Origin of the sequence: Bacillus sp. HMA207, from assembly GCF_003402455.1 — a bacterium.
Classification (GTDB): Bacteria; Bacillota; Bacilli; order Bacillales; family Bacillaceae_G; genus Bacillus_A; species Bacillus_A cereus.
Window position 1 is genome coordinate 57,672 of sequence record NZ_BEZT01000002.1, and the last position, 57,671, is coordinate 115,342.

Here is a 57,671-nt window from a genome sequence, read left to right on the forward strand (position 1 = left end):
ATTTAAAATGTTTTGGTTTAATTGTCCAAGATGGTTATCGACAGCAATTTATATTACGATGGGTTGGTTAATTGTGTTATTCTTTGCACCGTTAGCTGAGAATTTAAGTACAGGAGGCATTATTTTCTTAGTACTTGGGGGCATTTTTTATACAATTGGTGGATTTATTTATGGAACAAAGCCAAAATGGTTAGAGTTTAAATATATGGGGCATCATGAAATTTTTCATGTTTTTGTATTATTAGGTAGTCTTGCGCATTTTCTAAGTGTATATTGTTATGTAATTTAATAAAAAAACGCTACATAATAAAAATTATGTGGCGTTTTTTTATTAACTGATTAGAATCGTATATGTTATAAAATTATTATGGGATAAAATGTAAGTTTCTGTGTTCGCATGTTAAACATAGGATAAGAAATATGTGATATACTTTGAGAAGTTTATAATGAATGAAATATGGAGGACTATAATTATGGCAATACTTGTAACAGGTGGAGCAGGATATATTGGTAGTCATACATGTGTAGAATTACTAAATAGCGGTTACGAAGTTATAGTAGTGGATAACCTTTCGAATAGCTCGGTAGAATCTATAAATCGAGTGAAAGAAATAACAGGAAAACAATTTAAGTTTTATAAAGAAGATGTTTTAAATCGCGAAGCGCTTGACGCAATTTTTGAAGAAAATGCAATTGAAGCAGTTATTCACTTTGCAGGATTTAAAGCTGTAGGGGAGTCAGTAGCGATTCCATTAACATATTATCATAACAACATTACAAGCACGTTAGTGCTATGTGAAGTAATGCAGAAACATAATGTAAAGAAGATAATCTTTAGTTCATCTGCAACTGTATATGGTATCCCGGAAACGTCACCGATTACGGAGGAGTTTCCATTAAGTGCAACAAATCCATATGGTCAAACGAAATTAATGATTGAGCAAATTATGCGTGATGTAGCATTTGCAGATGCAGAATGGAGTATCGCGTTACTTCGCTATTTCAATCCATTTGGTGCACACGAAAGTGGGCGTATCGGAGAAGATCCAAATGGAATCCCAAATAACTTAATGCCATATGTAACGCAAGTAGCGGTAGGTAAGTTAAAAGAATTAAGCGTATTCGGAAATGACTATCCAACGAAAGATGGAACAGGAGTCCGTGATTACATCCATGTTGTGGACTTAGCAAATGGTCACGTAAAGGCGCTTGAGAAAGTACTGAGTACAACGGGAGTAGATGCTTATAACCTGGGCACAGGTATGGGCTATAGTGTACTAGAGATGGTTGAAGCGTTTGAAAAAGTTTCGGGTAAGAAAGTTCCTTATAAAATTACAGAGCGTCGCCCAGGTGATGTGGCAGTATGTTTTGCTGATGCATCGAAAGCAAAGCGTGAATTAGGCTGGGAGGCAACACGCGGATTAGAAGAAATGTGTGCAGATTCTTGGAAATGGCAATCAAATAATAAAAATGGCTATTTAGAAGTTTAATGATGAATATAAAAAAATGACCTTTGCATAAAAGCAAGAGGTCATTTTTTATTAATTTTATTAGCGAACCTAGAAAAGAACGTTCGCTGTTTTAAATGATGTGATTTTACAATATCTTATGCTAGAAGGTAGTAGAATGAGATAGAGGAATGTATTATTTTATTAATTTTTTATAGAAATTGAAAGCGTATTATTGAAAAGTATTCCAACACTTGTATCATTGCTAGAGTCCGTTTATAATCAAGGAATCCTAGTTCATGTTTTAATAGGATTATTTATTATTGAAAGCGTTTTAAGTTCGCTCCTTTTTGAGGTAGGAGGTCTGACTTATTTGGATGAAAAATTATGTATGTAGTTTTAAATGGGAAGAAAAATAATATAAGTATCACTTTATAGTGTGGGGAGGTTAAAAGTGTGAAAGGTAAAGATTTTCACACGAATATATATGGGTTATGTAGGATTATTACTTTCAGGGGCAGCTTTATTTTTAAATAGTCTTGTTATATTAGGGAAAGCAGAGATGAAAAGTGCGGGTGTTTTTAATTTATTTGTGGGTGCACTACAAATTATTATTCCGTTTTATTTGATCATGATTTCTGACCAAAGCAATTGGACAGTGTATTCATATGCGGCTACTTTCTTATTTGGATTAACTTATTTATATGTAGGTGTTACTTTTATAAAAGGAATGGATAGTAGTGGTCTAGGATGGTTTTGTATTTGGGTAGCAATTATAGCCTTATTCTATATGGTTGTTTCATTTGTTCAATTCCATGATGTTGTTAATGCGTTAACGTGGTTTATGTGGGCATTACTTTGGTATTTATTCTTTGTATTAAATACACAAAAGAAGAACATTAATCAATATCTTGGAAGGATTGCCTTCGTACAATCATGGGTAACATTGACTTTACCTTCACTCTTTTATTTTATGGGAGTGTGGGGAGAGGGATTTGTATATGAACTATGGGTTTATGTATCAGTAATTTCTATTTTGTACTTCTGTTATTGTATTTATAAATATCGAGTACGTTAATATATTTTCTGTAGAAAAGCATGGAATCGTTAAACGAATTCCATGCTTTTTATATGTTGGCACTTATAATAGAGAGGTAGTATTTTACAATTTGCTAAAATGGGGATGATGAAGTTGAAAAAAGTATTGGTGCTAGGGGGAACAAGATTTTTTGGTAAACATTTAGTAGAAGCACTTTTGCAAGAGGGGCACGATGTAACGATTGCGACGAGGGGAGTTACTGAAGATTCTTTTGGTAGCGCAGTAAAAAGAATAATTATTGATAGAGAAGATGGAAAGCTACTAGAAAAGCGTCTAGAAGGAAAAAGTTATGATATTGTATACGATAATTTATGCTATAGCTCGAATGCAGCGAAGATAATATGTGAAGTGTTACGAGGGAAAACGAAGAAATATGTTATGACATCTTCAATGGCCGTCTATGAACCTGCCCTAAGCTTATCAGAAGAAGACTTTAATCCGTACGATTATGCAATCGCGTATGGAGATAGGAATGACTTCAATTATGGTGAAGGAAAGAGATTAGCTGAAGCCGTTGTATTTCAACAAGCAACATTCCCAGTTGTTGCAGTTCGTTTTCCAGTTGTTATTGGAGAAAACGATTATACGAAAAGGTTACAATTTTACGTTGAATGTATTGTGAACCAAAAACCTATCGTTGTGGATCATGTAGATGGAACTTTGTCATTTATACATGAAAAAGAGGCAGGAGAGTTTCTAGCTTGGTGCGGAATGGAAAATGTGAAAGGGCCAATTAACGCCTGTAGTAACGGGGTAGTTTCTACGGAAGAAATTATTCATTTCATAGAAGAGAAGACAGGAATAAAAGCACTCATTCAGAAAGCTGGGGAAAATATAGCTCCTTATAATGAGGTAACTAACTGTACATTACATAATGGAAAGGCTCGTGAATTCGGATTTTTGTTCCGAGAGCTGAAACTAGAAATGAAAAATGTTTTAAAACATTATATAAATACAATGAAGTAATCATAAATCCCCCGGTGGCAATCCGGGGGATTCTGGAGGATTTCGACAATACTGATTTTACATTACCAAATTTACCTTATACGTACGACTAATGTTTTTGTGATTGAATTGCTTGTAAATACTTCTCGTTTACTTGGTCCCAGTTTACTGTATGCCACCAGTTGGTAACAAACTCTGGGCGCCTATTTTGATACTTTAAATAATAAGCATGTTCCCATACATCAATTACGAGTAAGGGGATTTTCCCTTCTTGCAAAGGCGTATCTTGATTTGGTGTACTCATAACAGAGAGTTCCTCACCGTCAAGAACAAGCCATCCATAGCCACTTCCAAAACGACTAATAGCTGCTTTGGAAAGTTGATCTTTTAAGTTGTCAAAGGTATTGAAATAATAATCAATTACTTTTGCAACGTCTCCATTAGGCTCACCGCCACCTCGTGGGCTCATCACTTCCCAAAAAAGACTATGACAATAGTGACCACCACCGTTATTTCGTACAGCTGTAACAATTTCCTTCGGTAAAGCATCTAAATTACATAGCAATTCTTCTAAAGATTTATTATGTAATTCAGTATAATTTTCTAAAGTAGCATTTAAATTGTTTACGTATGTTGCATGGTGCTTTCCATGATGAATGGAAAGTGTATTGCTATCAATATGTGGCTCTAGTTCATCATAGTCATATGAAAGCTTTGGCAATTGAAATGAAGACATAACATTACCTCCTTTCCACTTAAAAAGTTGGTCTAGGTAAAAATACTTTACATGAGTCAAAAATACACCCATTTTCCATATAAGTCAATAGTAAGTCCATTAATTTTCTGAAAAATATTACAATAAAAGTAACACTCTCACTTTCATTTGTGACTCCTATCCTTTTTGCTTATACTGTAAAGTAGCAGGGTTTTGTTGAAATAGAAGGAGATTGTTTATGAGTAAAACGAAACAATTAATAGAGGAAGCAAGTAATTTTATTACGATTTGTTATAAGGAGCTTCATAAAGAACAATTGATAGAAGAACGTATAAAAGAAATTCAAATTGAGATAGAAAAGACAGGGACATATGAGCATACATTTGAAGAACTTGTTCATGGTTCACGAATGGCATGGCGTAACAGTAATAGATGTATTGGAAGACTATTTTGGAGTAAGATGCACATATTAGATGCGCGCGAAGTAAATGATGAAGAGGGTGTATATAATGCATTAATTCATCATATTAAATATGCAACGAACGACGGGAAAGTTAAACCAACCATTACGATTTTTAAGCAATATCAAGGTGAGGAAAATAATATAAGAATTTATAATCACCAATTGATTCGATATGCAGGATATAAAACAGAAACGGGAGTGATTGGTGATTCTCATTCCGCTACATTTACGGACTTTTGTCAGGGGCTTGGTTGGCAAGGAGAAGGTACGAATTTCGATGTATTGCCACTTGTGTTCTCTATAAACGGGAAGGCGCCTACATATAAAGAAATTCCGAGAGAAGAAGTAAAAGAAGTGCCAATTGAACACCCAGAATACCCTATTTCATCACTTGGAGTAAAATGGTATGGTGTTCCAATGATTTCAGATATGCGTTTAGAAATTGGTGGTATTTCTTATACAGCCGCTCCGTTCAATGGATGGTATATGGGAACAGAAATTGGGGCGCGTAACTTAGCAGATCATGATCGTTATAATTTACTTCCGGCTGTTGCGGAGATGATGGATTTAGATACATCGAGAAACGGTACCTTATGGAAAGATAAGGCGCTAATTGAGTTGAATATTGCCGTACTACACTCCTTTAAAAAACAAGGAGTTAGTATTGTTGATCACCATACTGCTGCACAACAATTTCAGCAATTTGAGAAGCAAGAAGCTGCTTGTGGTCGTGTTGTAACAGGTAATTGGGTATGGCTTATTCCGCCATTATCTCCAGCTACCACTCACATTTATCATAAACCGTATCCGAATGAAATTTTGAAGCCAAATTTCTTTCATAAATAATATTTAGTGTAGGTTTTTTCTGTGAAATATAATTTTTTTTAATTACTGTTATGTAGCAAATGGAAGCCTTTACTCTCGGTTATTTTTGGAAGAGGCTTTTTGAACCAAGGAGTACCTTATGTTATAATCAAATTTCTGTTTCGAAGACCTTATAGAAATATAAGGTCTTTTGTTTTGCTTTTTTATGTAAGAGGAAGAGGATTTTTCTTTTTAATAAGGGATTTGGCATATTTTTAGGGACAACATAAGTATGTGGGAAGTCGATAAAATGTTATGCATATATAATTATTATGTTTTGGGTTTAAACAATAAAACATAATAAAGTTGTTTTTTTTGATTGCTGAGGAAGGAGGAAGTATAAATGAGGATGAAGAGTCGAAAAACTGATTGGCCTGTATTTATTATTAGTGGTGGTTCACTTTTATTATTTGTAATTGCAGTTTTTTTGAACAAGGATTATGTAGAGAGTGCGATTAATAAAAGTTTCGCTTTTTCAATTAAATATTTCGGTGCCTTCTGGCAAGTTTTATTATTAGGTACATTTATTGTTGCGATGTGTATGGCTTTCTCCAAATATGGGAGAGTTAAGCTTGGGGGATTAGAAAAACCTGAGATTAGTACGGCAAAATGGCTTGCTATTATTATGTCTACATTACTTGCTGGAGGTGGCGTTTTTTGGGCAGCAGCAGAGCCAATGTATCATTTGATGACGGTGCCACCAATACATGATGGTATATCTGCTGGAACGAAAGAAGCAGTCATGCCTGCTTTAGCACAAAGTTATATGCATTGGGGATTTTTAGCATGGACGATTTTAGGTACAATTAGTGCGGTAGTTATGATGTATGGACATTATCATAAAGATATGCCGCTAAAACCTCGAACACTTTTATATCCTATTTTTGGGGAAAAATTAAGAAAGAGCCTGCTTGGAACGATAATTGATGCAGCTGCAATTATTGCAGTAGCTGCAGGTACAATTGGCCCAATTGGATTTTTAGGTTTACAAGCAAGTTATGGATTACAAGAATTATTTGGAGTTTCTGATGTGTTTACTACTCAATTAGCAATTATTGTTTGTGTGGTGGCCGTGTCTACCATATCGGCAGTAACAGGTATTGATAAAGGGATTCAAATTATAAGTAATTTAAATGTTAGATTAGCAATTGTGTTAATGGCATTCATATTACTATTTGGGCCAGGTGGATTTATTATTGATTCGTTTGTTTCTTCGTTTGGATTTTATGTAAATGAGTTTATACCGATGAGCACATACCGTGGTGATACAAGTTGGTTAGGATCTTGGACAATCTTTTTCTGGGGATGGTTTATTGGATACGGACCAATGATGGCAATTTTAGTGAGTCGAATTTCAAGAGGGAGAACGATTCGAGAAATCATCGTTGCAATTGGAATTATCGCACCTATTATTACAACATTTTGGTTTACTATATTAGGTGGATCAGGCGTGTTTTATGAGTTGATGAATCCTGGGTCTATCTCGGACGCATTAAGTGAATCTGGTATGCCGGCAGCTATGATTGCAATTACAGGGCAATTGCCACTTTCTAATATTATTGGACCAGCATTTCTTTTATTAACAATTTTATTTGTAGTGACAACAGGAGATTCAATGGCGTATTCCATTTCAATGGCAGTGACTGGAGACGGAGATCCTAGAATTAGTTTGCGAATTTTTTGGTCGCTTATTATGGGCGCAGTTGCAGCAATTCTTTTATATATGGGTGAAGGAAGTATTAATGCGCTACAATCGTTTATCGTGGTGACGGCAGTTCCGGTATCAATTTTGTTATTCCCAATGCTATGGTTAGCGCCTAAAGTTGCGGGAGAATTAGCATTAAAACAAGGTATTGTAAAAGAAGAAGATAAAACTGCATTCTTATTTCAGAAGGCTAGTAAATCAAAATAAATAAAAACGTAAAAGAGGAAGCATCTTAAATGAGATGCTTCCTCTTTTACGTTTAATCTAATACTTTTCCCTTTGTTTCTGGTACACATAGTAGCATTGTAATTAACCCGATTGGGTAGATGATAAAAATCAAGGACAATGCTCCAAGTAGGTTGCCACCTGTAGCAAGTAAGCCAATAATAACAGGCCCAAATCCAGCTAACCCACGTCCTGTACCGAAAATAAAGTTTTCGGCGGTAGAGCGAGCTTCAGCAGGATAGTTTTCAGCTAAAATTGCTCCAAATCCTCCCATCATTCCATTTGCAAAGAATCCAAGCAATGCACTTCCCCATAATAATAATGTTGAATCTGTGAATAAGAAGAAGTAAATGAGACAGTATACTGTACCGCCAATATAATAGATTGCAAAAGTTTTACGGCGACCAATTTTATCAGCTAGAATACCAAAGATTGCAATTCCAATTAGCATACCGATGGTAGAAATGAACATCCAGCCACTTGCTTTTGCTAATGTATAGTTATATTTATTTGCTAAAATAGTGGGCATCCATGTGAAGATTCCGTAATATCCGAAGTTTTGGATGAACGACATAATAATAAGACCAATTGTTGTAATTGTTACTTTTTTATTGGCAAATAACTTTCGAAGTGGAAATTTTTTTATATGTTTTAGTTGTTCTGCTTCAGTAGTTGTTAATTTACCTGCAGCTTCTTTTTGCAATAGTTCCTTTTTGTAGCGTTGTTTTTGCTCCCATATTTTCGGTTCACTTAAACTTTTACGGACATAGACAGCTAGTAAAGCTGGAATTAATCCAAATAAGAAAACGGCTCTCCATCCAAAGTGTGGGACAATAAATGCTGGAAGGAGTGAAGCAATCAGTACACCAAATTGCCATCCAAGTGCAACAACAGATGTCGCTTTAGCGCGCATTTCTTTAGACCATGTTTCTGTTACGATGGCCATTCCGATTCCGAATTCACCACCAACTCCCATTCCAACTAAAAAGCGCAGAATTAATAATTGCCAGTAGTCTGTTGCGAAATAAATGAGTGCGGTTGCTAGTGAAAATAGTAAGATTGTGAAGGCCATTGTACGAATACGGCCAAATAAATCAGCAATAAATCCAAATAAATAAGAACCAATTAACATTCCTATTGTGGTAGCTAAAGTTAAGTTTCCACCTTCAACAGGACTTAAGTGAAACTCTTTTAAAATATAGACAAGTACGAAAGATAATAGCAACATATCTAAACCTTCTGCTGCATATCCTAGCGCAGAACCAAATAATGTTTTATATCTTTTCGCTTTTGTCTCCTCTGTTGTTTGTTGTACATCAGTAGTGACGTTCATTATTACTCCTCCTTATTTTCTACAGTCGCTATAGAAGAATAACAAAAGGCCTTCTCACCTGATATGATGAGAAGGCCAAAAAAGCATACGTATCCCCAAGAAAAGAACATACGTATATTGTATTCCGACTTCCTTCTCAACCTCACGGGGTTGGGTTAAAGGACTGTATTATATTACTTTATTTTTAGCACTCTTCTATATGTATTGTCAAATAAAGAGGAAGTTATTATGTGTAAAATATTTCAAAAAACATTTCGTTCTTCTTGACGCCGACTTCATTATTTTCCCATAATAAAACTAACTAAATAAAAAGGAATGAATCAAAGATGCTAAATTTAGTACTCATGATGATTGAACGAGTCGGACTTATAGTTATTTTAGGATTTTTACTCTCTCATATTAAAACTTTCAGACGCCTCCTTCATAAACAGGATGGCTATGTAGATAAGCTTAAGCTTATTTGTATTTTTTCGGTATTTACAATTGTAAGCAATTACACTGGGATTGAAATAGCAGGAAATACGATTATGAATGAAAATTGGTTACAAGGTGTTTCATCATCGAGTACCATTGCAAATACACGTATTATGGGTGTTGGAATTAGTGGATTGCTTGGTGGTCCTATCGTCGGAATTGGGGTAGGATCAATTGCTGGTATTCACCGTTATATGCTTGGAGGGACGACAGCTCTAAGTTGTGCAATCTCTTCAATTTTAGCAGGCGTTATAACTGGTTATATCGGATACATTTTTAAAAAATATAACCGTACAATTACCCCTAAGTTTTCAGCGATTTTAAGTGTTTTTATCGTTTCTTTAGAAATGATTATGATCCTATTAATTGTAGAGGATGGAATGAGCATTGTGAAAACAATTGCGATACCAATGATCCTTGTAAATAGTTTTGGAAGTTTTATTTTACTTTCTATGATACAAGCTATTTTGCGTCAGGAAGAGAACGCAAAGGCACTTCAGACTCATAAGGTATTACGTATTGCAGATAAAACGTTACCATATTTTCGCCAAGGCTTAACAGAAGAATCGTGTAAGCATGTGGCACAAATTATTCACCGCTTTACAGGAACAGATGCGGTATCCTTAACAGATACAGAGAAAATATTAGCTCATGTTGGATTAGCATCAGATCACCATATTCCGTCACATAGTTTAATAACTGGTTTGTCGAAAGAAGTGTTACACACAGGGAAAATAATGAAAGCAAAATCACGTGAGGTTATTAATTGTCAACATGAAGGCTGCCCTTTGCAAGCGGCGATTGTTATTCCACTAACTTCACATGGAAATACAATAGGGACATTAAAACTGTATTTCAAAAATCCTAACCAGTTAAGTCGTGTGGAAGAGGAATTAGCAGAAGGATTAGCAAAAATATTCTCTACACAACTTGAATTAGGTGAAGCTGAGTTGCAAAGTAAATTATTGCAAGATGCGGAAATAAAGGCATTACAAGCACAAATTAACCCGCATTTTTTATTTAATGCGATTAATACAGTATCAGCTTTATGCCGAACAGATGTAGAAAAAGCAAGGAAGTTATTATTACAGCTTAGCGTATATTTCCGATGTAATTTGCAAGGGGCACGTCAGTTATTGATTCCACTAGAACAAGAATTAAACCATGTACAGGCATATTTATCCTTAGAACAAGCAAGGTTCCCAAATAAGTATGAGGTAAAGATGTATATTGAGGACGAGCTAAAGACAACTTTAGTACCACCATTTGTTCTTCAACTATTGGTTGAAAATGCATTGCGACACGCTTTTCCGAAGAAGCAACCAGTATGTGAAGTAGAAGTGCATGTTTTTGAAAAAGAGGGTATGGTTCATTTTGAAGTAAAAGATAATGGGCAGGGAATTGAGGAAGAACGTTTAGAACAATTAGGAAAGATGGTAGTTTCGTCAAAGAAAGGGACTGGAACAGCTTTATATAATATTAATGAACGTCTTATTGGATTATTTGGAAAAGAAACGATGCTTCATATCGAAAGTGAATTAAATGAGGGGACAGAGATTACTTTTGTTATTCCAAAAAAAGTAGGGGAGGAAGAGCAGATTGTTAAAAGTATTAGTAGTTGACGATGAAATGTTAGCACGTGATGAACTAAAGTATTTATTAGAGAGAACGAAAGAAGTTGAGATAATTGGTGAGGCTGATTGTGTGGAAGACGCATTAGAAGAACTAATGCAAAGTAGACCAGATATTGTGTTTTTAGATATTCAATTATCCGATGATAACGGATTTGAAATCGCCAATATATTAAAGAAGATGAAAAATCCACCTGCAATTGTATTTGCTACTGCCTATGATCAATATGCACTGCAAGCATTTGAAGTAGATGCGTTAGACTACATTTTAAAACCATTTGATGAAGAGCGTATTGTGCAGACATTAAAGAAGTATAAAAAACAAAAACAATCGCAAATAGAAACGAAGCACGAAATAAAGGGGACAGATGTAACAGTAGAGATGCATAAATTAGCATTACCAATTGAAGAATCAATCGTACTTGTTAATATTGAAGATATTGTATATGTAGGACTTGTGGACGGAAAAGTGACAGTAAAAACAATGAGGGAAACATATGTAACACACGATACACTTGTGATTTTGGAAAAGAAGTTGCCGCAAGTAAGTTTCATGCGTGTTCATCGTAGCTTTATTGCAAATATTAATCATATTACTGAAATTCAGCCATGGTTTAACTCTACTTATAATTTAATCATGAAAGAAGGATCAAAAGTACCTGTTAGTCGTACATATGCAAAAGAACTCAAGAAGCTGCTTCGTATTTAAGGAGCAGCTTTTGTATTTCATCCTTTTATATTTGTAACTGATTCTGTATATTTGACGCTCTGTTATGTAAACGCTTACTCGGGCGGTTATATCCTATACAATAAAGGTACCAAATCGAAAGAGGTGGCCAAAATGAGTACGAAAAAAGTATATAGTTTCTTATCACAAGCATTCATATTCTCAGCTATTATGTTAATTTCTAATATTATTGCAACACATTTACCAATTCCAATGCCTTCATCGGTAATCGGGTTAGTTATTTTATTTAGTCTATTATGTTTAAAAGTTATTAAATTGGAGCAAGTTGAATCACTCGGAACAGCTTTAACAGGTATTATTGGATTCTTATTCGTCCCATCAGGTATTTCAGTTATTAATTCTCTTGGTGTAATGGGACAATACTTTGTACAAATTTTAACTGTAATTGTTGTAGCAACAGTTATTTTACTCGCTGTAACAGGATTATTTGCACAATTTATTTTAGGAAAAGATGAAAAAGAAACAGAAGATACAAAAGAATTGAAAGTAGTAAATAAAGGACGCAAGCACGGAAAGGTTGCGTAACCATTGTATTTATATATTGTTGGGAGGTAATGAACATGGCAAGCACAATGACTCCATATTTCGGAATCGTCGTTTCATTAATCGCATACGGAATCGGAACATTATTATTCAAGCATTCAAAAGGGTTCTTCCTATTTACACCATTATTCGTGGCGATGGTATTAGGGATTGTATTTCTAAAGGTAGGTAACTTTACTTTTGAAGAATATAATACTGGCGGAAAAATGATTAGTTTCTTCTTAGAGCCAGCAACAATTGCATTCGCTATCCCACTATATAAACAAGTTGATAAGTTGAAAAAATATTGGTGGCAAATTTTATCAGCTATCGTGGTTGGATCTATTTGCTCAGTAATTGTCGTGTTCATTGTTGCAAAAGCAATCGGTTTAGATACAGCAGTAATGAATTCAATGCTACCACAAGCAGCAACAACAGCAATTGCGTTACCAATTTCAGAAAGTATTGGTGGTATTCCAGCAATTACATCGTTTGCAGTTATTTTCAACGCAGTTATCGTATACGCATTAGGAGCATTATTCTTAAAAACATTTAGAGTGAAACATCCGATTGCAAAAGGTTTAGCACTTGGAACAGCGGGTCATGCATTAGGAGTTGCAGTAGGAATTGAAATGGGTGAGGTAGAGGCAGCGATGGCAAGTATTGCTGTAACGGTAGTTGGGGTTGTAACAGTAGTTGTCATCCCAATGTTCATGCCATTCATTGGATAGTAAAACTTACTTAAAAAATAAGAAAAGCAAGCTATTTGTAGGACAGATTTCTACTGATAGCTTGCTTTTTATGTTACAGTAGTGGTAAGACCTATTAAAAAATGTAAGTTTCCTTAAATCTTCATTAATACTATGTAGAATACGTTTTGAATTAGGTCATTGTATTGTAAAATAAGAAGTAGGCTACTATATACCTGGTAAGGTAGGCATATAATGAGTTTATAAAAATCTTAATATGAATGAATAATTAAAAGTAGAAAAGAGAGAGAAATCTACTTATTAACTTTTTAGTTTATAGGACAGGAGAGAGTATTCGTCGATTATGCAAATAAAAAACCTGTTTCAAAGCAAAGGATTCCAGAGGTTACTCGTATTAGTAATACTTGCTCTCGTGTTATACGGGCTGCAAAGTATGTTGAATTTAATATTAATTACGTTTATTCTCACGTATTTAATGGATCGATTCCAAAAGTTTATTTCACGCAAATTAGATCATTTCATGCCTATTAATCGAAAAATTATTATAGCGTTTCTATATGTAATGTTAATTGGTGGAATTGCTATTACGCTATTTAAATATTTACCAGTATTGACGATACAAATTTCACAACTGATTTACCAATTCAATGTATTTTTAAGAAACCCACCAGATAGTGAACTAATTAAGTATGCAGTTAATGCTGTCAATCATATGGAGCTTTCTAAATATGTAGGACAAGGCGTAGACATTTTGTATAAATCGATTACGAATGTTGGTAAATTTGGCCTTCAAGTTTTACTTTCTTTAATTTTGAGTTTGTTTTTCTTATTAGAAAAATCTCGTATTGTCGGTTTTACTGCAAAGTTTAAAGAAAGCAGGCTTGCAATTTTCTATACTGAAATTGAGTACTTCGGAAAGAAATTTGCACGTTCATTTGGAAAGGTAATCGAAGCGCAATTTTTAATTGCTGTTGTTAACTGTGTTCTTTCAGTTATCGCATTATGGATATTAGGATTCCCACAATTATTAGGTTTAGCGTTAATGATTTTCTTGCTTGGCTTAATTCCAGTAGCAGGGGTTATCATTTCGTTATTCCCACTTTGTATGATTGCTTACAATATTGGCGGTATCATGTACGTTGTTTATATTTTGGTTATCGTAACAGTGATTCATGCGCTTGAAAGTTACGTATTAAACCCGAAGTTTATGTCGCAAAAAACAAATTTACCGATTTTCTATACATTTATGGTATTAATCTTCTCAGAACACTTCTTAGGTGTATGGGGATTAATTATCGGTATTCCAATCTTCATCTTCTTATTAGATGTTTTAGACGTGACAAGTGATGAAATGGAGAAGGATGTTGGAAAAAATAAAGTGAAGTAAAGAAAAAGCATCGATGTTCGGTGCTTTTTCTTTTATAATATGATGTTTCTTATGCCATACTGTAAGCAGAACATAGAATAGGGGTGAAGTAATGGCTGTAAATGAAAAGGTAGAATTGGCTACATTTGCTGGAGGGTGCTTCTGGTGTATGGTTTCGCCATTTGAAGAGATGGAAGGGATTATAAAGGTTGTTTCTGGCTATACAGGTGGTCATAAAGAGAATCCAACGTATAAAGAAGTATGTTCAGAAACGACGGGACATTATGAGGCAGTACAAATTACATTTGATGCAAATAAAATGCCGTATGAGGAATTGTTAAATATATATTGGAGACAAATTGATCCGACCGATATTGGTGGACAATTCCACGACCGCGGACAGTCTTATGAAACGGTGATTTTTTATCATAATGAAGAACAACATAAAAAAGCAGAGACCTCAAAAGAAGAGCTTGAGCAGAGTGGACGCTTTTCAAAACCAATTGCGACAAAAATACTACCAGCAGCTACATTTTATCCAGCTGAAGAATATCACCAAGGATACCATAAGAAAAACACATTCCGCTATGAGTTATATCGTAAAGGCTCAGGACGAGATGCTTTTATTAAGCAACATTGGCCAAAGGATAATGCTCATTTAAAAGAAAAACTCAATGAGATGCAGTATTATGTAACACAGGAAAATGGTACAGAACCACCATTTCGAAATGAGTATTGGAACCATAAAGAGGAAGGTCTTTATGTAGACATCGTTTCAGGTGAGCCGTTGTTTACTTCTCTAGATAAATTTGATAGTGGATGTGGATGGCCTAGTTTTACAAAACCAGTGGTGTCAGCAAGTGTGAAAGAAAAGATGGATGTGAGTCATAATATGACACGTACAGAAGTGAGAAGTAAAGAAGGAGATTCACATCTTGGGCACGTATTTCCAGATGGTCCAGGACCAAATGGCCTTCGTTACTGTATTAATTCCGCAGCTCTTCGATTTATTCCAAAAGAGGAATTAGAGAAAGAAGGCTATGGCGATTTCCTAATCTTGTTTGGAAATAAAAAATAACCTCGCAGTTAGCGAGGTTATTTTTTTGTTATTTTGTTTTTTTCTTTTTAAATTTGCTTAATACTTCATAAACGATTGGAACAATAAGAAGTGTTAATAACGTTGAACTTGTTAATCCACCAATTACCGTTACGCCAAGTCCTTTAGAAATTAAGCCACTACCTTCAAATCCTAATGCAAGCGGGATAAGAGCACCGATTGTTGCAATTGCAGTCATTAAAATTGGACGAAGGCGTGTTGCACCAGCTTCTAATAAAGCTTCACGTGTTGATAGTCCTTCATTTTCCTTATGAATAACGCGGTCGATAAGCACGATTGCGTTTGTTACAACGATACCGATTAACATAAGCGCACCAATCATTGCAGATACACTTAATGTTTCACCAGAGATTAATAAGGCAACAAGAGCCCCAATAATTGTAAATGGTAGCGAGAATAAAATTGCGAATGGTGCTAGGGCACCACCAAATGTAACGACAAGAACGAAGTATACAATGGCAATCGCAGCTAACATCGCTAGGCCAAGTTGCTTGAATGATTCTTGAATATCTTTAGTAACACCGCCCATAGAAACATCTACACCAGAAGGAAGATCCATTTTATCTACTTCTTTTTGTACTGCAGCAGATGCTTTTGAAACGTCATCAGATGTTAATTTGGCACTAACCTCTGCATAAACACGTCCATCTCGGTGTGTTACTGTATTCGATGTTTCACCTTCTTTTACAGTCATAACATCTTTCACAGCTACTTCATTACCAAGTGGTGTTGTAATTTTGCGATTTGTTAAGTCATCGATTGTTTCATAATTTTGTTTTTCAGCTTCTACATATACATTGATATCTTTACCGTCTTTTTTAATTGTTGTCAGAACAGGACGATCATGTTGATTAGAAAGTCCCATTCCAATTTGAGCAGCCGTTAAGCCCATTTTACTCAGCTTTTCTTGATCTGCGACTAAAGTGTACTCTGCATATGTTTTTGCAATACTAGAATCTATATCTTTTAAGTCTTTATTTTTCTTCATGATATTTTGAATATCTTTTACGACAGGCTTAATGTCTTCTGAGCTATCTCCATAAACGTATAGTTTAATTTCGTTACTACCGCCACTTGCTCCGAAGTCTTGGTTTTTCCATTCGCCTTTGCCAGACATCTTCTGTAAATCTTTAACGACTTGTTCTTTCTCTTTTTCAAAGTTTTTCGTGTCGTTATCATATTGCACGAAGAACATTGCTTGGTTTGATTGACCAGGACTCATTGGATTCTCTCCACCTAATGAGAACTGAATTGTTTTGACGTCTTTATTATCTTGGAAGTGCTTCTCAGCTTTTGTTGCAATTTTTTCAACGTCTTCTAACGTTTGACCTGGTTCAGGATTATATGTTGCAATAATCATTTTTTCTTCTTCAGAAGGTAAGAAACTTACACCGATAACTGGTACAAGTGCAAGACTACCAACTAATAGAAGGACAGCGATACTTGATGTAATAATTTTGTGATTTAAAGCCCATGCAAGTATGCGTTTATACCCATTTGCTAATTTACTTGGTTTTTCTTCATGATGTACTTCTTTTTCCCTCATGCTCTCTTTCTTAAATAAGGAATGAGCTAGCATCGGTACGATTGTAACTGCTACTAGTAATGATGCTAATAAAGCGAAGACGATAGTTAAGGCGAATGGTAAGAACATTTCACCAATCATACCTTTTACTAGTCCAAGCGGTAAAAATACAGCAATTGTTACAATGGTGGAAGACATAATCGGGATAAACATTTCTTTCGTAGCTTCACGAATTAAATCTTTTCCACGTAATTTCTCTTCTGATAACGACATACGTCGGTAAATATTTTCAATAACAACAATTGAGTCATCGACAACGCGGCCTATAGCAACGGTCATTGCTCCAAGTGTCATAATGTTAAGCGTAATATCCATTTGCTTTATGACTAAAACAGCAATTAATAAAGAAAGTGGTATTGAAACGACAGAAATTAACGTTGTTCGAATATTTCGTAGGAACAGCATAATAATAACAATCGCAAAGATAGCACCGAAAATTGCTTTGCTCAGCATTGTTTCAACTGATTTTTCAATAGGTGCACCTTGGTCGAATGTTGAAATGATCTCTAAATCTTTATATTTTTTCTCAAGATCTTTTACTTTATCTTTTACTGCATTTACAACATCAACTGTATTTGCATCAGAGGCCTTCACAATTTGAATTCCAATTGCTTCTTTTCCATTTGTTCGAGAAATAGATTCTGCTTTCCCAACTTCTTTAATGTCAGCAATTTCGTCTAATGTAACTGTTGGAATCCCGTTCATAGCAGCTGGATTCATTTGCGGCGTTTGTGCACCAGCGCCAGCATTTTGACTACCTTGACCGTTAGGTGAGGAAGGTATAGCTGGGATTTTAAGTTCTTTTAACGCTTTAATCGTTGTAATATTGCCATCTACAACAACTGATTTTTCCGTGTCTTTAAATGTGTATAAGCCAAGTGGTAAAGATACATCCGATCCCTTAATCACATTTTTTACGGTATCTTCACTTAGTCCTAGTTCTTTCATTTTATCTTTCTTGAAGACAAGCTGTACTTCATCTACTTGTTGGCCAGCAATTTGAACAGATGCAACACCATCAAGTCCTTTTAATCCTGGTACAACATTTTTTTCTACATTTTCAGTTAAGGTAGCTAAAGATTCATTCTTACTTGCCACGCTTAACGAAATAACTGGAAAGGCATTGAAGTTTACTCGTGAAACTTTAGGATCTTTAACACCTTCTGGGAGTTTTACATTTGTGAGAGCTTCTTTAATTTCTGTTTCTGCTTTTTCCATATTTTTATCAAAATCGTATTCTACTTGAATAGAAGATGCGTTTTGAAAAGATGATGAACTCACAACGTTAACACCGCTTAAATTTTGTAGTTGTTCTTCCATCGGCTTTGAAACTTTATCAGCTACTTCTTCTGGTGTAGCACCAGGATAGACCGTAGTTACTGTCACAATCGGTGTTGTAATATCAGGGATTGTTTCCAGCTTCATATTGAGTCCAGAGTAGATCCCCGCAATAGTAACAATAATGGTTAGTAGCCAAACTGCGAACTTATTTTTTAACGAGAAATTGATGATTTTGTTCATGTTTGCGCTCCCTTTTTATTATATTGACCAACTGGTCAGTCTAATACATAATATAACTGACCATTCGGTCAATCGTCAATAAAAAGAGATGGTATAATACATTTATAATAAGATGCGAGATTAAATTTAGGAGAGAAGATATGAAAGAAAAAGAGCGTTTAATTATAGAATCGGCTATGAAGTTATTTGCTACTAAGGGTGTAAATGCGACATCAGTGCAGGAAATTGTGACAGCTAGTGGTATATCTAAGGGAGCTTTTTACTTATATTTTAAATCGAAAGATGAGCTTTTATTAGCGACACTTCGATATTATTATGACAAAATCCAAAAGAAAATGCTGGATATTGAACAAGAGTTTTTATTACCACGTGAAAAATTTGCAAAACAATTACATTGTCAGTTTAATGATATACAAAAGCATAAAGAATTTATTATTATGCATGCGAGAGAAAATGCGATTCCGTTTAATAAAGAAGTAGAAGAATTTATGATGCGGATGAAGTTAGAGTCTCATGCATTTTATCGGAATAGTTTATTGTCCATTTATGGTGAAAAGGTTATGCCATATTTATTGGATTTAGTAATTATGGTAGAAGGCATATGCCGTGGGTATTTAGAATTAATTATTTTACAAGCACCAGAAATTGATTTATCGTATGTAGCTGCTTTTATTTTAAAAAGAGTAGATAATTTAGTAAATGGCTTAGTAGAATCTTCGGAAGAACCTATTTTACATGAAGAAAAGCTTGGAGAATTCCTTTGTAAATCAGAGCTTATTAAGGAACAAGTTAAAGAACATTTTTTAAAAGAGATTATTGTATTTAAGCGCACTTTAGCTGATCAATTAGAGGATGATGAGCTGTTGGTTACATTAGATGTTTTAGAGGCGGAAATACGATTGCTTAATCCAAGAATTCCGGTAATTAGAGGTATGTTAGCAAATTTAGAGGCGTATCCGGAATTAAAAGAATTTCGATTACGCCTTATAGGATACTACAATATAAAAAATTCTTAATAAAAATAAGTAAAAAACTCCTTGTCTACACAAGGAGTTTTTTCTTAAAGACTACTTACTATTTTGAGACCATTCTTCAACATCCCAAACTTTTGTGATCCAATCTTCATAGAAGTCCGGTTCGTGACATACAAGGAGAATTGTTCCTTTATATGCTTTCATAGCCTTCTTAAGTTCCGCTTTTGCTGTAACATCAAGATGGTTTGTCGGCTCATCAAATAATAGCCAGTTACTTTCCTCACCCATTAGCTTACATAAACGAACTTTTGCTTGTTCTCCACCACTTAATTGACTTAATGGGCGAGAAATATGTTCATTTTTTAATCCGCATTTTGCTAACATCGCACGAATTTGATGCTGGTCTAGGCCAGGGAATGTATTCCATACATCATCAATTGGTGTTATATTATCAGCTTTAACTTCTTGTTCAAAGTATGCAGGCTCTAAGAAGTCACCAAGACTTGTTTTACCGCTTAAAGGTTTAATTTTACCTAAGATTGTTTTTAGCAACGTTGATTTACCAACACCGTTACATCCAACAATAGCAATTTTTTCACCACGTTCAATCGTCATTGATAGCTTTGGTAGTAGAGGATGCGTATATCCGATTTCTACATTTTCACCTTCAAAGACGAAGCGACTACTTGCGCGACTTTCTTTAAATGAGAATTCAGGTTTAATCGCTGTTTCTGGGCGATCAATAAGTTCCATGCGATCAAGTTGTTTTTGACGACTCTTTGCACGACCTGTCGTTGAATAACGAGCCTTGTTCTTTGCAATGAAGTCTTCTTGCTTTTTGATAAACTCGCGCTGTTTTTCATAAGCGTTTATATGTTGATTTTTATTGATTTCTGCTAGTTCTAGGAATTTTTCATATGTCGCTGTATAGCGTGTCATTTTTGTGAATTCTAGATGGAAAATAACATCAACACATTTGTTCATAAATTCCGTATCATGAGAAATTAATAAGAATGCATGTGGATATTCTTTCAAATAATTTGTTAACCAATGAATATGTTCAACGTCTAAATAGTTAGTAGGTTCATCAAGCAATAACACTTCTGGCTGTTCAAGTAATAGCTTTGCAAGCAATACCTTTGTACGTTGTCCACCACTTAATGCTGAAACATCACGATCTAAACCAATTGCATCAATTCCAAGACCACGTGCAGCCTCTTCAATTTTCATATCTAGTAAGTAGAAACCACCTGCTTCAAGTGCATCTTGTATTTCTGCCATTTGCTCAAGAAGTTCTTCTAGTTCTTCTGGTGTAGCAGTTCCCATTTTTTCTGTAACTTCATTTAAAGCTTTTTCCTTTTCGAATAACGGTAAAAATGCATCCGCTAGTACGTCACGGATTGTACGCCCAGGTGTTAAAACAGTATGCTGATCTAAGTAGCCGTAATGTGTGCCCGGTGTCCATTCTACGCGACCTTGGTCATGAATAAGCTGACCAGTAATGATATTCATGAATGTTGATTTACCAACACCGTTTGCACCAACTAATCCAACGTGCTCACCTGCTAATAATCGCATAGATACATCTTTAAATAATGTACGATCGCCAAATGTATGTCCTAATTTTTCAACTGTTAATAAGCTCATAGTATCCTCCGTCCAACTTGAAATAGTACCTTGAATCATGATACTAAATTCTTTCATATAATGCTATCATTTCAAAATGTATATTTTTTCAAAAGAAGTGTTTGTAAATGTTAGTATATAAAAAAGTTACTTCTCCTACAGAAGTAACTTTTTGGTTATGCCTTTTGTTTAACTTCACTAACTTTCTTTTCAGCTACAATAAAATGCGGTCTACGTTTTGTTTCATAATAAATACGACCGATATATTCACCAATAACACCTAGGAATATGAGTTGAATACCGCCAATAAATAGTATAGCGGAAATGAGAGTAAAGTAACCAGGAACTTCCACACCACCGAGGATGATTTGAACGAACGTAGTGATTACGTATAAAAGTCCTAAAATGGTTGTTAGTAATCCAAGATATATAGATAGACGTAACGGTTTATTATTGAATGAAATTACACCATCAATTCCATAATTTAATAATTTCGAGAAGGTCCATTTACTCTCTCCATCAGAACGTAATACATTTTCATATTCAATGATTAATTCGTTATAACCGATCCAAGAAAATAAGCCCTTTGAAAATCGGTTGTATTCACTTAAAGATAATAAAGAATCTACTGCTCTTCGACTTAAAAGTCTAAAGTCACCAATACCGTCTACTAATTCAATATCTACAAATTTATTCATCACTTTATAGTAAAGACGAGAGACGAAAGAGCGAACGGGTGAATCACCAGTTCTTGTTCTTTTTGCAATGACTTGGTCGTAGCCGTCGTTATATCCTTCTAACAGTTCTTTTATTAACGTAGGAGGGTGTTGTAAGTCAGCATCCATAATAACAATTGCATCGCCTGTAGCATATTTTAAACCAGCTAACATTGCAGCTTCTTTTCCGAAGTTTCGACTAAATGATATGTAGTGTACCGATGAATCTGCACTAGCTAAATCACGTAAAATATTTAAAGTATCATCTTTACTACCATCATTAACAAAAACAAATTCATAATCGGTAGTTAATTTATGAATTTCAAGGGAAGTCTCTGAATAAAAGGCTCGAAGCACCTTTTCTTCATTGTAGCATGGTACAACTATTGAAAGGGTCATGTTTGACACTCCTTGTTTGTAGTGGATTAAAATAATATTTAGATATTATTTTAGGAAGCTATCTAAATAGATAGCTTCATGATTCATTAAGTGCTCATTATTGCTTTTTAAAAGAAAATTTTCGTCGTGCTTTTGGATTTTTGAAAATTAGTAAAGCTATACAGATAATTAGTGAGATGATTGATATAGTCATACCTAATTTGAAGTAAGGTGTAACGTAAGTCATTTCGATTACATGTGAACCTTTTGTAATTGGAACACCGATAAAGGCAGAATTCGCTTTCGTAAATTCTGTTTCTTTCCCATCAATTTTTATAGTCCAGCCTTTACTATATGGGACAGATAGATATAAGAGCCCGTCTTTATTTGATTTGATATCCCCTTTTAAATAATTGTTCTTATAATAAATATTTTCAAGCCTATTTTCAGTTAGTTTTTTTGTTTCTTTTTGTATACTTTCATAGTTTACAATATTTGCTTGCAAGTCACCTAATTCATACTCACCTGCCATATCAATAGAGATAGTTAGGTTTTCTGGACGCTCATTGCCCAAATTGTAAACAAACCTTTCTAACGGATAAGAGTATGCACCAGCATCGTCCCCTTTTCCTATCGTTTTTCCATTAACAGTTGCATTGAATGTGCCTGCATTTTTTAATTTTAATTCTATCAGTAGATCACCAGGTGTATCAGGATAATTGATAGGTACAATCATATTTCCAAAGCCATGAACAATTAGTTTATTTTCTTGTTTTTTCATGTTTTCGAATTTTGCTTTTTCCGTTTTAATAGATACTGCCTTTGATTTAAGGTCTTGTTTATTAAAATGGTTTAATGAAAATTCTTTTGTATTATTAACGACAACAGCATGTAATAATAATTGATCACGCTGAGCGAAGTTTAATTTAGAAAATTCTTCTTCACTTATAGCCGAATCATATACATATCCTAACGGTAAAGCATAGTCATTTTTGTAAATATTATATGGTCCTACTTGCTGTAATAGTTTATATCCATAAGGTACATTCTTTGAATCTGTATCAGCACTTAATACGCGATATTTTATACCTAGCATATTTTCGAGTAGTAGTCGACTATCAGCTTGATAAAACATTGAAGGTGTATCGTACATTTGGAATACGCCATATTTATTTTTCATAAAGTCATGGACATAATAATTAACCAAGCTTTGATACGTACTTACGCCATGATATCCTTGTAGCATTGGTGTGTTATATTCGCTATATGGATTAAGAATACGATAAAAGTCTTTATCATTTTCTTGTATGTAGCGAATTGCAGCAATTTCTTCTTGATTATCATAGCCTGGTTCGTGTAACTTTTCAGTTGAAATCTGGCTCTGTCCGTAAACTGTGCTAAGTATATTATTCGCATACATATAATTCATAGAAATTGTGCTAACGAGTACGTTCAATACAACTAAAAATTGTATGAAAGGTTTAGAAATATAACGCCATAAACATACTGTAATAACAGAAAGAACGACAGTTCCGAGTAAAATGTTATCAACGTCTTGTAAAGGTTTATCAGTTACATTTATATTTGCCTTTCTATAAAATGCATAAATGAATAATCCAATAGACACTAATAAACTTATTAAATAAGGTAATTTGTAGTCTTTCTTATGAATAATCATCCAATCTAGAATGTATGCAATTGTTTGGGCAATTACAAATACAAATAAATAAAACCATCTAGATTGCATTGCTGAAAAACCATTAAACATAGAATATGTATATGGAAGCATAAACAGAATGAACATGAATAACGTAAAGAATACTTTATTCTTTACGAGTTTATCACGTATAAACATTCCAAATACGATTAAGAATAAAATTAAAGCTGGTAAAGCTAATTGATGATTTTCAGCATTATACATGAAGAAAATATTTTCCATTAAATCTTTATAAAATTTATCTTCAAATAATAATGGTATCTCAAACTTTTTTGATAGTCGATCAGCGCTAAATACGGCATTAACTGATGGGAGGAAGCAAACGGCGGCTAAACCGAGTGATAATCCGTACAATAAACCGATTCTAATATAATAAGTTAGAAAAGAGACAATCGTTTTATTTTGTTGTGTCGCAAAGTATTGGAATAATGCATAAATAAATATGAAAATACTTGTGATAAAAGCAAAATAAAAGTTTGATGCTAACATTAAAGTAGCAGCGATTAGGAAAAGGCCGTGCTTCTTTTCAATAATATATTTATCAAGTCCCCATATTACTAATGGTAAAAATACAATGGCATCAGCCATGAAATCCCATAGTAAAGAGTGGCGGATGAAAGTAATACAGCCACCATATATAATAGCAGCAACAAAAGATGAGAATGCTGTTTTATTATGGTAACGTAAAGAACCATACATGAATACCATAGCTAAAAAGTTTTTTAAAATACTCATGTATAATTTCACGTCATATACTTGCTCAAGACTTAGTTTAGGTAGTAACAGTGTAATCCAGAAAAACGGTGATGTGCTGTAATAATAACTAAACTCTCCAAATAAATCTCCACCTAATCCATAATCAAAAGACCAAAAAAGGTTGCCATCTTTAAAGGCATGTTGTAGAAGAAACGTAAAAAAGCCAAATTGACGTAACGCATCCCCTGTACCAGAAAAGGCTTGATTAGATGTTAAAAAGAAATAATGAAAAGCAAAAGCGCACAATAATAATATTGGCATAATTATCATTGTTTTCTTGGAAAAGAATTTATTATTCGGCTTTATGCTCATAAAAATTGATAATCCTCCTTTGAAAGTCGTTACATGTAACAACTAGTTTTTAGGTAGCATATAAAAACACACCAATTTTTAAAGGTGTGTTCTTTAGTTTTAACATGAGAAAATATATATTTTTGTTGAAGCATATATATTTTTACAAGCGTTGAAGTTCATAGTTTACATGTAATTTAGTATAAGGCATTTTCAGAAAGTAAGTCAATTTGAGCTGGAATATATAGCATTTTTTTACTGAAGAAAAATGATGGTATATAAAAAAAGCAAAAAGCTTTTCCATTTTTAAATAGGAAAAGCTTTTTGCTTTTAAGCATGTTTGCGAATGAGCTTTTGTTTTATAAACCCTAAAACAAATCCACGTATTTGAGGATCAATTCCAATTCCAATTATACCGTATAGTATACCAGTAAGAGTTAAAGCAATTAGTGGCGGTAAGTTGATTAATGCAATTCGGTATATACCGTAACTAATAATAAAGGCTAAGGAATTAAATATAACTCCTTTAACTAATAATTGCATGCCTTTACGAATAAAGAGGGTAAATCCGATTAATAGTGTAATTTCGGTAAGGATAGCTGCGGCAGCTGCTCCCATCATTCCATATTTACTACCTAATACAATATAACCTATGATGGCAACAACTAATCCAATAGTCATTGTTGTTGCACGTTTCCATTGCTGGCCAATCGTTGTTAAATTATCGGCTAGTGGATAGTTAATTGATTGTAAAATAACCATAAACGCTAGAATAGCAAGAGCGTCACCGGCGGGAGCGTATTCTTCTCCTAATAAACTAACAATCCAGAAACTTGGATCCGCAATAAAGGGGATAGAAATTCCCATTCCTAAAAAAGACATAAGTTTTAATTCAAAACTTGATAATTTTCTATGTTCTTCAATATTTTTCTCATTACCAAAAGCAAAAAGCCTTGGATAAAAGGCCGCTGCAATTACCCCAGGTATTTGATATAGTACAGCAGGTATTTTAGATGCAGCACCAAAGAATCCAACTTGATTATACGTTGAAACCTTTTCTAATATAATAGGGCCCAATTGTGGTAAGAGCATAATGATGATGCCATTGATTGTAAAAATAAGTAGTTGATCTAAAATGCCTTTATCCCAACCCTTATGGACCTTCGTATAACGTATTGTCATTATAAAGGCGATAACACCTGTTACAAGACTAGATACCCCGTACATGGCAGCAACCATCATAAGTGACCATTGGAAAGACATCCCTAGTAATAGGGCAGCAGCAGCAGTTACACCTTGTAGTACAGAAATAATAGCTGTAAATTGCATGCGTTCTGTTACTTGGAAGTAAGCCATTCCAACACCTTGTAAGGTTGCTCCGAACATTGTTGGTAGAACAACCCAATATACCATCGCGCGTAAGTAAGCATCGGGATAGAAGAACTGGGCAAAAATAGCGAAAAGTACAGAAATTACGATAGCTAATATTAAACGAATACGTAAGTAACTACTTATTAGCACGCTAATATTAGCATCGCTTCTCGTTCCTTCACGCATAAACGTATGTGTCAAACCTGCATCTGTAAAGTAACAAATAACAGCTGAAACTGCTAACGCAGTTGTAAACATACCGTAATCACTTGGAGAAACATATCTTGCAAAGAAAATTGTTGCAATAGCCAGTACAAAACGGACAGTAATGTTTCCTACAAAGAGGTAGGATGCGTTTTTTAGAATTTTATTTGTTTTCATGAGAAAAGACCTTTCTATTCTTTAGGACCCGGTTAGCTTGTCCTATTTGTAAATTTAATTTGTTCACAGAAAGCGAGAGTATCGTTATATTTTCAGTTTAAGAAAACAGAAATTTAATTCGTATAAACCAAAGCATTGCATATAGTTTTTTACTACGCTTTCCATTCTTTGAATAGATTTTACGGCAATATTTTCTTATATCTTTTTTGATTAATTGAACTTGTGATTTATCTAATCGAGAGTTTTCTTTAATATATATACAAGCGTTATTGATGACTGTATAAGGGAATAAATAAGTCTCAAGAATCTCAATCAGTGACTGAGGGTCTTTCGTAATGAAGTCTTGAGATTTATTATGTACCCAATCTTTCATACGATTGAATACTTCTAGCTCTTTTGTTGTTTTTAATTCATAATCTTTATACTTAGAAGAAAGATTTCCTTCTGATAAGATTCTATAATAAGTTAAGTATTCATCGACATAACATACATTTGTCACACTCATAAGTTTAAATAAAAACTCTAAATCTTCGCCCCAACTACATCCTGGTGTAAAACGAATGTAATGATCCATTACGATGGATCGTTTGAAAATCCAAGTACTTGTTTGAGCAACAACTTGATGTGTTAGGAATGCTTTTGCCATATCACCTTTAATAAAGTTTGTTGTATGTTCAACCTTCTCGCCTGTTTCTTCGTAGAAATTCATATAACCACAATAGCACGCGTCCATTTCGTTTTTATGCATACTTTCGACTTGCTTCTCAATTTTAGTTGGATGCCATAAGTCATCACTATCAAGAAAAGCGATATATTCTCCGCTAGCATTTTCGATACCTGTATTACGGGCTACCGAAACACCTTGGTTTTTTTGATGAACGTATTTTACTTGCCCTGGGTATTTTTCAGCAAGGTTTTTCACAATAGAAGGTGATTGATCTTTACTTCCATCATCTACAATTACAATTTCAATGTTTTTATATGTTTGATCTAGTATTGACTGCATCGTTTCTTCAATATATTTTTCCGTGTTATACAGAGGTATGACAACAGAAACAAGTTGCTTTTGTTCCATCATAGAATTTTTATCTCCTCAAGTTTTTTATGTCTTGCATCATATATACAAGCCTTTTGGAAGGAAGAAGATTACAAGAACATCTGTATAAGTTTAACGCATATAAACTTTGTAAATCAACTTTCTATTGTTGTACTTTGTATAAAAAGTATTTATTATAGAACGTATTGTGTTGTAAAAATATAGAAATATATTTTGAAAATTATGTATCTGAAGGGAGAAGATGAGATGTTAGGGCGATTTACTCGCAAATCTAATATAATCCTTTTAGGGATTATTATGATAGTCGGTTTTGCACTTCGTTTTGCAACTTTACAAACACATGGTGCAGATCTATCTATAGCTAGCGATGATATAGGTTATCAAAAAACGGCAAATATTTTATTGGAAACAGGGATGTTAACATATCATGAACCAGATAAACCAACGATTCATATTATGCCGGGTTTTCCAGCTTTATTAGCTGTTGTATTTTATTTTTTTGGAAATGGCAGTGAAGGTCTTTTTGTAGCAAAATTAATTATTATCCTATTAGGGGTACTTAGTATTTTGCTAACTTATAAGATTGGTACTTATTTATTGAATTCTGCTGCAGGATTAATAGGTGCTTTCTTATTAGCTGTGTATCCTCCAGAGATTGTTATGGAAAATTTAACTTTAACAGAAGGACCGTTTCTATTCCTTTCATTAGGATTAGTATATTGGAGTTTAAAATTAGCTGATACTCATAAAACGAAACATCTTCTGATTGTATTAATTTTCTACTTTTTAGCACTGTACCTCCGTGTACAAATTGCCTTATATCCAATCTTACTATTTGGGTATCTTTTAATGAAACGCTACCCATTCCGTATTATGATGAAGCAAGCGATTATAAGCATAGGAATAGGACTTATCGTACTTGGACCATGGTGGGCTCGCAATTACATTCAATTTGATAAATTTATCCCACTAACTGCTGGGGCAGGGAATCCGTTATTACTTGGAACGTATCAAGGGAAAGGTTACCCAGAAGGTAAGGATATGGGGGAACTTGAAATAGAGTTACATGCAAAATACCCTAATCTTGAAGCACATGAATTTATGGAATTAGAAGAAAAAATAGCGATTGATAAAATGAAGGAATGGTGGAAAACTGATAAGGAATCTATGATAGAGAGTTATTTAGTTTTGAAGCCAGAAATTCTTTGGAAAAAACCGTATTATTCTATAGAGCATAATATTGAAGTATTCAATGTTTCTGCAAAGGATATGAATGAAATATATAATTTTATTAAGACGACGTTTTTAATATGTACAGTACTTTCATTTATTTTCCTTTTAAAAAGGTGGAGAGAGACTACATTTTTATGGTCAATCCTTTTATTGCAAACAGCTTTAACATGTTTTTATGTTGCATATGAACGATATGCATTACCGTTAATACCATTCTTATTTATTATAATTGGAGTTGGGACCGTGGCAACTGTTATGAAAATTAGTAAATTATTAATTAGAAAAAAATAGTTTGCAATAAAAAACATCTTAATTTTTTTAAAAAATTAAGATGTTTTTTTGTATATATTCATATTTAAATAGAAAACTATTCTTTATCGGTTTCAGGTTGCGTTACTTTTAATTTTTGCTTTAATAACGCATAATCTTGCGTTAACGTTACAAGTTGATGATGTAATTTAGAAATTTTTCTTGTTAAGTCAAAAATTAATATGAAACAGAATAATAGTCCAAATAAGAATAAAACAGATGGAGGATATTCTACGTGTAATAGTTGGCCAATCCAATTTATAATTTTTTCAGTAGAACTTAAAATAGCCATTGCAACACAAACAAAAATCCATAAAATAGCATATTTAGTTTCTAAAGCTCCACGACGAATGGAATTAATAATTAATAAAAATAATAATAGAATGAAGATAAATGAAAAGGTAATTATAGGCATTTATTATCAACCTTTCACAATTTTTTGCATCAATATAGCAAGGCTTACTTTAATCATGTAATATGCAGATTTAAGAGGTGTGATAGAAGATTGTCCCCCTTGACGCTCTTGCATATTTACGGATATTTCATTAATGCGTAATTTTTTCTTTTTTAAATGAATAAGGACTTCTGGTTCTGGATAATCTTTTGGATAATTATGTGCAAAAATCTTAATTACTTCTCTATTGATAGCACGATACCCAGAAGTTGGATCCATAAAGGTTTGTTTTGTTAGTACTTTCAGTAGAGCAGTAAAATAAAAAATACCAATTCTTCTAGAAATACTACCTTTATAGGCTGTTTTCTCTGTAAAACGTGAACCTAGCACCATATCGCATTGGTCTTCAGCAATAGGTTTTATAATTTTGTACAAATCATCAGGATTATGTTGCCCATCAGCATCGAACTGAATCGCAATATCATATCCATTCTCATAAGCGTATTTATAACCAGTTTGTACAGCTGAGCCAATACCTAGGTTATATGGTAAGTTCACAAGGTGAACAGGAAAATCATTTACGATTTGAGCTGTTTTATCATGTGATCCATCATTAATAACGCAAATGCTTAATTCTGTAAAATGCTGTTTTAGTTTTAATAATCTTGTTAATGTATCTGCAATTGCTTCTTCCTCGTTATACGCAGGAATAATAATTAACGTTTTTGGTATTGAAATTGGTACCTCAATAGACATTATCGCACCATCCCTTATATACTTAATTATATTATAGTTATTTTTAAACGAACCTTATCTAATATACCATTAATAGTATAGCAAAATAAAGGAAAAACTGGTGGATTATTTTAGGAGACAAACAGTAAATAAAAGATAAGAGGTGGAATTTTTTACAATAAAAAATACATGCAAGGATGAAATAAACCTGTGCATGTATGAAGTGAGAGTATCGTATTATATATTCCATGGCTTACTTAAAGTTAAAACTTCAGCCATCTCTTTACTTTTTAAACGTCCCTTTTTTCGGTTTTCCGCGCGTTCTAAACCGGTTGTGTGTAACCAATGTTCTTCTTCAGTTTCAGGAAGTACTTGTGGTACGGATGAAGGTTTTCCATCTTTTATTGCCACAAATGTAATGAAGCAAGTAGCAGCAATTCTACGCTCGCCTGCTAATAAGTTTTCTGCGATTACTTTTACGAAAACTTCCATTGAAGATTTCCCTGTATAACATACAAATGCTTCATAACAAACAGAATCAGCTTGGTGAATTGGAGTTAAAAAATCAACTGAATCAATAGATGCTGTTACGCAATGTTTACGACTATGTCTTGCAGCCGCAATTGAAGCAATACTATCAATTTCTGCTAATAATTTCCCTCCAAAAAGTGTTTGGTGATTATTTAAATCGTTAGGAAAAACACGTGTTGTCTTAATTGCTTTAGATTCTCGCATGAATTTCTTTTCCATATATTCAGCCCCTATAGTCTGTTTTCAATCAGAATAATATGTGTAAGCAGATTACTCATATTAGATATTTAATGAAGTAAAGTGTATTCCAAAAGAGGATTATTTAAACTTCTGTATTTGTATTCATGTAACTGAAAGAAAATTTATTTTATCTAAAATGTAGTGTAAAAGAGGATTCGCTTACATTGCAAGTAAAAAGTAATGACTATGTATTTGTCATAGAAATTCCCTATCAGCCGTGTACCCATTCATGATAGAATCGTTTTGTTATGAATGGAAATAGAGGTGCAATGGACATATGAATCATATACAAACAAATTTTTCATCTTTCTTCAATAAAATTACAATCGGTGCGATGCTCGCATTTTTTGTTTATAGTTGTTGGGCAGCATTTGAGACAAGTAAGCAATTTTTTGGAGGAAGTACAACAAGTGTAACAATCATATTAGCAATTTTCGTCATACTTATTTTGTTAGTGGCATCAATTCTACAATATCGTTTTACAGATAAACAATTTCTTATTTTTCTTATAAGTATATCTATAGTTGTGAGGATTAGTATGCTGTTATTTGTAGATGCTCCAATAATTGGTGATATGAAAGTGATGTATGAGTCTGCAAAGCAGATTGCAATTGGTAATAATATAGGGACTGTAACTCATTTGCCTTTTATTATATATGAGTCGGTAATTATTCGTATATTTGGTGATTCATTATTCGCTTTACAACTATTTAATGTGTTATTTTGCGCAGGAACCGCATTTTTTATTTACCGTATTGCAGCAATGGTTTTTGGAGAAGAATGCGGTCGTATTGCTTCTATCTTTTATGCTCTGTATATTCCAAATATATTCATGAGTTCCGTATTAACTCCTGAGTCACTTGCAATATTTTTATTTTATTTTGCTTGTTACATACTTTTATATAAAGGATTAGATCATCCTTATATGTGGGTGTTTTCAGCGATTTTATTTGCATTTAGTAATATGATTTTCCCAATGGGATTATTTCTTCCTATTTTTATCACGTTATATGTATTATTAATCGAAGTATTTCAATCAGCAACGAAACAAAAGGTGTTACTAAAGATGATGGGGATACTTATTCTATTTTATAGTGCCCATTTTGGTGTGAATTATGGAATTAAGACAATGGGAATGTCACAATATACGATTGCGAATGAGACGTATGTTCAATCTGTTTTAATTGGAAAAACGCAACATGAGGAAAAAATATCGAAAAATCAAAGTGTAACAGAGCATATTGATCAAAAGTTAAAAGAGATTGAGGGAGAAAGATTTAAACTTTTAGAACCGATGATAAATCAGTTTTCAGATGAGGGGATAAATTCTATTCTTTTCAAATATGAAAAACTGATATATATAGCCGTAACATTGTTTATGACTATAGCTCTATTACACTTCCTTATTAAGAAACAACAAAATGAGGGATATATGTTGTTCTTATTTTTAATTAGTGGATACGTATTGTTAAAGCTCTTCCAAGTAGATATGGCATATTACAATGTAATTATGCCAGCATTGTTTATTTTGCAGAGCTTTGGTGTTTATATGAGTTATGTGTATTGTCAAAAAATATTTTTCAGAAAATAAAAAGAATCCATTCTGGATTCTTTTTTTGATGGAAGATGAAATTTAGTAGTTAGTACAGATGAAAAGTATGCTTGACTACTAAATTTCATCTTATCGATTTAGTTCTAGTTGCAAATTATCGGCTGTTAGAGCCATTTGTGAGGAATCATCTTGAATTCCTTTCATTACTTGTGAAATAGCTTGTAGTTCGTGTTCAATTTTCTTATTCTGTTCTTTTGAGTTAGACATATCTTTTACGATTTCTTGGAAGTATCGATCTGTTGCCGACATACTATCTGTTCCTTCCGATACGAGAGAGCTAATTTGTTTCACAGAAGACGAGACACGAGTAATTTGTTCATTTGTTTTTTCGACGAGCTTTGTAACGTTAAATATAGATTCTTTCGTTTGCTCTGATAATTTTCGGATTTCGCCAGCAACAACAGAAAACCCTTTCCCAAATTCTCCAGCACGTGCCGACTCAATAGCAGCATTTAGTGCGAGTAAATTTGTTTGCTCCGCAATCGATTTAACAATATCTATGATTTCATTAATTTTGTTAGAAATATTGAGAAGTTCATGAGTATCTGTAATAATCGTTTCCATATTCATTTGAATAGATCCCATTCGTTTGTTTTGCTGGTTTAATTGTTCTTTCCCTTTATTCGCTTTTTCTTCAGATGTTGTAGCTAATGATGTACCTGTTTTAGCAATCTCTACAATAGTTTCAGATTTGGCGGTTAGTTTTTGAATAGAAGAGCTTGTTTTTTCAGATACAGCAGCTAGTTCTGTTGCGATATGCGTAATTGTCATAGCAGTTAATTCTTTTTCTTTCTCATGCTCTTTTTGCATTCTTTCATATTCAGATTCATAAGCTGCAAGAACAAGTTCTTGTTCAAGAGTGAATAATTTATTTATAACATTTATAGAATATGAAAAATCATCGATTGTCGTTATTTTTGTTTGCAAAATCTTCATGATAGAGCGGAATAATTCTTGATAAGCAGCAGTATACCATTTTCGATGTAAACCAATTTGTACATGCCTTTTGGCAATCCTAACACGCTGTTCAATAAAATCTTCATGCATATTGCCGCTGAATAATTCTTTAATATGTGTTTTTAAAGTTTGTTTTAGTTTTGGAATAGAGCTGTAACGCTCAATAATAGTAATTAAATTAGGTTGTTTTGTAATGTTGGCATAGAATTTTTCAGTAATCCAATCAATTTCTGCATAAATAAAAGGCTGTAGTACTTTTACAACTTGTAAATCTTCTTTTGAAATATGTAGCATATCCATTTGAATTTTTAATTCAGAATTAGTAGGTACATTAAAAGTTATTTGTTGGTTCTTACTTAATTCGATTATACTGGCATTTGTTTTATTAATATTTTTTTTGAAAACCCCAAGCATCATTCTTCCCCCTGTATATAAAACGTTTTCAATTTTAAAACTAATATAGAGTAATTATATATGCTTATATATAATTACTCTATATTAGTTCGTTGAATAGTATATAAATTAAGAGAATTCTATCTAGAATTCTCTTAATGGCCTTTATTAATTTTAGCATGTGTTTTAAAGAAAACAGGGAAATGCACATTATATATTACAGTGACGACACGAATAACGAATGTTACTAATAAACAAACATAGAAAGCTAATACGTGCGCCCCCATAGCGTGTGTGATTAGGAAGCTAATTGCTCCTAAGATAGAAGCGATTGCGTAAATCTCTTTTCGGAATACGTAAGGGATATCTTGAGCACAAATGTCACGCAAAATACCGCCTCCAATACCTGTAATGACTCCCATTGAAACAACTAGAAATGAGGCGTCAACATGATGTGACATTGCCGCATTTGCACCAATAGCTGTAAAAACGCCTAAGCCAACAGCATCAGAAAGCATAATAACGACTTGAAGTTTATTGATACGCTCAAAAAACATACAAGTAAATAATGCTGATAATACACTTACGAAAAAGTAAATGGGTTTTACAAATGCGACAGGGGGCAGGTTACCAATCATGATATCACGAATAATACCGCCGCCGAGCGCAGTGGCTACAGCTAAACAAAGGACACCAAATAAATCTAAATCTTTTTTTAAACCAACTAATGTACCAGAAATGGCAGCGGCGATAATGCCAAGAAACGTAAATATATCGATTAATAACATGGCCTTAATCCCTTCCTCTTAAAGATGTTCCAGAGAAAAAATATACACTAAAGTATTGGAAATAACAATTACTTTTCGCTACATGTAGAAAAACGGATAAAATTCATAAAGAAAGCGTTTGAAAATGTTTGGAAAATAACCATAAAGTAATCTGAAAAAGATATGAAAAGATTAATTTTACATTTTTTGATGTTGTTCATTTGGTAAAATATTACAATTAGAGGTGGGATGTTTATATTTGTATAAAATGATAAAAAAATATGTATATACTGACAAAAATAAGGGGATGGTTGTTAGATAGATTTTGTAAAAATAGGGGAGTATAGCTAAAGGACGATGATTTCTATTACTTATTAATACTTGTCCTGGCTAGTTTTAGCTGGAAAAATAGTTCTCGATTTGAATATGAGTTATGTTATAATTGCTAGGTGTGTTTGAATGATAAAAAATTATGATTAAAAGATAATGTTAAGATTTTGTATGGAGGTCTTGGAATGTTAGCAAATCAAGCTAGGGTTAGATTTGAGCATTTTTTGCTCTTTTTTATTATTTTACAGCCTGTTTTAGATTTATTAACGTCTCTTAGCATCACTTTATTAAAGTCAAATGCTACCGTTGGAATTTTAGTAAGATTCCTTATTATGGCTGTTGGTGGTATTTACATTTTAATTCAGGCAAAAGAGAAGGAAAATAGAAAGTTTTTAATTTATCTTATATTATTAGCCGGAGTTTTAGGGATAGGGTTTATTAATAACAAACTAGTTAAAAATCCTATTGTACTTGGTGAAGAGGTTAAATTTGTTGCGAAAGCATTATATATATATATCATGCTGGGATCATATATTTTAGCTTTAAAATCATTGAAAAAGACAGTTAATATTAGTGATAAGGTTCGAAATAGTATTGTATATTCTACATTAATCATTAACGCAATTATGGTTATTTCTATTTCAACATCTACTGACTTTGGTAGTTATGAATGGATGAAGGTTGGTTCTCGAGGTTGGTTCTATGCAGGGAATGAACTAGGTTCAATCTTAGCTATTATTTTCCCTATTGTGGTACTATATTCTATTCAAAAAACAAAGAGCTGGAAACACATTTTATATTGGATTCCATCACTTTTAATGATTTATTCGCTAATTCAAGTCGGTACAAAAGTTGGAATGGGCTCAATTGGTGCTACGTTAGGGGCAGCAATCGGAATCATTGTACTACAATTATTATTTGATAGAAAAAATCCGAACAAAAAATCCCTTACGCTTAATGCAGTAATTGCTATGGTCCTATTAGCTGGTGTAGTTGGGACGTTTAAACAAACACCATTAGCACAAAATATGGGTATTCACAATAATTATTTATCAGAGCAAAATGTGGCACAGCAAGGTCAAAAAGAAAAAGAAATTAAAGAGAAGCTGAAAAAAGAGCAAGAACTTAAAGCAAAAGAAGAAAATCATCATAAAGTTGAAAAGCCAGAAGAAAAGGCGAAGATAGAAGAGGAAGTTAAGAAAGAGCTTGAGAAAGAGCAAAAGAAAGAAAATCAAGAAAATCTTATTTTCAGTGGACGTCAAGTATATGAAGAAAGACATAAGCAGTTCTTTAAAGAAGCGCCAATGTCACAAAAGTTATTAGGAATGGGTTATGCAGGTAACTTTAAATACAATGAACAAAAGCAGCCAGATCCAAAACTAATTGAAATGGACTTCCATGATTGGTTTTATGATTTCGGGATTATTGGCTTTGTATTACTAATGATTCCATTTATTTATTACGGGCTAAGAATTTTACTAGCATTTGCTACGAGATTTAAGGACATATTCAATATAAAATATGGAATGATTTCAGCAAGCTTATTGTTAGCGTTAGGTATTGCTTATATTGCAGGACATATTTTAACAGCACCAGGAGTTGGGATTTACTTTGTAGTGGTGTTAGCTTATCTAATAGTAGACCTAGAAATTGAATGATAAAAATAAAAGCTAACTTTTGTTAGCTTTTATTTTTTAGTACAGTAAAATAAAAATAGATGGAAACGTAGCGAGGATTTAAAGGAGGAAAAAATATGAGAATATTGCATATGAATGCAGGAGCAGAAGATGGGGGAGGGAAAACACATATTATTTCACTTCTCGATCAGTTTCCAACTGGTGAAGTAGAATTAGCAGTATTTGAAGATGGAATTGTTGCGAAGGAAGCAAGGGAGTTAGGGATAAAAGTCCATGTGTTTTCACAAAAATCGCGCTATGATTTATCCATTTTAAAGAATATAAGTGAATTTATTAATAAAGAAAAATTTGATGTAGTTCATACACATGGCCCTAGGGCTAATTTCTATGTTTCTTTAATGAAAAAGAGAATAAAGGCAAAATGGGTAACGACTATTCATAGTGATCCATTTCAAGACTTTACTAAACAGGGCTTAAAAGGTTGGATTTTTACGAAATTAAATTTGAAAGCCTTAAAAAATATAGACTTATTTTTCGTTGTAACAAATAGATTGAAAAAAAGCCTGGCAGCATTAGGTATTTCAAATGAAAAGATGCATGTTATTTATAATGGAATTGAATACGATAAGGAAAAAGCAGAAGGCTATAATAAAAAAGAAATGTTCAATATTGATGAAGATGTATTTACGGCAATCCAAGTAGCACGATTACATCCTGTCAAAGGACATGAAGTTTTATTCGATGCGTTACAACAAACAAAATTAGAGAAAATTAAAGTATTATTAGTTGGCGATGGCCCATTAGAAGAAAATCTAAAGTCATTAGCTACTGAAAAAGGGATTAACGATAAAGTAGAGTTTTTAGGACATCGTCAAGATGTAAAACAATTATTTGCGTCGTCACATGTAAATTTATTAACTTCCCATAGTGAAGGGTTCCCACTAGTTTTATTAGAAGCGGCAAATCAACGCGTACCATCAATTGTGACTAGGGCTGGAGAAATTGAACCATTAATCGTAGATGAAACTTACGGATGGATTGTGCCAACAGGTGATGGAAAGGCATTAGCATTAGCTTTAGAAGAAGCGTATGATAAGTGGAAAACTGGAGAGTTAGCAGCAATGGGTAAACATATTTATGAGCATGCTACTATGAACTTCTCACTTCAAAAACTATATGAAGATACAAAGGAAACATATAAGCAATTAATAGCGAAAAACTTGTAATGATAGAGAGGATAGTTAACTATGGCAGTACAAACAGTTGATATTCTAGGCGTTCCTTTTTCTACAATGACAATGGATGAAACGGTCCAATATTTAAAAGAACAACTAGAAGCGGAGCGAATTCATACGTTTCAGGTAGTAACAGCAAACCCTGAAATTGTTATGTGCGCAAAAAAGGATGAAAAGTTCTATCAAACATTATTGAATACAGATTTAATTACACCTGATGGTATTGGGGTTGTAAAGGCAAGCGGGATGCTTGGTACACCTTTAAAAGAACGTGTAGCAGGTTTTGATTTAATGTGTAATTTACTTGCGAAGTTATCAGAAGATAGTAAGCCGGTATCTGTTTTCTTATTAGGTGCAAAGCCGCATGTTGTACAAGCTGCAGCAGATCATTTAACAAAGACATATTCAGCTGTATCCATCGCCGGTATACAAGATGGTTATTTTAAACAAGAAGACGAAGAGAATATTATTTCTCGCATTCAAGAAGCAAAACCAGATTTATTACTTGTTGCACTTGGTTTCCCGAGACAAGAGAACTTTATCCAAAACAATAAGCATCGTTTAGAAACGAAAATGGCTGTTGGAGTGGGTGGAAGTTTAGACGTATGGGCTGGAGAGGTAAAACGTGCACCAAAATGGATTCAAGCGATTCATTTAGAGTGGTTTTATAGATTATGCAGTAATCCAACACGCTGGCGTCGTCAGTTAGTATTAGCGGAATTTTTAAAAGAAGTAATGCGTTCGAAAAAGTAGCGAAATATCGCTGCTTTTTTTATTTGTTCATTTTTAATAAATTGAAACTTTAATCAGTGAGGCATCCCCACTGATTATTAGCTCTCACCAATCGGGATAGACGTTTTACTTTTTGGGAATGATGAAGGAGAATTTTTTACACAAAAGTATTTTACTTATACAATTCACACGTGTAAAATTATGTGTAAAGACACCTGTTTGAGGAGGACTTCTAGTGGGCAAGGTAAAAGAAATTTCGAAGCGCAAACTACTTGGTATAGCTGGGCTTGGATGGCTATTTGATGCAATGGATGTTGGAATGCTTTCATTTGTAATGGTAGCCTTGCAAAAGGATTGGGGATTAAGTACGCAAGAAATGGGCTGGATAGGCAGTATTAACTCAATCGGTATGGCAGTAGGAGCGCTTATTTTTGGGATACTATCAGATAAAATAGGGCGAAAATCAGTCTTTATTATTACATTATTATTATTTTCTATCGGTAGTGGTTTAACTGCATTAACAACAACACTTGCGATGTTTCTCGTTTTACGCTTTTTAATTGGTATGGGGCTTGGCGGAGAGCTTCCGGTTGCCTCTACACTAGTATCAGAGAGTGTTGAAGCGCATGAGCGTGGGAAAATTGTTGTTTTATTAGAAAGTTTTTGGGCAGGTGGATGGCTAATTGCAGCTCTTATCTCGTATTTTGTTATTCCTAAATATGGTTGGGAAGTTGCGATGGTATTGAGTGCAGTTCCAGCATTATATGCTTTATATTTAAGATGGAATTTACCGGATTCCCCAAGGTTCCAAAAAGTTGAAAAAAGGCCATCTGTTATTGAAAATATAAAATCAGTTTGGTCTGGGGAATATCGTAAAGCAACAATTATGCTATGGATTCTATGGTTTTGTGTTGTTTTTTCCTATTATGGAATGTTCCTTTGGTTACCGAGTGTAATGGTGCTAAAAGGATTTAGTTTAATAAAAAGTTTCCAATACGTACTTATTATGACATTAGCTCAACTTCCAGGATATTTCACAGCTGCTTGGTTTATTGAACGTCTCGGTCGTAAATTTGTTTTGGTTACGTATTTAATCGGGACAGCTTGCAGTGCTTATTTGTTTGGGGTTGCGGATTCATTAACAGTATTAATCGTGGCAGGTATGTTACTATCCTTCTTTAACTTAGGTGCTTGGGGAGCATTATACGCCTATACACCTGAGCAGTATCCAACGGTTATTCGTGGTACAGGTGCAGGAATGGCAGCAGCATTTGGTCGTATTGGTGGTATTCTTGGGCCACTATTAGTGGGATATTTAGTTGCCTCAGAAGCTTCACTATCATTAATATTTACGATTTTCTGTGGATCAATTTTAATTGGTGTATTCGCTGTAATAATACTTGGACAGGAAACGAAGCAACGAGAATTAGTATAAAGTGAAAATTTAAACGTATCCTGGATCGTTTATCATCCTACACTACTCGGCTCTTTATAGGCAGTTAGTACGGGATAAAGGGGGAGAGGAAACCGAAGTGGTTTCCTTTTTTCTGTTTTTTTAGATAAATAATGGTATAGTAAGAAAAAGGGATTATTTCTTATAAAAGCGAATGTATACAACAGGACATATGGACAAAGAATTAGGTGGTTGAAGAAATGAAAATTTTACTGATTATGGAAGAGGCAGAAGAGAGAAGAGAGTTAGCTGAAAATTTCACTGAAAATATGAGAAATGTAGAATGTTTTGAAGCAAAGACAGGAACAGAATCTTTATTTATGATGAAAAAACATATACCAGACTTTGTTTTTTTAAGTTCCAAATTACTAGATGGTACTGGTTTTGAATATGCAAGTTTATTACGAGAAATAAATTGCTATACAAAATTTATTTTTGTAGGTGAAAACATAGAAGAATCTATTACAGCTTTTCGTTTCCAAGCATTTTATTATTTATTGCGACCATTTCGTGAAGAAGATTTACAATTTCTTTTATATAAAATAGGTAAAGAACAAGGTGAGAAAGCAAAGAGTTATTTGCGAAAACTACCGATAGAAAGTCAAGAGGGCATACGATATATTCTTCCAGAAGATATCGTATATGTAAGTAAAAATAAAGAAAATAAAACTGTTTCAATTTACACAACGAATAATCAGTATATTTCAACATATACACTTCAGGAATTAGAAAATAAGCTAAATGCATATGATTTTTTACGTGTACATAAAAGCTATTTAATTAATATGTCATATGTAAAAGAACTGAAACCTTATTATAATGGCACGTATAATTTGTATTTAGATAGGTATGATGAGCAACCGATTCCAGTCAGTCGTAATTATGTAAAACGCCTTCGAAATAACATTGAATTATAGTAGATAATGAGAGTATTTTAACATGATAAACTGAAAATCCTTCATGATAGGGAGGATTCAAGTTAAATATTCAGAAAATTTAGTACAATCTCCACTAAGAAATAGTATTGGGGGAATTGTATGTGAAGACATTGAAATCGATCTTACTTTGGGGCGTTATTACAGCAGTAGGAGCAGGTGCTTTTGGGGTAATAGCTTTATCACAAGGTGAAACCATTAATGCTGTATGGCTCTTAGTAGCTGCCGTATGTGTATATGCAGTTGCTTATCGCTTTTATAGTAGATTTATAGCGAGAAAGGTTTTTAATTTAGATGATAATCGGCAAACACCAGCCCATACATTAAATGATGGGAAAGACTATGTTCCAACAAATAAGTGGGTATTGTTTGGACATCACTTTGCAGCGATTGCTGGAGCGGGACCTTTAGTAGGACCGATTTTAGCGGCACAAATGGGGTATTTACCAGGGACCATTTGGATTATTGTTGGGGTAGTTGTTGCGGGGGCTGTCCAAGATTTTGTTATTTTATTTGCTTCAATGAGACGTAATGGTAAATCGTTAGGAGAAATGATTAAAGATGAGATTGGACCTGTTACAGGACTAATTGCAATGATAGGTATTTTAGGAATTATGATTATTTTATTAGCAGTATTAGCGTTGGTCGTAGTAAAGGCACTAATCGGAAGTCCTTGGGGAATGTTTACGATAGCAGCAACGATTCCTATCGCTATTTTAATGGGAGTTTATATGCGCTATATTAGGCCTGGTCGTGTTGGAGAAGGATCAGTAATCGGTATTATCCTACTTATTTTATCTCTTGTTGGAGGACAGTATGTAGCAGAAAATCCAACACTTGCAAGTATGTTCACATTTAGTGGTGAAACAATTGCTATTATGCTTATTGTATATGGATTTATTGCATCTGCATTACCAGTTTGGATGCTTTTAGCACCACGTGATTATTTAAGTACATTTTTAAAAGTTGGAACAATTGTAGGGTTAGCAATCGGTATCTTAATTGTAGCACCAGATTTACAAATGCCAGCAGTTTCGAAATTTATTGATGGAACTGGTCCTGTGTTCTCTGGAAACTTATTCCCATTCTTATTTATTACTATTGCTTGCGGTGCAGTGTCTGGATTCCATGCTCTTGTTTCATCAGGTACGACGCCGAAGATGATTGAGCAAGAGGGACACGCACAGCCAATCGGTTATGGAGCAATGTTAATGGAGTCGTTTGTAGCAGCGATGGCGATGATTGCAGCTTGTGTATTAACACCGGGAACGTATTTTGCAATTAATAGTCCCGCAGCACTTATCGGTACAGATGTCTCGCAGGCAGCTCAAGTTATTTCCTCATGGGGATTTGCTATTACACCAAATGAACTAAAAGATCTCGCTGTAAATGTTGGAGAGCAAACGATTTTATCACGTACAGGTGGTGCGCCAACATTAGCGATAGGTATGGCATATATTTTCTCACAAGTAATAGGTGGAACGGCCATGATGGCATTTTGGTATCATTTTGCGATTCTCTTTGAAGCCCTATTTATTTTAACAACGATTGATGCCGGAACGCGTGTCGGCCGATTTATGATTCAAGATATTTTAGGGCATGTATATAAGCCATTTGGGAAAACGGATTCTACATTAGCGAATGTAATCGCTACAACATTATGTGTATTAGGGTGGGGATATTTCTTATACCAAGGGGTAATAGATCCGCTCGGTGGAATTAATACATTATGGCCACTTTTCGGTATTGCAAATCAAATGCTAGCAGGTATTGCATTATTACTTGGAACGACAATTTTGTTCAAAATGGGAAAAAAGGCGTACGTTTGGGTAACACTTATTCCAACTGTCGGGTTGCTGATTGTAACAATGACGGCGGGGTATCAAAAGCTATTTCATGAAAATCCTAAAATTGGATTTCTATCGCATGCAAAGGTATTTCAGAGAGCATTAGATGAGGGAAAAGTGTTAGCGCCAGCTAAAAATGTCGCTCAAATGAAGCAAATTATTTTCAATGATTATATTGATGCAGCGCTTTGTGGGATTTTTATGATAGTTGTAATCGCTGTGTTAATTTCAGCACTTCGAATTTGGATACAAGTATTAAGAAATAAGCCAATGCCGTTAAAGGAGGCACCATATATTCCGAGAGATGAAAGTGAGTCGAGGAACTATGCTTAAAAAGCTGTGGCAAGTATGGAGGGAAAGAAAACGCTTTATTAGTTTGCTCGTTGGGGTACCAAGTTATGAAGTATATGTGGAGCATATGAAAAAGCATCATCCTGGAGAAGAGGTTTTATGTCAAAAGCAATTTTTTGCTGAGGCACAAGAAGCAAGATTTAACGCAAAGGGTGGAAAAATATCACGCTGTTGTTAATGAAAAAGGGCGAGTTTTCGCCCTTTTTATTTTTTTGCTGTTTCACGTGGAACAGCAAAAAATAAATAAAAACTTTGGGAATTATAGGGATTTCGTATACAATAAAGTAAGGAAAGGGATAGATAGAAAAGTAAGGAGATCATTTTATGTTAAAGGACTTATTTGTAAATACAACAATTATTCTTTCCTTTATTTTTGTTGGAGGTCAGCTTTTAAGAGATAAGCCGTTAAAAGAAGGATTCTCTTTTGGGCAGAAATGTGTAGTAGGCATTTTTACTGGGATACTAGGTATATTACTAATGTATTTCGGTGTTCGTGTTGGTACCATCCTATTGGATTTACGCTACTTAGCTGTTATTCTAGCTGTTATTATTGGAGGGCCGATAGCGAGTACCATAACAATTATTATGATTTTAGTAACTAGACTGTTGTTTATGGATTATTCATTAGCTTCTCAAGTGGCCTTTTATACAATCATTGCGATAGGAATAGGGAGTATCTTTATTTCGCGTATGAAGCTTTCTTTAGGGGAAAAGTGGGTATGGTTACACGCATATATTTTATCTATTCTAATCCCAGCGTTATATATATGGTTAATTAAAGAGATCCACATAGTGGGATTATATTTAATTTCTAGTATTATTACAGGTTACATAACATTCATAAGTGCAAATTATGTTTTACAATCCAATGAGCTATTTCAAACGATGAAGCAATACGCAACGATAGATGCATTGACAGGTCTAGGAAACGTAAGACAGTTTGATTTAGAGATGAATCGTCATATTAGTAATAAACACTTGAAAAATGATTCACTTTGTTTACTACTTATAGATATTGACCATTTTAAGCATGTAAATGATACGTATGGGCACCCAGCGGGAGACGAAGTGTTAAAACAAGTAGGGCATATTTTGCGAGAAATGTCAGCATTTCCGGATTTGGTTTTTCGAAAGGGTGGAGAGGAGTTTGCGCTTTTGATACCAAGGAAAGGAATAGCTTATGGAATTCATGTTGGGGAACAAACTCGTATAGCTGTTGAAAAACATTCATTTGAATTGTTAGATGGAACAAAAATAAAAATTACAGTTTCGGTAGGGGTTTCAGAGTATGAAGGGGCATCAGAGCAATTTATTCAAGCGGCGGATGATGCGTTATACTACTCGAAACGAAATGGTAGAAATAAGGTCAGCTCTGCATCTTAAAGATAAGATGACCGGAAGACATAAAGCTTATAAAAAACACTCACAGAGGCAATGTATGAACCTTGTGAGTGTTTTTATTTATATATTAGACAAGTTCTTTTGATACAACGAATTTACGATATGCACCATGGTGAGTTGGACCTACGTATTCGTTAATTTTGAATGAGTAACGAATAGCAGCTGTGATGAATTCTTTAGCAGTTTTTACTGCTTCTTTCACAGGTTTTCCTTTTGCAAGTTCTGCTGTAATTGCAGCAGAATATGTGCAACCTGCGCCGTGTGTATTTGTAGTATCAATTTTTTCTGATTCTAAAAGATCGAATGTTTCTCCATCATATAGGACGTCGATTGCAGTTTCCGTACCAAGTTTGCTTCCGCCTTTAATTAGTACGTATTTGGCACCTAAAGCGTGGATTTTCTTCGCTGCTTCTTTCATGTCCTCAAGAGAATTAATTTTCACACCGCTTAATTGGTAAGCTTCAAATAAGTTTGGCGTTACAACTAATGCCTTTGGCACAAGAACGTCACGTAAGCAATCGTTCGTTTCAGGGTGTAATGCTTCATCTGCACCTTTACATACCATAACAGGGTCAACTACTACATTTTTGAAATTGTGCTTTTCGATTGTTTCTGCAACCATTTCAATAATTTCTACTGATCCAAGCATACCTGTTTTTAAAGCGTCTACGCCAACACCTTCAATTGTTGTTTCTAATTGTGGTTTTAATGTAGAAGCTGGGATTGGAAATACGTTATGTGCCCAACCGTTATGTGGATCCATCGTTACGATTGTTGTAAGAGATGTCATTCCGTATACGCCCAGTTCTTGGAATGTTTTTAAATCTGCTTGTATACCAGCACCGCCACTTGTGTCAGAACCAGCGATAGTAAGTGCTTTATTTAATGTCATTATGAAAGCCCCCTCGAGTGATATAATGAAAACTATGTTTTCACCATTATATCAATGTTACGAATAAGTACAAAGTGAAAAGTAGATGATTTATTTTAAGAGCTATTTAAAATCTTGTATGCAGGAGAATGAGTATGTTTCGAGATAATCGTACGAATGAATTAGTTATATTAAAGGAAATTGCAGAAACATTAAATACATCAAATGATACATATCATGTATTGCAAGCTGTCCTCGAGAAATTGCTAAGTGTAACAGGTTTAACGACAGGATGGATTTTTCTTGCGGATGAAAATGGGAAGTATACGAAGTTAATTGATTATCAATTACCAGAGGCACTTACATATAAAAATAAACGCCCGATGTGCGAAGGTGAATGTTGGTGTTTACGAGGTTTTGTAGATGGAAAATTAGAGAGAGCCGTTAATATTATTGAATGTAAAAGAATTAATAATGCAGTTGAATATAATTGGGGGGATACGGAGGGCATTCTTCATCATGCTACGGTTCCTTTAAAAGCTGGGGGAGAAAAATTTGGGGTGTTAAATGTTGCAAGTCCGGGTAAAACACATTTTTCAGAAGAAGAATTAGTATTACTCCAATCGGTTGCCTTCCAAATTGGTACGGCTTTAAAGCGAACAAAATTATATGAAAATGAAAAGAGAAGAGCACATTATTATGTGAAATTAGAGCGTTTCATTCAAGATTTAAAAATGATTCATAAGTTTAATGTACTACCTGAAAAGGTGGTAAATCACGTAGGTGAAGTATTTCAATGGAATCAAGTAGCGCTTTTTATTAGGGAGGAAAAAGAATTATCTCTGCGAGCGTCTTACGTTCAGGAAGAGTTACAAGAGGATGTAAAAGAGGCGGCCAAGAAGGCGTTAGAACAAGATGAACCAGTTCTAATAAAACATCAAATAGGACATAATGTACATCTAAATCGAGCTGTTATTGCTACACCAATACATATTCAAAACCATATATTTGGTGTTTTATGTGTTAGTTTGAATAATGGAGAGTTTGATGCTAATACAATAGATGTAATTCAAGCATTATCGAACCATGTTTCGTTAATAATAGAGAATTTGAGGTTAAACGAGCAGCGCCGTGAACTTGTACGAATGGAAGAAAGAAATCGGTTAGCAAGAGATTTACATGATTCTGTTTCGCAAAAATTATTTTCATTAACCTTCATGACAAAAGGCGCCGAGGCAGTTTTAAAAGGTAAAAATGAAAAGGTAGATCAATCTTTGCATGAGATGCGTGAACTTGCGCAAGGAGCTTTGAAAGAAATGAGGACATTAATTTGGCAGCTTCGTCCGGCAGGATTAGAAAAAGGATTATTGCCAGCTCTAAAGCAGTACGGTGAAAATTTGGGACTGAAAATTAGGGAGCAAGTTACGGGTGTTCGTGATTTACCTCGTGTAGTAGAAGAAGCCTTGTGGCGCATAGGCCAAGAAGCACTGAACAATGTAAGTAAGCATGCAGGTGTAAAAGAAGCGACGATTTATTTTACAGTGAATGAGAAAAATGTATCATTAGAAATAGTTGATCAGGGAAAGGGCTTTGTGGAAAAGAATATAAAAGAAAAGAAATCACTAGGTATGACTACGATGCGTGAAAGAGTAGAATTAGTTGGTGGAACAATTAAAATTGTAAGTAGTAATAAACGAACGAGCGTAAAAGTAAATGTACCATTATGATGTGAAAATGAGGGAAGTTTGTGAAAATAAAAGTATTGTTAGTTGATGATCATACAGTCGTTTTAAAAGGATTAGCATTTTTCTTAAGTACACAGGAAGATTTAGAGTTAGTTGGAGAAGCGAATAATGGGAAAGAAGCGTTAGTGAAAGTAGGAGAAACAAATCCCGATGTTATATTAATGGATTTATATATGCCTGAAATGGATGGTGTTGAGGCGACGGCATATATAAAAAAAGAGTATCCAAATGTGAAAGTAATTGTATTAACTAGCTTTTCTGATCAGGCGCATGTGTTACCTGCATTAAGGGCTGGAGCAAGTGGGTATATTTTAAAAGATGTAGAACCAGATCAGCTTGTTGAGGCTATTCGAAGCGCATATAAAGGTAATATTCAATTACATCCGGATATAGCAAATGCTCTTCTCTCTCAAACATTACCTGTAGAAGAAAAGGAAGAAGAACCTTCTATTCAAGTGGATGTGCTAACAGCGAGAGAAAATGAAGTATTGCAGCTATTAGCGAAAGGGATGAGCAATAAGGAAATTGCATCTGTTTTAGTTATTACAGAAAAGACGGTTAAGGCGCATGTAAGTAGCATTTTGAGTAAGTTGAATTTATCTGATCGTACGCAAGCGGCATTATATGCAGTTAAAAATGGAATTGTATAAGACGAAAGTCGTAAGACCAAGTTCGCCTTTAGAAGGTGGACTTTTTTTATGGAAAAATACGTCTATGTGAGGACGAAATTGTCTTTATATAAAGATAAAATATGTTTGTAAGCAACAAAACAACAATTACAAGGGATACCTTTTTTGAAAGCATATAACAACATAAGAGTGAGTACTAGGAGGAATAAATAATGGCAACAGTTTTATTCGTTAAAGCAAATAACCGTCCAGCGGAACAAGCAGTTAGTGTAAAATTATATGAGGCATTTTTAGTAAACTATAAAGAAGCACACCCAAATGATACAGTAGTAGAACTTGATTTATATAAAGAAGAATTACCATACGTAGGCGTAGACATGATCAATGGTACATTCAAGGTAGGTAAAGGATTTGATTTAACAGAAGAAGAAGCAAAAGCAGTAGCAGTTGCTGATAAGTATTTAAATCAATTCCTAGAAGCTGATAAAGTTGTTTTCGGCTTCCCATTATGGAACTTAACGATTCCAGCAGTATTGCACACATATATTGATTATTTAAACCGTGCTGGTAAAACGTTCAAATATACGCCAGAGGGTCCAGTTGGCCTAATCGGAGATAAGAAGATTGCATTATTAAATGCACGAGGCGGCGTATATTCAGAAGGGCCAGCAGCTGAGGTAGAAATGGCTGTTAAATATGTAGCAAGTATGATGGGCTTCTTCGGCGCAACAAACATGGAAACAGTAGTTATTGAAGGACATAACCAATTCCCAGATAAAGCAGAAGAAATCATCGCTGCAGGTCTTGAAGAAGCAGCTAAAGTAGCAAGTAAATTTTAATTAAAATTATAATCGTCACTCGAAAAAAGCAGCATTAACATGTAAACGTTAATGCTGCTTTTTTATATTTTTAGTTCATCAGCAAGCTTTTCTAATGTATTTCGATCTTGTATATAATATGTTCGGCCTTCTTTTCTTAAATAATTTTGTTGGCAAAACTGATTTAATACATATAAAAGATGACGGTAGCTGACATTTAAATATTCCGAGGCCTCGGTATGCTTTTCTATATAACAATTATTTTGCTCTGTTAATAAAATAAAAGCAGCTAATCGATTTTCAAAAGGATAACTATAGTTTTTTGCGTAATTTTCAGTGCGAGTAATTGTCTTTTCTCCAATAAATTTACATAAGTGCTGTAAAAACGTTGCATCTTGTAATAAAAGTTGCTGACAATCTTTAAGTGGAAGTGCCAAACACACACAATCTTCTAGTACTTCAACGGACTTAGTAATATTTTCTACTCCTATTAATCCTAATTCTCCGATAAAAGATGGTGCTTGAATAAAATTAATTAATGAAACCTTCCCGTTTTTATGACTCATATATATTTTGGCTCTCCCAGAAATTAAGTAATAGAGATAAGGAAGAGCATTTCCTTCGCTACATATCATCTCTTTCGTTTGAAAAGAATGCAGCTCTACATATGGCAAGACATGAAATGAAAATAGGGTATGGAATTGATGGATTCGCATGTATTGATAAATTTCTTCCTCATTTTTGCTGATTTTCATATTTTCACCCCTATGTATAGTATGAGATATCTCCTATTATCTTTACAAGAAGGAATGATACGATTTATGTAAATTTGTTTTTGTAGAAAAGAGAGTGTGATGAATTTATGAAAAAATATAAAACATTGTTATTTGATGTAGATGATACATTACTAGACTTCCAAAAGGCTGAAAAAGTGGCTTTACGGGTACTTTTTGAAGAGAAGGGAATCCCTTTAACAGACGAGATAGAGACTCGTTATAAAAAAATAAATAAAGGTCTTTGGGATGCTTTTGAAAAAGGTGAACTATCACGCAATGAAGTTGTAAATACACGATTCTCTCTGTTGTTTAAAGAGTATGGAGAAGAAGTAAATGGAATATTATTCGAAAATAATTATCGTAACTACTTAGAAGAAGGAAATCAACTCATGCAAGGTGCGTTTGAATTTATAAATCAAATTCAAGGGGAGTATGAATTGTATATAGTGACAAATGGTGTTTCTAAGACGCAAGATAAACGTTTGCGTAATGCAGGGTTACATTCATTATTTAAAGATGTCTTTGTTTCGGAAGATACAGGTTTTCAAAAACCGATGAAAGAGTATTTTGATTATGTTTTTGAACGGATTCCTAACTTTGCACCTGAAGAAGGGCTGATTATTGGGGATTCATTAAGCGCTGATATTAAAGGTGGATATGTAGCGGGAATTGATACTTGTTGGTTTAATCCAGAAAGGAAATTAAATGATAGTGGGATTATACCGACATATGAAGTGCATAATTTTGAGGAGTTAGAAGCTTTATTAAAGCAGCATGTGTAATAAAAATAGGCAGTGGAGCTTTCGTCCCCACTGCCTATTTTTATTAATTTTTATTTTCGTTATGTTTTGGGAGTGGAAAGGCATTCCCGATAGCAGCTGCACCAAGCATGGGCAATAGTAAATTAAGCGGGAAAAACATGAGTAATAGTAATGTTATAGCTATTGGCTTTCGTAACGCATAGCTTGAAATTGCTGTCGTTACGATGGCAACAGATGCTACTGGATCTATAGGAAGAATAGATGCTACAGCGTATCCGATACTTGAACCAGAAAATATAATTGGGAAGATATGTCCACCTCGCCACCCTGTGTTCAAACAAACGGCAGTAATGCACAACTTTAAAATCCCTGAAAGAAGTAGTATCCAAAAAGATAAATGGCTCCATTCAACAACTAATTCTTTTAATTGATGTTCCCCTGAAAATAATGTGTACGGAAGAAAAGTTCCTGCAATTCCTAATAAAATGCCACCGATAATTCCGAGTGTCAGCTTGTATTCTCTAAAAGGGTGAATTAACTTTTCTAATGTGAATTCTAACTTGAAATAAAAGAAACCAACTATAGCGCCGATACTAGCAAGTGGAAGGAATGCAATCCATTCATTGAAAGAAAGTGCACCTTCCCCGAAATCAACAATAAAGGATCCACGATTATCAAGTTTACTCAGTAGTAAATAAACAGAAAAACCTGCGAAAGTAGTAGCTAAGTATACAATTGCCTTTTTTCCTTTAGAAAAAGCAGCAATTTGTTCCCCCTCATTTTCATTCGGTGCTAAATAACCGAATAATGGTGCGTTAAAAATGACACTTAAAGTAGCGCCAATTCCAATCTCGGTTAGCTCATTCATACCCTTTAAGGCAAATTTAAAGCGATCCCCTACCCATGTGCACAGTCCGCCTATAATTCCAACTAGTGCGGCTTCTGGACCAAGACTAGCTCCGAAAATTAAAACAATAATCGCTGTTAAAGTAGCCTGATGGACAAAGCGATATTCGATTCGACCAGTTTTTTTATATTCAGTCATCACTTCAGGCATAAGGCGTGGATATATACCGAAATATTTTTGTGATAGACCAACGAGGACCCCGCCAATTATTGTTACGCAAAGGGTGTAATAAGAGGGATAAGAGAGAACTTCAGGCAAGTATCCCCAAATAAAGTGGATTCCAATATTTATTGTGACTAAAAATAACCAGACTGTAGCTCCTACTATAGATCCTAGAAGAATGCCATATAGAGCAAGTATGTAATGCATATCTTTTTTATTTGTCATGTTATACCTCCGTTATGTAAATCTTAGTAGGGAAAAAAGTGAAATATACTAGTGAAAAATGGATTGAATATATATAGTATCTTTTTGAGAAGATGGCCTATTCAACATATAGGCTAACTTTTGGGGAATTTGAATTTATAGGTTAAATTACTTATTTAATTTTATAGACTGATTTGAGGTTTTTAAAGGTCTTTTTTGAAATAGACTAGAATATATTTCTTTTGTTGCTTTATATGAAACTGTTAACATTTATTTTAGAACATTCAGAAAAACTGTTTGACATTAGGAAATTATTGCTATAAAATCAACGGTAATTGCATAGTCTTATCAAGAAAAGGTGGAGGGACAGGCCCGATGAAACCTTGGCAACAGCCGTATAACGGAATTGTGCCAAATCCTGCAGGTGGTAATCCTGAGAGATAAGAAAGAGCCTTTAGAGCGTGTTTTCAAACTGCTCCTTTCTTGTTTTCAGGAAAGGGGCAGTTTTTTATTTTGTATAAAAGAAAGGAGAATGAGAGATGGGAGAATCATGGGGAAAAGGAACAATTTGTGTGCAAGGTGGCTATACGCCAAAGAATGGTGAACCACGTGTTTTACCACTTTATCAAAGCACAACGTATAAATACGATACTTCGGATGATTTAGCAGCTCTATTTAACTTAGAGGCAGAAGGATATATTTATACACGTATTGGAAACCCTACTTTAGCAGCATTTGAGCAGAAGTTATCAGATTTAGAAGGCGGTGTAGGAGCTGTTGCAACGGCTTCTGGGCAAGCAGCTATTATGCTCGCAGTTTTAAATATTTGTAGTAGTGGAGACCATTTACTTTGCTCTTCAACTGTTTACGGGGGAACGTTTAATTTATTTGGGGTGAGTTTACGTAAGCTTGGCATTGATGTTACGTTCTTTAATCCAAATTTAACGGCAGATGAAATTACGGCGCTTGCTAATGACAAGACGAAACTTATCTATGCAGAATCGTTAGGAAATCCAGCGATGAATGTTTTAAATTTTAAAGAATTTTCAGCTGCCGCTAAAGAATTAGAGGTACCTTTTATCGTTGATAATACATTAGCAACTCCTTATTTATGCCAGGCGTTTGAACATGGGGCAAATATTATTGTTCATTCTACGACGAAGTATATCGATGGGCATGCGAGCTCCTTAGGCGGTATTGTAATTGACGGTGGAAACTTTGATTGGACAAATGGAAAGTATCCTGAACTTGTTGAACCAGATCCAAGTTATCACGGTGTAAGTTACGTTCAAAACTTTGGTGCAGCAGCGTATATTGTGAAAGCACGTGTTCAGCTATTAAGAGATTATGGAAATTGTATGAGCCCATTCAATGCATATATTAGCAATATTGGCTTAGAAACATTGCATTTACGAATGGAACGTCATAGTGAAAATGCTCTTGCAGTTGCTAAGTGGCTTGCTAATCATGAACGTATTGAATGGGTGAATTATCCAGGCTTAGATAGTAATGAAAATTACTCATTAGCACAACAGTACTTGAAAAAAGGTGCTAGTGGTGTTTTAACTTTCGGTATTAAAGGCGGATTAGAAGCAGCAAAAGAATTTATCGCAAATGTAAAACTAGCAACTCTTGTAACGCACGTAGCTGATGCACGAACTTGCGTTATACATCCTGCTAGTACGACGCATAGACAATTAAATGCTGAAGATCAGCGTTTAGCGGGTGTTACATCTGATTTAATTCGTTTATCGGTTGGTATAGAAGATGTTTCTGATATTATTGCAGATTTGGAAGCAGCTCTAGTTGGAGGCAAAACACATGCCGATCATAATTGATAAAGATTTACCGGCTCGCAAAGTGTTGCAAAAAGAAAATATTTTTGTAATGACGAAGGAGCGGGCAGAAACACAAGATATACGTGCTTTAAAAATTGCTATATTAAATTTAATGCCAACGAAACAAGATACAGAGGCGCAATTACTTCGCTTAATTGGAAACACACCGTTACAATTAGATGTTCATTTGCTTCATATGGAATCACATCTATCGCGTAATGTAACGCAAGAACATTTAACAAGCTTTTATAAAACGTTTCGTGATATTGAAAATGAAAAGTTTGATGGGCTCATTATTACAGGAGCGCCAGTGGAGACCCTTGCTTTTGAAGAGGTAGATTATTGGGAAGAGCTTAAACATATTATGGAGTATTCAAAAACGAATGTAACATCTACGCTCCATATTTGCTGGGGGGCACAGGCTGGCTTGTACTATCATTATGGTGTTCCAAAGTATCCCCTTAAGGAAAAAGTGTTCGGTGTATTTGAACATGAAGTTTGCGAGCAACATGTGAAATTATTACAAGGATTTGATGAATTGTTTTTTGCTCCGCATTCTCGTCATACAGAAGTACGAGAGAATGATATTAGAGGAGTGAAAGAATTAACATTGTTAGCAAACTCTGAAGAAGCAGGTGTTCACCTTGTTATTGGGCCAGAAGGAAGGCAAGTGTTTGCCCTTGGACATAGCGAATATAGTTGTGAGACGTTAAAACAAGAATACGAACGAGATCGTGACAAGGGATTAAATATTGATGTGCCAAAAAACTATTTTAAACATAATAATCCAGATGAAAAGCCGCTTGTTAGGTGGAGGAGTCATGGTAATTTATTGTTTTCTAATTGGTTGAATTATTACGTGTATCAAGAAACCCCTTATATATTGTAAAGAAAGATTGTGTAACACGTGGCAACGTTTTCCTTGTAAAGATTAACCTTTATTTTTCCGAATGTTCAAAATACATTGTTTTTCAGATTTTTTACTCATATAATTTCATCTAAACACAATTTTTGAGGGGTGGACAGTACTATGAAAGAAATTCAAGTTGGGTTATTAGGTCTTGGGACAGTTGGCAGTGGTGTGGTTCGTATTATTACGGATCATCAAGAACGACTCATACATCAAGTAGGTTGTCCAGTGAAGGTAACGAAAGTATTAGTGCAAAACATTGAGAAAGAGAGAGAGGTAGAGGTACCTTCTACTCTATTAACACAAGATGCAAATGAAATTTTAGATAATCCAAATATTGATGTTGTTATTGAAGTGATGGGTGGCATTGATGATGCAAAATCATATATTTTACAAGCTTTAAAAAGCGGAAAGCATGTTGTAACTGCAAATAAAGACTTAATGGCATTACATGGAGCTGAATTATTAGCGACAGCAAAAGATAATAAGGCTGATTTATTCTATGAGGCGAGTGTGGCAGGGGGAATTCCAATTTTACGCAGTATCGTAGAAGGACTTTCTTCAGATCTTATTACGAAAGTAATGGGAATTGTAAATGGAACAACAAATTTTATTTTGACGAAAATGTCAGACGAAGGGAGAGCATATAACGACGTGTTAAAAGAAGCCCAACAACTTGGATTTGCAGAAGCAGATCCAACATCAGATGTAGAAGGTTTAGATGCAGCAAGAAAAATGACGATTTTAGCTACCCTCGGTTTCTCTACAAATGTAGAGCTTGGAGATGTGAAAGTAAAAGGTATTACCTCTATTACAGAGGAAGATATTGAATACAGTAAGAGCTTAGGTTATACAATTAAATTAATCGGTCTTGCAAAACGAGATGGTGAAAAATTGGAGGTTACAGTTGAACCAACTTTACTTCCAAATACACATCCTCTTGCAGCAGTACAAAATGAATATAACGCTGTGTATGTGTACGGTGAAGCAGTTGGGGAAACGATGTTTTATGGACCAGGCGCAGGAAGTTTACCGACAGCTACAGCTGTTGTTTCGGATTTAGTTGCTGTAATGCAAAATATTAGATTAGGGGTAACAGGAAATAGTGCTGTAGTCCCACAATATCAAAAAGTATTAAAAGAGCCAGACGAAATTGTCGTGAAAAAGTTTTTAAGACTGCATGTAAAAGACGAAATTGGTGTATTTGCAAAAATTACTTCATTGTTCTCTGAGCGCGGAGTTAGCTTTGAGAAAATTATTCAAATGCCGCTTGAAGAGAAAGGAAAGGCTGAAATTGTAATTGTAACGCATCGTGCGTCTCTTGCTGATTATGATTATATTCTACATACGTTGCAAGGGTATGAAGAAATAGATTGTTTGAAAGCGAACTATCGAATTGAAGGGGATGCTAAGTAGTATCTCTTACCATAAAACAGAAAGAGCCTATTAAGCAGCTTGCTTAATAGGCTCTTTTCTATTTAAAATCTGCGTACCAACTTGAATAAATGCTTGGATAATCCAGCCTGTTGTAAAGGATAAGATGATTGTTCCAAAATAGATAGGTCCATCTAATAAAAAGCTTAACGTTAAAAATAAAAAGGCTAATGAAATCTCTGTTCTTCTAAACGTCCATTTTTTCTTCTCGGCAACCGTTAAAACGAAAGCTTCTTGAGGCGCTGCACAAAGGTTTGTAGAGACGTAAAGACCAATTCCAGCTCCAACGAATAGATTTCCGCAAATAAGTGTTATATATTTTGGAAGAGAGCGGATAGCGTCCATAATAGTTGTAATGGAACCAATCCAATCAACAAAAAGAGAAATAAGAACCATCGTTACAATTGTACCGATTGTAATTTGTTTTTTATTCCAAAAGAGTACGATAAGTGTAAAGGCAAAGTTAATCATGAAAATCCAAAAACCAATACTTATCCCAAAATTTTGATATAGTGCAATAAAGAAGGAATCATAAGGGCTAAGTCCAAAGGAAGTAATTGTCGTCATCATATTAATACCGATGGCAAGAATGAGTAAACCGCCAATGAAAAATATATATTCTAATTTGAATCGAAGCATAGTTGTATATCCTTTCTAAATGTATTTGCTAGGAAAGGATATATTGTGGAAAGCTTACCAGGTCAAGGGAGAATTTTTGTGAAAAGGGGAAAATGAGATGACAAATATAAGAAAGATTGCTGAACTTGCTGGAGTATCTGTTTCAACTGTTTCACGTGTACTAAATAATCATCCGTACGTAAATGAACAGAAACGAAAAGAAATTTTAGCGATTATAGAAGAATTAAATTACACGCAAAACGTGAATGCAATTCATTTAGTGAAAGGAAAAACGAATGTAATTGGCGTTTTATTGCCACACGTAAATGATCAATATTATAGCGCTATTATCGAGGGGATATCAAAAGAGACAGCAAAGAATAATTATAATATGATGCTTTGCCAGACGAATTATAGTGAAGAAAGAGAACTAGAAATTTTGAATATGTTAAAAATGAAAAAGCTTGATGGGGTTATTATTTGTTCTCGGACAAATAGTAAGGAGAAGCTTGAAGAATATACGAAATTCGGCCCGATTGTTATGTGTGAAGAAATAGATTCAAAATGCATTTCAAGTGTACATATCGATTACTACAAAGTATTTTCACGTGGGATGAAAAGCTTAATAGATGCCGGTCATACACGTATTGGATATTGTATTGGAAGAAGTAATAGTGTTAATAGCCAAAGACGAAAGAAGGCGTATGAAGATTCGCTTCAACAGAGTATCGTAACACCGTTAGAGACCTGGAAATTTGAAGGTTGTTTTACAGTGGAAGATGGACGCAATGTAATTAGAGAATGGGCTCATATGTCAGTAAAACCGACAGCGTTCCTTGTATCTTGTAACCATATTGCAGCGGGGATGGTTACAGAAGCAAAAAAACAAGGAATTCGTATTCCAGAGGATATTACGATTATCGGGTGTGATGATCAAGAGGTGGCAGATATATTGGGTATAACGACGATTTCGCATTCTAGTAAAAACGTTGGAGTAAAAGCGTTTGAATTATTATATGAAAAGATTAATGAAGAGAAATTAGATGTGAAGCATATAGAGTTATTACCAGAGTTAATAGATAGAGAAACGACATAATTGAGAAGGTGTGAAAATCGCTTTTCAAAATTTCGTTTGGTATAATTATGGACAATCTATGAGGGCTAAAAG

Annotated in this window: 49 protein-coding genes, 2 pseudogenes and 1 riboswitch (2 of these 52 cut by a window edge); of the genes and pseudogenes, 33 read left to right on the forward strand and 18 right to left on the reverse strand. The window is 34.2% G+C overall.

Going from position 1 to position 57,671, the window contains the following annotated elements; translation table 11 throughout:
• The 4 genes from trhA to HMAS_RS20875 form a co-directional block, all read left to right on the forward strand.
• Positions 1-289, forward strand: the 3' portion of a protein-coding gene (gene trhA, locus HMAS_RS20855) for a PAQR family membrane homeostasis protein TrhA (RefSeq protein ID WP_000995363.1). Its footprint begins 359 nt before the window's first position; 289 of the gene's 648 nt are visible here — the last part of the coding sequence; its start codon lies beyond the left edge, outside the window; the stop codon is at positions 287-289.
• A 184-nt stretch (positions 290-473) separates the two neighbouring features.
• Positions 474-1,490 (forward strand): UDP-glucose 4-epimerase GalE, encoded by a 1,017-nt coding sequence (galE, locus tag HMAS_RS20860; RefSeq protein WP_000996540.1) that lies wholly within the window; start codon positions 474-476, stop codon positions 1,488-1,490.
• Positions 1,491-1,935: 445 nt separating this feature from the next.
• Positions 1,936-2,526, forward strand: coding sequence for an AmiS/UreI family transporter (locus HMAS_RS20870; RefSeq protein WP_000542569.1), 591 nt, complete (start codon positions 1,936-1,938; stop codon positions 2,524-2,526).
• A 99-nt stretch (positions 2,527-2,625) separates the two neighbouring features.
• Complete coding sequence (locus HMAS_RS20875) at positions 2,626-3,513, forward strand: NAD-dependent epimerase/dehydratase family protein (RefSeq protein ID WP_002025132.1); 888 nt, start codon at positions 2,626-2,628, stop codon at positions 3,511-3,513.
• Between the two features lie 88 nt (positions 3,514-3,601).
• On the opposite strand, the gene sodA is transcribed toward HMAS_RS20875, so the two are convergent.
• On the reverse strand, positions 3,602-4,228 hold the full coding sequence (gene sodA, locus HMAS_RS20880; RefSeq protein ID WP_000094037.1) for a superoxide dismutase [Mn]: 627 nt from the start codon (positions 4,226-4,228) through the stop codon (positions 3,602-3,604).
• 217 nt (positions 4,229-4,445) lie between these two features.
• On the opposite strand from sodA, the gene HMAS_RS20890 reads away from it, so the two are divergent.
• The gene (locus HMAS_RS20890; protein ID WP_000047627.1) at positions 4,446-5,516 is read left to right on the forward strand and encodes a nitric oxide synthase oxygenase; all 1,071 of its coding nucleotides are present in this window, start codon (positions 4,446-4,448) and stop codon (positions 5,514-5,516) included.
• Between the two features lie 361 nt (positions 5,517-5,877).
• Positions 5,878-7,446 (forward strand): BCCT family transporter, encoded by a 1,569-nt coding sequence (locus HMAS_RS20895; RefSeq protein WP_001242445.1) that lies wholly within the window; start codon positions 5,878-5,880, stop codon positions 7,444-7,446.
• Positions 7,447-7,498: 52 nt separating this feature from the next.
• Here HMAS_RS20895 and HMAS_RS20900 read toward each other — a convergent pair whose 3' ends face one another.
• The gene (locus tag HMAS_RS20900) at positions 7,499-8,797 is read right to left on the reverse strand and encodes an MFS transporter (RefSeq protein ID WP_001103412.1); all 1,299 of its coding nucleotides are present in this window, start codon (positions 8,795-8,797) and stop codon (positions 7,499-7,501) included.
• A gap of 326 nt (positions 8,798-9,123) precedes the next feature.
• Here HMAS_RS20900 and lytS point away from each other — a divergent pair, with 326 nt between their 5' ends.
• The 7 genes and pseudogenes from lytS (at position 9,124) to msrB (ending at position 15,326) form a co-directional block, all read left to right on the forward strand.
• Complete coding sequence (gene lytS, locus HMAS_RS20905; RefSeq protein WP_000933561.1) at positions 9,124-10,893, forward strand: two-component system sensor histidine kinase LytS; 1,770 nt, start codon at positions 9,124-9,126, stop codon at positions 10,891-10,893.
• On the forward strand, positions 10,871-11,611 hold the full coding sequence (locus tag HMAS_RS20910; RefSeq protein WP_000921843.1) for a LytR/AlgR family response regulator transcription factor: 741 nt from the start codon (positions 10,871-10,873) through the stop codon (positions 11,609-11,611). Before lytS ends, HMAS_RS20910 begins: the two co-directional genes overlap by 23 nt.
• Positions 11,612-11,743: 132 nt before the next feature.
• A complete protein-coding gene (lrgA, locus tag HMAS_RS20915; RefSeq protein WP_000104901.1) occupies positions 11,744-12,175 on the forward strand; it encodes an antiholin-like murein hydrolase modulator LrgA in 432 nt (143 codons plus the stop codon).
• A gap of 35 nt (positions 12,176-12,210) precedes the next feature.
• On the forward strand, positions 12,211-12,903 hold the full coding sequence (gene lrgB, locus HMAS_RS20920) for an antiholin-like protein LrgB (protein ID WP_000168869.1): 693 nt from the start codon (positions 12,211-12,213) through the stop codon (positions 12,901-12,903).
• A gap of 322 nt (positions 12,904-13,225) precedes the next feature.
• Positions 13,226-14,269, forward strand: a complete 1,044-nt coding sequence (locus HMAS_RS20925) for an AI-2E family transporter (protein ID WP_001166010.1) — start codon at positions 13,226-13,228, stop codon at positions 14,267-14,269.
• Between the two features lie 91 nt (positions 14,270-14,360).
• A pseudogene (gene msrA, locus HMAS_RS28145) lies at positions 14,361-14,828 on the forward strand (peptide-methionine (S)-S-oxide reductase MsrA); the annotation flags it as partial.
• A gap of 45 nt (positions 14,829-14,873) precedes the next feature.
• Positions 14,874-15,326: a peptide-methionine (R)-S-oxide reductase MsrB gene (gene msrB / locus HMAS_RS28150; protein ID WP_255256834.1), complete on the forward strand. Its 453-nt coding sequence runs from the start codon at positions 14,874-14,876 to the stop codon at positions 15,324-15,326.
• A 28-nt stretch (positions 15,327-15,354) separates the two neighbouring features.
• On the opposite strand, the gene HMAS_RS20935 is transcribed toward msrB, so the two are convergent.
• Positions 15,355-18,471, reverse strand: a complete 3,117-nt coding sequence (locus HMAS_RS20935; RefSeq protein ID WP_001033494.1) for an efflux RND transporter permease subunit — start codon at positions 18,469-18,471, stop codon at positions 15,355-15,357.
• A gap of 140 nt (positions 18,472-18,611) precedes the next feature.
• Here HMAS_RS20935 and HMAS_RS20940 point away from each other — a divergent pair, with 140 nt between their 5' ends.
• A complete protein-coding gene (locus tag HMAS_RS20940) occupies positions 18,612-19,487 on the forward strand; it encodes a TetR/AcrR family transcriptional regulator (RefSeq protein WP_000659632.1) in 876 nt (291 codons plus the stop codon).
• Positions 19,488-19,538: 51 nt separating this feature from the next.
• Here HMAS_RS20940 and HMAS_RS20945 read toward each other — a convergent pair whose 3' ends face one another.
• The 5 genes from HMAS_RS20945 to HMAS_RS20965 all read right to left on the reverse strand — a co-directional run bounded on the left by HMAS_RS20945 (position 19,539) and on the right by HMAS_RS20965 (position 27,759).
• Positions 19,539-21,092: an ABC-F family ATP-binding cassette domain-containing protein gene (locus HMAS_RS20945; RefSeq protein WP_000055410.1), complete on the reverse strand. Its 1,554-nt coding sequence runs from the start codon at positions 21,090-21,092 to the stop codon at positions 19,539-19,541.
• Positions 21,093-21,247: 155 nt separating this feature from the next.
• Entirely contained in the window at positions 21,248-22,186 is a 939-nt protein-coding gene (locus tag HMAS_RS20950; protein WP_000175825.1) for a glycosyltransferase family 2 protein, read from the reverse strand.
• A 97-nt stretch (positions 22,187-22,283) separates the two neighbouring features.
• A complete protein-coding gene (locus HMAS_RS20955; protein WP_025709648.1) occupies positions 22,284-24,950 on the reverse strand; it encodes a YfhO family protein in 2,667 nt (888 codons plus the stop codon).
• Between the two features lie 309 nt (positions 24,951-25,259).
• Positions 25,260-26,681, reverse strand: a complete 1,422-nt coding sequence (locus HMAS_RS20960) for an oligosaccharide flippase family protein (protein ID WP_046393130.1) — start codon at positions 26,679-26,681, stop codon at positions 25,260-25,262.
• Between the two features lie 97 nt (positions 26,682-26,778).
• Positions 26,779-27,759 carry a glycosyltransferase family 2 protein gene (locus HMAS_RS20965; RefSeq protein WP_114555755.1) on the reverse strand — a complete coding sequence of 327 codons (981 nt, stop codon included), beginning with the start codon at positions 27,757-27,759 and terminating at the stop codon, positions 26,779-26,781.
• A gap of 225 nt (positions 27,760-27,984) precedes the next feature.
• Between HMAS_RS20965 and HMAS_RS20970 the strand changes: the two genes are divergently transcribed.
• A complete protein-coding gene (locus HMAS_RS20970) occupies positions 27,985-29,262 on the forward strand; it encodes a glycosyltransferase family 39 protein (RefSeq protein ID WP_000901470.1) in 1,278 nt (425 codons plus the stop codon).
• A 76-nt stretch (positions 29,263-29,338) separates the two neighbouring features.
• Here the strand turns inward: HMAS_RS20970 and HMAS_RS20975 are convergent, their stop codons facing one another.
• The 3 genes from HMAS_RS20975 to HMAS_RS20985 all read right to left on the reverse strand — a co-directional run bounded on the left by HMAS_RS20975 (position 29,339) and on the right by HMAS_RS20985 (position 31,159).
• A complete protein-coding gene (locus HMAS_RS20975) occupies positions 29,339-29,695 on the reverse strand; it encodes a DUF2304 domain-containing protein (protein ID WP_001121767.1) in 357 nt (118 codons plus the stop codon).
• A gap of 6 nt (positions 29,696-29,701) precedes the next feature.
• Positions 29,702-30,430 (reverse strand): glycosyltransferase family 2 protein, encoded by a 729-nt coding sequence (locus tag HMAS_RS20980; RefSeq protein WP_000021476.1) that lies wholly within the window; start codon positions 30,428-30,430, stop codon positions 29,702-29,704.
• Positions 30,431-30,646: 216 nt separating this feature from the next.
• Entirely contained in the window at positions 30,647-31,159 is a 513-nt protein-coding gene (locus HMAS_RS20985; protein WP_000412120.1) for an acyl-CoA thioesterase, read from the reverse strand.
• A 298-nt stretch (positions 31,160-31,457) separates the two neighbouring features.
• Here HMAS_RS20985 and HMAS_RS20990 point away from each other — a divergent pair, with 298 nt between their 5' ends.
• The gene (locus HMAS_RS20990; RefSeq protein WP_116345004.1) at positions 31,458-32,771 is read left to right on the forward strand and encodes an ArnT family glycosyltransferase; all 1,314 of its coding nucleotides are present in this window, start codon (positions 31,458-31,460) and stop codon (positions 32,769-32,771) included.
• Positions 32,772-32,861: 90 nt separating this feature from the next.
• Here the strand turns inward: HMAS_RS20990 and HMAS_RS28435 are convergent, their stop codons facing one another.
• From HMAS_RS28435 to HMAS_RS21000, 3 genes and pseudogenes are all read right to left on the reverse strand, one after another.
• Entirely contained in the window at positions 32,862-33,602 is a 741-nt protein-coding gene (locus HMAS_RS28435) for a methyl-accepting chemotaxis protein (RefSeq protein ID WP_370512974.1), read from the reverse strand.
• Positions 33,603-33,617: 15 nt separating this feature from the next.
• Positions 33,618-34,166 (reverse strand): annotated as a pseudogene (locus tag HMAS_RS28440) (protoglobin family protein); the annotation flags it as partial.
• A 131-nt stretch (positions 34,167-34,297) separates the two neighbouring features.
• Positions 34,298-34,930: a trimeric intracellular cation channel family protein gene (locus tag HMAS_RS21000; protein ID WP_000924371.1), complete on the reverse strand. Its 633-nt coding sequence runs from the start codon at positions 34,928-34,930 to the stop codon at positions 34,298-34,300.
• Between the two features lie 494 nt (positions 34,931-35,424).
• On the opposite strand from HMAS_RS21000, the gene HMAS_RS21005 reads away from it, so the two are divergent.
• From HMAS_RS21005 to HMAS_RS21045, 8 genes are all read left to right on the forward strand, one after another.
• Positions 35,425-36,897, forward strand: a complete 1,473-nt coding sequence (locus tag HMAS_RS21005; protein ID WP_116345005.1) for an O-antigen ligase family protein — start codon at positions 35,425-35,427, stop codon at positions 36,895-36,897.
• A gap of 95 nt (positions 36,898-36,992) precedes the next feature.
• Entirely contained in the window at positions 36,993-38,102 is a 1,110-nt protein-coding gene (locus HMAS_RS21010; protein WP_001221227.1) for a glycosyltransferase family 4 protein, read from the forward strand.
• Positions 38,103-38,123: 21 nt separating this feature from the next.
• Entirely contained in the window at positions 38,124-38,864 is a 741-nt protein-coding gene (locus tag HMAS_RS21015; RefSeq protein ID WP_000290745.1) for a WecB/TagA/CpsF family glycosyltransferase, read from the forward strand.
• 214 nt (positions 38,865-39,078) lie between these two features.
• Positions 39,079-40,278 carry an MFS transporter gene (locus HMAS_RS21025; protein ID WP_000521077.1) on the forward strand — a complete coding sequence of 400 codons (1,200 nt, stop codon included), beginning with the start codon at positions 39,079-39,081 and terminating at the stop codon, positions 40,276-40,278.
• 218 nt (positions 40,279-40,496) lie between these two features.
• Complete coding sequence (locus tag HMAS_RS21030) at positions 40,497-41,213, forward strand: LytR/AlgR family response regulator transcription factor (RefSeq protein WP_000698256.1); 717 nt, start codon at positions 40,497-40,499, stop codon at positions 41,211-41,213.
• 122 nt (positions 41,214-41,335) lie between these two features.
• Positions 41,336-43,411: a carbon starvation protein CstA gene (gene cstA, locus HMAS_RS21035; RefSeq protein ID WP_000854314.1), complete on the forward strand. Its 2,076-nt coding sequence runs from the start codon at positions 41,336-41,338 to the stop codon at positions 43,409-43,411.
• Positions 43,404-43,607 carry a YbdD/YjiX family protein gene (locus tag HMAS_RS21040; RefSeq protein WP_016123906.1) on the forward strand — a complete coding sequence of 68 codons (204 nt, stop codon included), beginning with the start codon at positions 43,404-43,406 and terminating at the stop codon, positions 43,605-43,607. Before cstA ends, HMAS_RS21040 begins: the two co-directional genes overlap by 8 nt.
• A 146-nt stretch (positions 43,608-43,753) precedes the next feature.
• The gene (locus tag HMAS_RS21045; protein ID WP_000910190.1) at positions 43,754-44,812 is read left to right on the forward strand and encodes a GGDEF domain-containing protein; all 1,059 of its coding nucleotides are present in this window, start codon (positions 43,754-43,756) and stop codon (positions 44,810-44,812) included.
• An 85-nt stretch (positions 44,813-44,897) separates the two neighbouring features.
• Here HMAS_RS21045 and pdxK read toward each other — a convergent pair whose 3' ends face one another.
• A complete protein-coding gene (pdxK, locus tag HMAS_RS21050; RefSeq protein ID WP_000174252.1) occupies positions 44,898-45,722 on the reverse strand; it encodes a pyridoxine/pyridoxal/pyridoxamine kinase in 825 nt (274 codons plus the stop codon).
• 134 nt (positions 45,723-45,856) lie between these two features.
• On the opposite strand from pdxK, the gene HMAS_RS21055 reads away from it, so the two are divergent.
• The 3 genes from HMAS_RS21055 (at position 45,857) to HMAS_RS21065 (ending at position 48,914) form a co-directional block, all read left to right on the forward strand.
• On the forward strand, positions 45,857-47,428 hold the full coding sequence (locus HMAS_RS21055) for a GAF domain-containing sensor histidine kinase (protein ID WP_098905895.1): 1,572 nt from the start codon (positions 45,857-45,859) through the stop codon (positions 47,426-47,428).
• Between the two features lie 20 nt (positions 47,429-47,448).
• Positions 47,449-48,096, forward strand: a complete 648-nt coding sequence (locus HMAS_RS21060) for a response regulator (protein WP_000695799.1) — start codon at positions 47,449-47,451, stop codon at positions 48,094-48,096.
• Between the two features lie 191 nt (positions 48,097-48,287).
• Complete coding sequence (locus HMAS_RS21065; RefSeq protein WP_000246744.1) at positions 48,288-48,914, forward strand: FMN-dependent NADH-azoreductase; 627 nt, start codon at positions 48,288-48,290, stop codon at positions 48,912-48,914.
• A 62-nt stretch (positions 48,915-48,976) separates the two neighbouring features.
• On the opposite strand, the gene HMAS_RS21070 is transcribed toward HMAS_RS21065, so the two are convergent.
• The gene (locus tag HMAS_RS21070; RefSeq protein WP_000703327.1) at positions 48,977-49,648 is read right to left on the reverse strand and encodes a transcriptional regulator YeiL; all 672 of its coding nucleotides are present in this window, start codon (positions 49,646-49,648) and stop codon (positions 48,977-48,979) included.
• 107 nt (positions 49,649-49,755) lie between these two features.
• Between HMAS_RS21070 and HMAS_RS21075 the strand changes: the two genes are divergently transcribed.
• Entirely contained in the window at positions 49,756-50,451 is a 696-nt protein-coding gene (locus tag HMAS_RS21075) for a YjjG family noncanonical pyrimidine nucleotidase (protein WP_069604551.1), read from the forward strand.
• A 43-nt stretch (positions 50,452-50,494) separates the two neighbouring features.
• Here the strand turns inward: HMAS_RS21075 and HMAS_RS21080 are convergent, their stop codons facing one another.
• A complete protein-coding gene (locus HMAS_RS21080; protein ID WP_116345006.1) occupies positions 50,495-51,724 on the reverse strand; it encodes a chloride channel protein in 1,230 nt (409 codons plus the stop codon).
• Between the two features lie 321 nt (positions 51,725-52,045).
• Positions 52,046-52,150, forward strand: a riboswitch (SAM riboswitch).
• A 92-nt stretch (positions 52,151-52,242) separates the two neighbouring features.
• Between HMAS_RS21080 and HMAS_RS21085 the strand changes: the two genes are divergently transcribed.
• The 3 genes from HMAS_RS21085 to HMAS_RS21095 all read left to right on the forward strand — a co-directional run bounded on the left by HMAS_RS21085 (position 52,243) and on the right by HMAS_RS21095 (position 55,867).
• On the forward strand, positions 52,243-53,541 hold the full coding sequence (locus tag HMAS_RS21085) for a bifunctional O-acetylhomoserine aminocarboxypropyltransferase/cysteine synthase (protein ID WP_000504780.1): 1,299 nt from the start codon (positions 52,243-52,245) through the stop codon (positions 53,539-53,541).
• Positions 53,525-54,430, forward strand: coding sequence for a homoserine O-acetyltransferase MetA (gene metA, locus HMAS_RS21090; protein WP_001121540.1), 906 nt, complete (start codon positions 53,525-53,527; stop codon positions 54,428-54,430). The genes HMAS_RS21085 and metA overlap by 17 nt, the downstream gene beginning before the upstream one ends.
• Before the next feature lie 141 nt (positions 54,431-54,571).
• Positions 54,572-55,867 carry a homoserine dehydrogenase gene (locus tag HMAS_RS21095; RefSeq protein WP_000659109.1) on the forward strand — a complete coding sequence of 432 codons (1,296 nt, stop codon included), beginning with the start codon at positions 54,572-54,574 and terminating at the stop codon, positions 55,865-55,867.
• 30 nt (positions 55,868-55,897) lie between these two features.
• On the opposite strand, the gene HMAS_RS21100 is transcribed toward HMAS_RS21095, so the two are convergent.
• Positions 55,898-56,524, reverse strand: a complete 627-nt coding sequence (locus HMAS_RS21100; protein WP_000943411.1) for a YczE/YyaS/YitT family protein — start codon at positions 56,522-56,524, stop codon at positions 55,898-55,900.
• A gap of 97 nt (positions 56,525-56,621) precedes the next feature.
• Here HMAS_RS21100 and HMAS_RS21105 point away from each other — a divergent pair, with 97 nt between their 5' ends.
• Both HMAS_RS21105 and HMAS_RS21110 read left to right on the forward strand, forming a co-directional pair.
• Positions 56,622-57,599 carry a LacI family DNA-binding transcriptional regulator gene (locus tag HMAS_RS21105; protein ID WP_000181975.1) on the forward strand — a complete coding sequence of 326 codons (978 nt, stop codon included), beginning with the start codon at positions 56,622-56,624 and terminating at the stop codon, positions 57,597-57,599.
• 10 nt (positions 57,600-57,609) lie between these two features.
• Positions 57,610-57,671 carry the start of an SGNH/GDSL hydrolase family protein gene (locus HMAS_RS21110; RefSeq protein ID WP_002022849.1) on the forward strand. Its footprint extends 820 nt past the window's final position, so the window shows 62 of its 882 coding nt (coding positions 1-62); it begins with the start codon at positions 57,610-57,612; its stop codon lies beyond the right edge, outside the window.

Bases quoted from the DNA above. Each gene is read 5' to 3' on its own strand.
- galE (WP_000996540.1), top strand. From the start codon at position 474: ATGGCAATACTTGTAACAGGTGGAGCAGGATATATTGGTAGTCATACA.
- HMAS_RS20870 (WP_000542569.1), top strand. From the start codon at position 1,936: ATGGGTTATGTAGGATTATTACTTTCAGGGGCAGCTTTATTTTTAAAT.
- HMAS_RS20875 (WP_002025132.1), top strand. From the start codon at position 2,626: ATGGGGATGATGAAGTTGAAAAAAGTATTGGTGCTAGGGGGAACAAGA.
- sodA (WP_000094037.1), bottom strand. From the start codon at position 4,228: ATGTCTTCATTTCAATTGCCAAAGCTTTCATATGACTATGATGAACTA.
- HMAS_RS20890 (WP_000047627.1), top strand. From the start codon at position 4,446: ATGAGTAAAACGAAACAATTAATAGAGGAAGCAAGTAATTTTATTACG.
- HMAS_RS20895 (WP_001242445.1), top strand. From the start codon at position 5,878: ATGAGGATGAAGAGTCGAAAAACTGATTGGCCTGTATTTATTATTAGT.
- HMAS_RS20900 (WP_001103412.1), bottom strand. From the start codon at position 8,797: ATGAACGTCACTACTGATGTACAACAAACAACAGAGGAGACAAAAGCG.
- lytS (WP_000933561.1), top strand. From the start codon at position 9,124: ATGCTAAATTTAGTACTCATGATGATTGAACGAGTCGGACTTATAGTT.
- lrgA (WP_000104901.1), top strand. From the start codon at position 11,744: ATGAGTACGAAAAAAGTATATAGTTTCTTATCACAAGCATTCATATTC.
- lrgB (WP_000168869.1), top strand. From the start codon at position 12,211: ATGGCAAGCACAATGACTCCATATTTCGGAATCGTCGTTTCATTAATC.
- HMAS_RS20925 (WP_001166010.1), top strand. From the start codon at position 13,226: ATGCAAATAAAAAACCTGTTTCAAAGCAAAGGATTCCAGAGGTTACTC.
- HMAS_RS20935 (WP_001033494.1), bottom strand. From the start codon at position 18,471: ATGAACAAAATCATCAATTTCTCGTTAAAAAATAAGTTCGCAGTTTGG.
- HMAS_RS20940 (WP_000659632.1), top strand. From the start codon at position 18,612: ATGAAAGAAAAAGAGCGTTTAATTATAGAATCGGCTATGAAGTTATTT.
- HMAS_RS20945 (WP_000055410.1), bottom strand. From the start codon at position 21,092: ATGAGCTTATTAACAGTTGAAAAATTAGGACATACATTTGGCGATCGT.
- HMAS_RS20950 (WP_000175825.1), bottom strand. From the start codon at position 22,186: ATGACCCTTTCAATAGTTGTACCATGCTACAATGAAGAAAAGGTGCTT.
- HMAS_RS20955 (WP_025709648.1), bottom strand. From the start codon at position 24,950: ATGAGCATAAAGCCGAATAATAAATTCTTTTCCAAGAAAACAATGATA.
- HMAS_RS20960 (WP_046393130.1), bottom strand. From the start codon at position 26,681: ATGAAAACAAATAAAATTCTAAAAAACGCATCCTACCTCTTTGTAGGA.
- HMAS_RS20965 (WP_114555755.1), bottom strand. From the start codon at position 27,759: ATGATGGAACAAAAGCAACTTGTTTCTGTTGTCATACCTCTGTATAAC.
- HMAS_RS20970 (WP_000901470.1), top strand. From the start codon at position 27,985: ATGTTAGGGCGATTTACTCGCAAATCTAATATAATCCTTTTAGGGATT.
- HMAS_RS20975 (WP_001121767.1), bottom strand. From the start codon at position 29,695: ATGCCTATAATTACCTTTTCATTTATCTTCATTCTATTATTATTTTTA.
- HMAS_RS20980 (WP_000021476.1), bottom strand. From the start codon at position 30,430: ATGTCTATTGAGGTACCAATTTCAATACCAAAAACGTTAATTATTATT.
- HMAS_RS20985 (WP_000412120.1), bottom strand. From the start codon at position 31,159: ATGGAAAAGAAATTCATGCGAGAATCTAAAGCAATTAAGACAACACGT.
- HMAS_RS20990 (WP_116345004.1), top strand. From the start codon at position 31,458: ATGAATCATATACAAACAAATTTTTCATCTTTCTTCAATAAAATTACA.
- HMAS_RS28435 (WP_370512974.1), bottom strand. From the start codon at position 33,602: ATGCAAAAAGAGCATGAGAAAGAAAAAGAATTAACTGCTATGACAATT.
- HMAS_RS21000 (WP_000924371.1), bottom strand. From the start codon at position 34,930: ATGTTATTAATCGATATATTTACGTTTCTTGGCATTATCGCCGCTGCC.
- HMAS_RS21005 (WP_116345005.1), top strand. From the start codon at position 35,425: ATGTTAGCAAATCAAGCTAGGGTTAGATTTGAGCATTTTTTGCTCTTT.
- HMAS_RS21010 (WP_001221227.1), top strand. From the start codon at position 36,993: ATGAGAATATTGCATATGAATGCAGGAGCAGAAGATGGGGGAGGGAAA.
- HMAS_RS21015 (WP_000290745.1), top strand. From the start codon at position 38,124: ATGGCAGTACAAACAGTTGATATTCTAGGCGTTCCTTTTTCTACAATG.
- HMAS_RS21030 (WP_000698256.1), top strand. From the start codon at position 40,497: ATGAAAATTTTACTGATTATGGAAGAGGCAGAAGAGAGAAGAGAGTTA.
- HMAS_RS21040 (WP_016123906.1), top strand. From the start codon at position 43,404: ATGCTTAAAAAGCTGTGGCAAGTATGGAGGGAAAGAAAACGCTTTATT.
- HMAS_RS21045 (WP_000910190.1), top strand. From the start codon at position 43,754: ATGTTAAAGGACTTATTTGTAAATACAACAATTATTCTTTCCTTTATT.
- pdxK (WP_000174252.1), bottom strand. From the start codon at position 45,722: ATGACATTAAATAAAGCACTTACTATCGCTGGTTCTGACACAAGTGGC.
- HMAS_RS21055 (WP_098905895.1), top strand. From the start codon at position 45,857: ATGTTTCGAGATAATCGTACGAATGAATTAGTTATATTAAAGGAAATT.
- HMAS_RS21065 (WP_000246744.1), top strand. From the start codon at position 48,288: ATGGCAACAGTTTTATTCGTTAAAGCAAATAACCGTCCAGCGGAACAA.
- HMAS_RS21070 (WP_000703327.1), bottom strand. From the start codon at position 49,648: ATGAAAATCAGCAAAAATGAGGAAGAAATTTATCAATACATGCGAATC.
- HMAS_RS21075 (WP_069604551.1), top strand. From the start codon at position 49,756: ATGAAAAAATATAAAACATTGTTATTTGATGTAGATGATACATTACTA.
- HMAS_RS21080 (WP_116345006.1), bottom strand. From the start codon at position 51,724: ATGACAAATAAAAAAGATATGCATTACATACTTGCTCTATATGGCATT.
- HMAS_RS21085 (WP_000504780.1), top strand. From the start codon at position 52,243: ATGGGAGAATCATGGGGAAAAGGAACAATTTGTGTGCAAGGTGGCTAT.
- metA (WP_001121540.1), top strand. From the start codon at position 53,525: ATGCCGATCATAATTGATAAAGATTTACCGGCTCGCAAAGTGTTGCAA.
- HMAS_RS21095 (WP_000659109.1), top strand. From the start codon at position 54,572: ATGAAAGAAATTCAAGTTGGGTTATTAGGTCTTGGGACAGTTGGCAGT.
- HMAS_RS21100 (WP_000943411.1), bottom strand. From the start codon at position 56,524: ATGCTTCGATTCAAATTAGAATATATATTTTTCATTGGCGGTTTACTC.
- HMAS_RS21105 (WP_000181975.1), top strand. From the start codon at position 56,622: ATGACAAATATAAGAAAGATTGCTGAACTTGCTGGAGTATCTGTTTCA.